The sequence below is a fragment of the Staphylococcus sp. HMSC035D11 genome (assembly GCF_001836075.1).
In the GTDB taxonomy this organism is placed as follows: domain Bacteria; phylum Bacillota; class Bacilli; order Staphylococcales; family Staphylococcaceae; genus Staphylococcus; species Staphylococcus hominis.
Genome location: NZ_KV827224.1, coordinates 1 through 57,671, shown reverse-complemented (window position 1 = coordinate 57,671; position 57,671 = coordinate 1). Strand labels below are relative to the sequence as shown.

61 protein-coding genes (1 of these 61 running past the window's edge) are annotated in these 57,671 nt (G+C 30.6%); 57 read left to right on the top strand and 4 right to left on the bottom strand.

Going from position 1 to position 57,671, the window contains the following annotated elements; genetic code table 11:
- Positions 1-516, top strand: the 3' portion of a protein-coding gene (locus tag HMPREF2647_RS01805) for a tRNA threonylcarbamoyladenosine dehydratase (protein ID WP_049382005.1). It extends 261 nt beyond the left edge of the window; 516 of the gene's 777 nt are visible here — the last part of the coding sequence; its start codon lies beyond the left edge, outside the window; the stop codon is at positions 514-516.
- Between the two features lie 54 nt (positions 517-570).
- Here HMPREF2647_RS01805 and HMPREF2647_RS01800 read toward each other — a convergent pair whose 3' ends face one another.
- Positions 571-1,839 carry a replication-associated recombination protein A gene (locus HMPREF2647_RS01800; protein WP_070436597.1) on the bottom strand — a complete coding sequence of 423 codons (1,269 nt, stop codon included), beginning with the start codon at positions 1,837-1,839 and terminating at the stop codon, positions 571-573.
- Positions 1,840-1,922: 83 nt separating this feature from the next.
- Here HMPREF2647_RS01800 and cymR point away from each other — a divergent pair, with 83 nt between their 5' ends.
- On the top strand, positions 1,923-2,345 hold the full coding sequence (cymR, locus tag HMPREF2647_RS01795; RefSeq protein WP_002448977.1) for a cysteine metabolism transcriptional regulator CymR: 423 nt from the start codon (positions 1,923-1,925) through the stop codon (positions 2,343-2,345).
- A 109-nt stretch (positions 2,346-2,454) separates the two neighbouring features.
- Positions 2,455-2,598 (top strand): SAS049 family protein, encoded by a 144-nt coding sequence (locus HMPREF2647_RS11135; RefSeq protein ID WP_017176172.1) that lies wholly within the window; start codon positions 2,455-2,457, stop codon positions 2,596-2,598.
- A gap of 98 nt (positions 2,599-2,696) precedes the next feature.
- Here the strand turns inward: HMPREF2647_RS11135 and HMPREF2647_RS01790 are convergent, their stop codons facing one another.
- Positions 2,697-3,701: an LLM class flavin-dependent oxidoreductase gene (locus HMPREF2647_RS01790; protein WP_049382006.1), complete on the bottom strand. Its 1,005-nt coding sequence runs from the start codon at positions 3,699-3,701 to the stop codon at positions 2,697-2,699.
- A gap of 199 nt (positions 3,702-3,900) precedes the next feature.
- Here HMPREF2647_RS01790 and HMPREF2647_RS01785 point away from each other — a divergent pair, with 199 nt between their 5' ends.
- The 32 genes from HMPREF2647_RS01785 (at position 3,901) to holA (ending at position 33,811) form a co-directional block, all read left to right on the top strand.
- Positions 3,901-5,040 (top strand): cysteine desulfurase family protein, encoded by a 1,140-nt coding sequence (locus HMPREF2647_RS01785; protein WP_017176174.1) that lies wholly within the window; start codon positions 3,901-3,903, stop codon positions 5,038-5,040.
- A 3-nt stretch (positions 5,041-5,043) separates the two neighbouring features.
- The gene (gene mnmA / locus HMPREF2647_RS01780; RefSeq protein ID WP_054105783.1) at positions 5,044-6,156 is read left to right on the top strand and encodes a tRNA 2-thiouridine(34) synthase MnmA; all 1,113 of its coding nucleotides are present in this window, start codon (positions 5,044-5,046) and stop codon (positions 6,154-6,156) included.
- Between the two features lie 86 nt (positions 6,157-6,242).
- Positions 6,243-6,914 carry a tetratricopeptide repeat protein gene (locus HMPREF2647_RS01775; RefSeq protein ID WP_070859439.1) on the top strand — a complete coding sequence of 224 codons (672 nt, stop codon included), beginning with the start codon at positions 6,243-6,245 and terminating at the stop codon, positions 6,912-6,914.
- A gap of 1 nt (position 6,915) precedes the next feature.
- The gene (locus HMPREF2647_RS01770; RefSeq protein WP_070859437.1) at positions 6,916-9,339 is read left to right on the top strand and encodes an SF1B family DNA helicase RecD2; all 2,424 of its coding nucleotides are present in this window, start codon (positions 6,916-6,918) and stop codon (positions 9,337-9,339) included.
- Between the two features lie 279 nt (positions 9,340-9,618).
- Entirely contained in the window at positions 9,619-12,249 is a 2,631-nt protein-coding gene (alaS, locus tag HMPREF2647_RS01765; protein ID WP_019835422.1) for an alanine--tRNA ligase, read from the top strand.
- A gap of 64 nt (positions 12,250-12,313) precedes the next feature.
- Positions 12,314-12,574 carry an IreB family regulatory phosphoprotein gene (locus HMPREF2647_RS01760; protein WP_002448947.1) on the top strand — a complete coding sequence of 87 codons (261 nt, stop codon included), beginning with the start codon at positions 12,314-12,316 and terminating at the stop codon, positions 12,572-12,574.
- Positions 12,575-13,003 carry a Holliday junction resolvase RuvX gene (ruvX, locus tag HMPREF2647_RS01755; RefSeq protein ID WP_017176179.1) on the top strand — a complete coding sequence of 143 codons (429 nt, stop codon included), beginning with the start codon at positions 12,575-12,577 and terminating at the stop codon, positions 13,001-13,003. It abuts the gene before it with no gap.
- Between the two features lie 14 nt (positions 13,004-13,017).
- Positions 13,018-13,332: a DUF1292 domain-containing protein gene (locus tag HMPREF2647_RS01750; RefSeq protein ID WP_017176180.1), complete on the top strand. Its 315-nt coding sequence runs from the start codon at positions 13,018-13,020 to the stop codon at positions 13,330-13,332.
- Between the two features lie 260 nt (positions 13,333-13,592).
- Positions 13,593-14,228 (top strand): O-methyltransferase, encoded by a 636-nt coding sequence (locus tag HMPREF2647_RS01745; protein WP_025987143.1) that lies wholly within the window; start codon positions 13,593-13,595, stop codon positions 14,226-14,228.
- Positions 14,229-14,230: 2 nt separating this feature from the next.
- Positions 14,231-15,154, top strand: coding sequence for a peptidase U32 family protein (locus HMPREF2647_RS01740; RefSeq protein ID WP_017176182.1), 924 nt, complete (start codon positions 14,231-14,233; stop codon positions 15,152-15,154).
- A gap of 13 nt (positions 15,155-15,167) precedes the next feature.
- Positions 15,168-16,436, top strand: coding sequence for a peptidase U32 family protein (locus tag HMPREF2647_RS01735; protein WP_019834847.1), 1,269 nt, complete (start codon positions 15,168-15,170; stop codon positions 16,434-16,436).
- Entirely contained in the window at positions 16,436-17,059 is a 624-nt protein-coding gene (gene udk, locus HMPREF2647_RS01730) for a uridine kinase (protein WP_017176184.1), read from the top strand. Before HMPREF2647_RS01735 ends, udk begins: the two co-directional genes overlap by 1 nt.
- Before the next feature lie 57 nt (positions 17,060-17,116).
- The gene (greA, locus tag HMPREF2647_RS01725) at positions 17,117-17,593 is read left to right on the top strand and encodes a transcription elongation factor GreA (protein ID WP_017176185.1); all 477 of its coding nucleotides are present in this window, start codon (positions 17,117-17,119) and stop codon (positions 17,591-17,593) included.
- Positions 17,594-17,929: 336 nt separating this feature from the next.
- Complete coding sequence (gene pxpB / locus HMPREF2647_RS01720) at positions 17,930-18,658, top strand: 5-oxoprolinase subunit PxpB (protein WP_048761568.1); 729 nt, start codon at positions 17,930-17,932, stop codon at positions 18,656-18,658.
- On the top strand, positions 18,648-19,652 hold the full coding sequence (locus HMPREF2647_RS01715) for a 5-oxoprolinase subunit C family protein (RefSeq protein WP_019834849.1): 1,005 nt from the start codon (positions 18,648-18,650) through the stop codon (positions 19,650-19,652). The genes pxpB and HMPREF2647_RS01715 overlap by 11 nt, the downstream gene beginning before the upstream one ends.
- 2 nt (positions 19,653-19,654) lie before the next feature.
- Complete coding sequence (locus HMPREF2647_RS01710) at positions 19,655-20,095, top strand: acetyl-CoA carboxylase biotin carboxyl carrier protein (protein ID WP_019834850.1); 441 nt, start codon at positions 19,655-19,657, stop codon at positions 20,093-20,095.
- Positions 20,096-20,111: 16 nt separating this feature from the next.
- Positions 20,112-21,473, top strand: a complete 1,362-nt coding sequence (locus tag HMPREF2647_RS01705; protein ID WP_017176189.1) for an acetyl-CoA carboxylase biotin carboxylase subunit — start codon at positions 20,112-20,114, stop codon at positions 21,471-21,473.
- Positions 21,473-22,225 carry a 5-oxoprolinase subunit PxpA gene (gene pxpA, locus HMPREF2647_RS01700; RefSeq protein ID WP_048680291.1) on the top strand — a complete coding sequence of 251 codons (753 nt, stop codon included), beginning with the start codon at positions 21,473-21,475 and terminating at the stop codon, positions 22,223-22,225. The genes HMPREF2647_RS01705 and pxpA overlap by 1 nt, the downstream gene beginning before the upstream one ends.
- 12 nt (positions 22,226-22,237) lie before the next feature.
- Positions 22,238-23,476 (top strand): NRAMP family divalent metal transporter, encoded by a 1,239-nt coding sequence (locus HMPREF2647_RS01695; protein WP_017176191.1) that lies wholly within the window; start codon positions 22,238-22,240, stop codon positions 23,474-23,476.
- A 167-nt stretch (positions 23,477-23,643) separates the two neighbouring features.
- Positions 23,644-24,330 carry a 5'-methylthioadenosine/adenosylhomocysteine nucleosidase gene (locus tag HMPREF2647_RS01690; RefSeq protein WP_017176192.1) on the top strand — a complete coding sequence of 229 codons (687 nt, stop codon included), beginning with the start codon at positions 23,644-23,646 and terminating at the stop codon, positions 24,328-24,330.
- Positions 24,331-24,357: 27 nt separating this feature from the next.
- Positions 24,358-24,885: a YqeG family HAD IIIA-type phosphatase gene (locus HMPREF2647_RS01685; RefSeq protein WP_017176193.1), complete on the top strand. Its 528-nt coding sequence runs from the start codon at positions 24,358-24,360 to the stop codon at positions 24,883-24,885.
- The gene (gene yqeH, locus HMPREF2647_RS01680; protein ID WP_037541052.1) at positions 24,886-25,986 is read left to right on the top strand and encodes a ribosome biogenesis GTPase YqeH; all 1,101 of its coding nucleotides are present in this window, start codon (positions 24,886-24,888) and stop codon (positions 25,984-25,986) included. It abuts the gene before it with no gap.
- 12 nt (positions 25,987-25,998) lie between these two features.
- Positions 25,999-26,805: a shikimate dehydrogenase gene (gene aroE / locus HMPREF2647_RS01675; protein WP_017176195.1), complete on the top strand. Its 807-nt coding sequence runs from the start codon at positions 25,999-26,001 to the stop codon at positions 26,803-26,805.
- Positions 26,806-26,811: 6 nt separating this feature from the next.
- On the top strand, positions 26,812-27,102 hold the full coding sequence (gene yhbY / locus HMPREF2647_RS01670; protein ID WP_017176196.1) for a ribosome assembly RNA-binding protein YhbY: 291 nt from the start codon (positions 26,812-26,814) through the stop codon (positions 27,100-27,102).
- A 4-nt stretch (positions 27,103-27,106) separates the two neighbouring features.
- The gene (locus tag HMPREF2647_RS01665) at positions 27,107-27,676 is read left to right on the top strand and encodes a nicotinate-nucleotide adenylyltransferase (RefSeq protein WP_002449696.1); all 570 of its coding nucleotides are present in this window, start codon (positions 27,107-27,109) and stop codon (positions 27,674-27,676) included.
- Positions 27,666-28,250 (top strand): bis(5'-nucleosyl)-tetraphosphatase (symmetrical) YqeK, encoded by a 585-nt coding sequence (gene yqeK, locus HMPREF2647_RS01660; RefSeq protein WP_017176197.1) that lies wholly within the window; start codon positions 27,666-27,668, stop codon positions 28,248-28,250. The genes HMPREF2647_RS01665 and yqeK overlap by 11 nt, the downstream gene beginning before the upstream one ends.
- Positions 28,251-28,604, top strand: coding sequence for a ribosome silencing factor (rsfS, locus tag HMPREF2647_RS01655; protein ID WP_002449779.1), 354 nt, complete (start codon positions 28,251-28,253; stop codon positions 28,602-28,604).
- A gap of 1 nt (position 28,605) precedes the next feature.
- The gene (locus HMPREF2647_RS01650) at positions 28,606-29,337 is read left to right on the top strand and encodes a class I SAM-dependent DNA methyltransferase (protein ID WP_017176198.1); all 732 of its coding nucleotides are present in this window, start codon (positions 28,606-28,608) and stop codon (positions 29,335-29,337) included.
- Between the two features lie 52 nt (positions 29,338-29,389).
- Positions 29,390-30,052 carry a helix-hairpin-helix domain-containing protein gene (locus HMPREF2647_RS01645; protein WP_019834857.1) on the top strand — a complete coding sequence of 221 codons (663 nt, stop codon included), beginning with the start codon at positions 29,390-29,392 and terminating at the stop codon, positions 30,050-30,052.
- Between the two features lie 66 nt (positions 30,053-30,118).
- A complete protein-coding gene (locus HMPREF2647_RS01640) occupies positions 30,119-30,583 on the top strand; it encodes a ComE operon protein 2 (RefSeq protein WP_017176200.1) in 465 nt (154 codons plus the stop codon).
- 176 nt (positions 30,584-30,759) lie between these two features.
- Positions 30,760-32,766 carry a DNA internalization-related competence protein ComEC/Rec2 gene (locus tag HMPREF2647_RS01635; RefSeq protein WP_242228114.1) on the top strand — a complete coding sequence of 669 codons (2,007 nt, stop codon included), beginning with the start codon at positions 30,760-30,762 and terminating at the stop codon, positions 32,764-32,766.
- A gap of 70 nt (positions 32,767-32,836) precedes the next feature.
- The gene (gene holA / locus HMPREF2647_RS01630; protein ID WP_017176202.1) at positions 32,837-33,811 is read left to right on the top strand and encodes a DNA polymerase III subunit delta; all 975 of its coding nucleotides are present in this window, start codon (positions 32,837-32,839) and stop codon (positions 33,809-33,811) included.
- Positions 33,812-33,853: 42 nt separating this feature from the next.
- Here holA and rpsT read toward each other — a convergent pair whose 3' ends face one another.
- A complete protein-coding gene (gene rpsT / locus HMPREF2647_RS01625; protein ID WP_017176203.1) occupies positions 33,854-34,105 on the bottom strand; it encodes a 30S ribosomal protein S20 in 252 nt (83 codons plus the stop codon).
- Positions 34,106-34,435: 330 nt separating this feature from the next.
- Here rpsT and lepA point away from each other — a divergent pair, with 330 nt between their 5' ends.
- From lepA to recO, 19 genes are all read left to right on the top strand, one after another.
- The gene (lepA, locus tag HMPREF2647_RS01620) at positions 34,436-36,259 is read left to right on the top strand and encodes a translation elongation factor 4 (RefSeq protein ID WP_017176204.1); all 1,824 of its coding nucleotides are present in this window, start codon (positions 34,436-34,438) and stop codon (positions 36,257-36,259) included.
- A gap of 83 nt (positions 36,260-36,342) precedes the next feature.
- Complete coding sequence (hemW, locus tag HMPREF2647_RS01615) at positions 36,343-37,464, top strand: radical SAM family heme chaperone HemW (RefSeq protein ID WP_019834859.1); 1,122 nt, start codon at positions 36,343-36,345, stop codon at positions 37,462-37,464.
- 103 nt (positions 37,465-37,567) lie between these two features.
- Positions 37,568-38,545, top strand: a complete 978-nt coding sequence (gene hrcA / locus HMPREF2647_RS01610) for a heat-inducible transcriptional repressor HrcA (protein ID WP_019834860.1) — start codon at positions 37,568-37,570, stop codon at positions 38,543-38,545.
- A gap of 31 nt (positions 38,546-38,576) precedes the next feature.
- Positions 38,577-39,200, top strand: a complete 624-nt coding sequence (gene grpE / locus HMPREF2647_RS01605) for a nucleotide exchange factor GrpE (RefSeq protein ID WP_019834861.1) — start codon at positions 38,577-38,579, stop codon at positions 39,198-39,200.
- A gap of 42 nt (positions 39,201-39,242) precedes the next feature.
- Entirely contained in the window at positions 39,243-41,075 is a 1,833-nt protein-coding gene (gene dnaK, locus HMPREF2647_RS01600) for a molecular chaperone DnaK (protein WP_017176208.1), read from the top strand.
- A 152-nt stretch (positions 41,076-41,227) separates the two neighbouring features.
- Positions 41,228-42,358 (top strand): molecular chaperone DnaJ, encoded by a 1,131-nt coding sequence (dnaJ, locus tag HMPREF2647_RS01595; RefSeq protein ID WP_049336072.1) that lies wholly within the window; start codon positions 41,228-41,230, stop codon positions 42,356-42,358.
- A gap of 2 nt (positions 42,359-42,360) precedes the next feature.
- Positions 42,361-43,299, top strand: coding sequence for a 50S ribosomal protein L11 methyltransferase (gene prmA, locus HMPREF2647_RS01590; protein ID WP_049419720.1), 939 nt, complete (start codon positions 42,361-42,363; stop codon positions 43,297-43,299).
- Position 43,300: 1 nt separating this feature from the next.
- The gene (locus tag HMPREF2647_RS01585) at positions 43,301-44,053 is read left to right on the top strand and encodes a 16S rRNA (uracil(1498)-N(3))-methyltransferase (RefSeq protein WP_049419721.1); all 753 of its coding nucleotides are present in this window, start codon (positions 43,301-43,303) and stop codon (positions 44,051-44,053) included.
- A 5-nt stretch (positions 44,054-44,058) separates the two neighbouring features.
- Positions 44,059-45,405, top strand: a complete 1,347-nt coding sequence (gene mtaB, locus HMPREF2647_RS01580) for a tRNA (N(6)-L-threonylcarbamoyladenosine(37)-C(2))-methylthiotransferase MtaB (protein ID WP_017176212.1) — start codon at positions 44,059-44,061, stop codon at positions 45,403-45,405.
- Between the two features lie 132 nt (positions 45,406-45,537).
- A complete protein-coding gene (gene rpsU, locus HMPREF2647_RS01575) occupies positions 45,538-45,714 on the top strand; it encodes a 30S ribosomal protein S21 (RefSeq protein WP_002449867.1) in 177 nt (58 codons plus the stop codon).
- 151 nt (positions 45,715-45,865) lie between these two features.
- Positions 45,866-46,573 carry an NfeD family protein gene (locus HMPREF2647_RS01570; RefSeq protein WP_049419722.1) on the top strand — a complete coding sequence of 236 codons (708 nt, stop codon included), beginning with the start codon at positions 45,866-45,868 and terminating at the stop codon, positions 46,571-46,573.
- 14 nt (positions 46,574-46,587) lie between these two features.
- On the top strand, positions 46,588-47,574 hold the full coding sequence (gene floA / locus HMPREF2647_RS01565; protein WP_017176214.1) for a flotillin-like protein FloA: 987 nt from the start codon (positions 46,588-46,590) through the stop codon (positions 47,572-47,574).
- Positions 47,575-47,590: 16 nt separating this feature from the next.
- Positions 47,591-48,286, top strand: coding sequence for a hypothetical protein (locus HMPREF2647_RS01560; protein WP_049414937.1), 696 nt, complete (start codon positions 47,591-47,593; stop codon positions 48,284-48,286).
- 273 nt (positions 48,287-48,559) lie between these two features.
- Entirely contained in the window at positions 48,560-49,507 is a 948-nt protein-coding gene (locus HMPREF2647_RS01555; RefSeq protein ID WP_049414935.1) for a PhoH family protein, read from the top strand.
- Positions 49,508-49,969 (top strand): rRNA maturation RNase YbeY, encoded by a 462-nt coding sequence (gene ybeY, locus HMPREF2647_RS01550; RefSeq protein WP_017176216.1) that lies wholly within the window; start codon positions 49,508-49,510, stop codon positions 49,967-49,969.
- Positions 49,965-50,312 (top strand): diacylglycerol kinase family protein, encoded by a 348-nt coding sequence (locus tag HMPREF2647_RS01545; RefSeq protein ID WP_029376821.1) that lies wholly within the window; start codon positions 49,965-49,967, stop codon positions 50,310-50,312. The genes ybeY and HMPREF2647_RS01545 overlap by 5 nt, the downstream gene beginning before the upstream one ends.
- 13 nt (positions 50,313-50,325) lie before the next feature.
- Entirely contained in the window at positions 50,326-50,730 is a 405-nt protein-coding gene (cdd, locus tag HMPREF2647_RS01540; protein ID WP_002455278.1) for a cytidine deaminase, read from the top strand.
- On the top strand, positions 50,731-51,630 hold the full coding sequence (gene era, locus HMPREF2647_RS01535) for a GTPase Era (protein ID WP_002449851.1): 900 nt from the start codon (positions 50,731-50,733) through the stop codon (positions 51,628-51,630).
- Positions 51,631-51,663: 33 nt separating this feature from the next.
- The gene (gene recO, locus HMPREF2647_RS01530; RefSeq protein ID WP_049414932.1) at positions 51,664-52,413 is read left to right on the top strand and encodes a DNA repair protein RecO; all 750 of its coding nucleotides are present in this window, start codon (positions 51,664-51,666) and stop codon (positions 52,411-52,413) included.
- Between the two features lie 72 nt (positions 52,414-52,485).
- Here recO and HMPREF2647_RS01525 read toward each other — a convergent pair whose 3' ends face one another.
- The gene (locus HMPREF2647_RS01525; protein ID WP_049414930.1) at positions 52,486-53,877 is read right to left on the bottom strand and encodes a glycine--tRNA ligase; all 1,392 of its coding nucleotides are present in this window, start codon (positions 53,875-53,877) and stop codon (positions 52,486-52,488) included.
- Between the two features lie 330 nt (positions 53,878-54,207).
- On the opposite strand from HMPREF2647_RS01525, the gene HMPREF2647_RS01520 reads away from it, so the two are divergent.
- The 3 genes from HMPREF2647_RS01520 (at position 54,208) to dnaG (ending at position 57,526) form a co-directional block, all read left to right on the top strand.
- The gene (locus HMPREF2647_RS01520) at positions 54,208-54,831 is read left to right on the top strand and encodes a transcriptional regulator CcpN (RefSeq protein WP_080983419.1); all 624 of its coding nucleotides are present in this window, start codon (positions 54,208-54,210) and stop codon (positions 54,829-54,831) included.
- A 10-nt stretch (positions 54,832-54,841) separates the two neighbouring features.
- Positions 54,842-55,654 (top strand): pyruvate, water dikinase regulatory protein, encoded by an 813-nt coding sequence (locus HMPREF2647_RS01515; protein ID WP_049414926.1) that lies wholly within the window; start codon positions 54,842-54,844, stop codon positions 55,652-55,654.
- Between the two features lie 63 nt (positions 55,655-55,717).
- The gene (gene dnaG / locus HMPREF2647_RS01510; protein ID WP_049414923.1) at positions 55,718-57,526 is read left to right on the top strand and encodes a DNA primase; all 1,809 of its coding nucleotides are present in this window, start codon (positions 55,718-55,720) and stop codon (positions 57,524-57,526) included.
- The last annotated feature ends 145 nt before the right edge of the window (positions 57,527-57,671 follow it).

Here is a 57,671-nt window from a genome sequence, read left to right as displayed (position 1 = left end):
ATCAATCCAGATTGTAAAGTTACATCTCTTCACATGTTTTATACTGAAGAGACATATGAAGACATTTTTAATAATTACGATATTGATTATTTTATCGATGCAAGTGACACGATTATATACAAAGTTCATTTAATGAAAGAATGCTTAGATAGAGGAATCAAGTTGATTTCAAGTATGGGCGCTGCGAATAAAATAGATCCCACACGTTTCAAAATTGCTGATATTTCAAAAACATATATGGATCCAATGGCAAAAATTATTCGCAACAAGTTGAAAAAACTTGGAATAAAAAAAGGCGTTCCTGTTGTTTTCTCAGATGAAAGTCCAATAGTTATTCGTGAAGATGTTAAGAAAACAGTTGGAGATGCAAATGCAATAAATCGAAAAGGTCAAATGCCTCCATCATCGAATGCATTTGTACCAAGCACAGTAGGTTTAATTTGTGCAAGTTATGTCGTAAATGATATTTTAAAAGACATTCCTGTACGTAGAATTAAAGATAAGGGTAATAACTAACAAAAACCTATGGAAGAGATGAAAGAGGTATTATCATCTTTTCCATAGGTTTTATTAGTTTTTATGATTTAAATTATCATACACTATTTTAAATTGTTGTTCACTTTTAGAAGTTGTTTTTGGTTCATAATATATTTTATTTTTTAAAGCGTCAGGTAAATATTGTTGTTTAATATAACCATTCTCATAATCATGGGGATATTTATAACCGATAGATCGGCCTAAGTCTTTTGCTCCTTGATAGTGACCATCACGTAGGTGTTTAGGTATTTGTTCAACTTTGCCTTTTCTGATGTCACTTAATGCACTATCAATTGCTTTTATAGCTGAATTAGACTTAGGAGATAGTGATAATTCAATTACTGCTTGACTTAGAGGAATTCGTGCTTCAGGCAATCCGAGTCGTTCAGCTGATTGAATAGCTGCTAGTGTTCTTTGACCAGCACTTGGAGAAGCTAAGCCAATGTCTTCATAACTAATAACGAGTAAACGTCGTACGATTGTTGGAAGATCACCTGCTTCAATTAATCTTGCTAAATAATGTAAAGCAGCATTAACGTCACTTCCACGAATAGACTTTTGAAATGCACTCATGACATCATAATGCATGTCGCCATCTTTATCACTGATAAAAGCACCTTTTTGTAAACAATCTTTAGCATCTTCTAAAGTAACATGACGTTGATTATTGGATACTTTAGCACTTAATACTGCTAATTCCAAAGCATTTAAAGCACTTCTTACATCACCATGACTTTGAGTTGAGAAATATTTTAGTGCATCTTCATCAATTTTGGGTTGATACGATTTTAAACCATTTTGATCATCATTTAATGCTCTAGTTAATGCTTGATATACATCCTTTTCATCAAGTGGATATAATTCAAAAATTTGTACACGTGAGCGAATCGCTGGATTAATTGCATGATAAGGGTTAGAAGTTGTAGCACCAATTAAAATGATTTTACCATTTTCTAAATGTGGTAATAAAAAATCCTGTTTTGCTTTATCTAAGCGGTGAATCTCATCTAATAATAAAATGACTTGTCCTGACATTTTAGCTTCTTCAACTATCATTTGCATATCTTTTTTTGTATTCGTTACTGCATTTAATTGTCTAAATTTATATTCAGTACTGCCAGCAATGGCTTTAGCAATACTAGTTTTTCCAATTCCAGGAGGTCCATAAAAAATCATAGAAGATAATTTTTTAGTTTCTACCATACGTCTTATAATGCCTCTTGGACCAACTAGATGTTGTTGTGAAATAATTTCATTTATATTTGTAGGCCTCATTCTTGAAGCTAAAGGTTCTGTATTCAATTTTTTCACACCTTTCTATTACTATATTAACTGAAAAAATGATAGAATGGGACTATATTATTCGAATTAAGTGAGGTAAAACTATGAAAATATCAACGAAAGGGAGATATGGGTTAACTTTAATGATTTCCCTAGCAAAAAGAGAGGGGCAAGGGTGTGTATCATTAAAAACAATTGCTGAAGAAAATCATTTAAGTGATTTATATTTAGAACAACTCGTGGGTCCTTTAAGAAATGCTGGATTAATTCGAAGTATTCGTGGCGCTAAGGGTGGATATCAATTAAGAGTCCCATCTGAAGAAATTTCAGCTGGCGATATTATTCGCTTATTAGAAGGACCTATTACTATTGTAGAAAGTATAGATTCTGAACCACCAGCACAAAAAGAATTATGGTTGCGAATGAGAGATGCTGTTAGAGAAGTTTTAGATAATACAACATTAAAATATTTAGCTGATTTTGTAGAATCAGATAACGATTTAGATGGTTATATGTTTTACATTTAAAAATTTAAATTTATTATGTTTAAAACTTTTTTGCTGTGGTATTGGATTAATATAAGTAAAAATTATTTATTAAAAATTAAATGCTTAAATTCGAAAGGAGAATTTCAACATGGGATTCATGGATAAAGCAAAAGATGCAGCAGAGAAATTTAAAAATAGCGATAACGAACAAGTAAATAAAGTAAAAGATAAAATTAATGAATATACTGGCGGAAATAATGACAGTAAAGACGACAAAAAAGACAATAAATAATTAAAATTGTGAGTGGTGATTTTGATCATCACTCTTTTTTTATGAAAAATTTAAAACCTGTTGACAATTTATTTATATTCAACAGGTTTTAATCAATATTATTTATTTAATTTTTGAATGACTCGTTTAAAACGCTCATATGATTCAAATTGTCTATCTTGGTCATAAATATAGCTTACGACCATTATTTCATCAATATCACCATATTCCTCTAAAAATGCTTCTAATTTAGCTTTCACTGTTTCTTCAGAACCAATAAGAGAATCATCAAATCTTTGTTTTGCCATTTCATACTCTCTAGGTGTTAAAAGACCTTTTAAATCATCAGTTGGTGGTTGAACTGGTTGCATTCTTCCTCGAGCAATACTAATGAATACTTGTGCTAAAGAACTAGCTAAATATTCTGCTTCTTTATCAGTTTCTGTCACTATAGCATTTAAACATACAATCATATATGGTTTATCTAATGCTTCAGATGGTTCAAATAAGTCGTGATAAATTTCAATTGCTTCTTTCATTTGCTGTGGTGCAAAATGACCTGCAAAAACATAGGGTAGACCTTTTCTAGCTGCTAAATGTGCAGAGTCAGTTGATGATCCGAGTATATACAACGGTACATTTTTATCTACTGCAGGATAAGCCCTTACATAAGCTTGTTTATTTCCTGGACCAAAATAAGTTTGTAATTGTTCTACTTCTTCAGGGAAAGCATACACACCATTATGTTGATCTCGTCTCAATGCACTTGCTGTCATCATATCAGTACCAGGTGCTCTACCTAATCCTAAATCTACACGATTGGGATAAATGGTTTCTAAAGTACCAAATTGCTCAGCAACAACTAAAGGTGCATGGTTTGGAAGCATGATGCCACCTGAACCAACTTTAATATTATGAGTATGTTCAAGCGTATGTTGTATTAACAATGATGTAGCTGAGCTTACTAAATTAGGTGCATTATGATGTTCTGCAATCCAATAACGCTCATAATCTAATTCATCTAATTTCTGAGCTAAAGCCACCATATCATTAATTGCATCTTTATCAGTTTGACCTTCTCGTATAGGAACTAAATTTAATGCAGAAAATTTTATATCAGACATAGACTATTTCTCCTTTTTATCTTTATTATCTAATAGTTTAACAACTTAAAACGATTACAGTTATTAAATTGCTCATACTTAAAATAATTATTGAAAGAAAAATAGTTAATATATTAATTCATAAACAAGAAGGTAGAAAATTTTAGAATGAGGTGCTATTATAGGAACATTGATAATATTGTGAGGAGTGTACTTAATAATGGAAGTATATGCAGATTATGCTGCAACTACACCAGTCAAACCAGAAGTTATAGAAGCAATGATGGATATATATCAATCGCACTACGGCAATCCATCTTCTATTCACACAGTAGGTAGAGATGCTAGACGTTATTTAGATGAATCTAGAAGAAATGTAGCTCAATTACTAGGTGCTAAACCAAGCGAAGTCATTTTTACTAGTGGTGCTACAGAATCAAATAATACTGCTATTAAAGGTTTAGTCTATGCTAATGAGCATTTAGGTAATCATATTATTACTACAAAAATTGAACATCATTCTGTATTACACGTATTCGAGCAACTAGAAAAAGAAGGATATGAAGTCACATATTTAGATGTAGATGATACAGGTAAAGTTGATTTGGATCAATTGGAAGAAGCCTTAACAGATGATACTATCTTAGTATCTATTATGTTTGTCAATAATGAAGTGGGCACAGTAGAACCTATTTACGATATCGAAAACATTGTTTCTAATTCAAATGCTCTATTACATGTAGATGCAGTCCAAGCAATTAGCCATTTAGATATTAAATTTAGTGAGTTTAATATTGATACCATGAGTATTACTGCTCATAAATTTGGCGGACCTAAAGGTGTAGGTATTTTATTAGTAAAAAACAATACACCAATCGAGTATTCTCAATTAGGCGGCGAACAAGAAACTAAACGTCGTGCTGGAACAGAAAGTGTTCCACAAATAGTTGGAATGACAAAAGCTCTAGAAATAGCTACTAAAAATCGAGATCAAAATAATATTCATTTAATGCAATTAAAAGAACTATTTTTAGTAAGTTTGCAAGAACGTGCAATTCCATTTGAAGTCAATGGTTCAATGGTAGAAACGACTGGCCATATACTTAATTTATATTTTCCATTTATAGATGTAGAAACAATGTTAACTTTATTGGATTTAGCAAATATTTATGTTTCGTCTGGTTCTGCATGTACAGCTGGTTCAACAACTCCGTCACATGTACTTGCTGCTATGTATGAAGATGAAGATCGTGCAAAACATTCAGTTAGATTTAGTTTTAATGAACTCACAACCGAACAAGATATAAAATATATTGTTGCTGAAATTCATAAAATATATCATAAATTTAAGGAGGAATAGAACTTGTCAAATAAAGATATACGTGTTGTAGTTGGTATGTCTGGAGGTGTAGATAGTTCAGTCACAGCATATCTTTTAAAGGAACAAGGATATGATGTCATTGGTATCTTCATGAAAAACTGGGACGACACAGATGAAAATGGTGTATGTACAGCTACAGAAGATTATAATGATGTCATAGCTGTATGTAATCAAATTGGTATACCATATTATGCTGTGAATTTTGAAAAAGAATATTGGGATAAAGTATTCACATATTTCTTAGATGAATATAAAAAAGGTCGTACCCCTAACCCAGACGTCATGTGTAATAAAGAAATTAAATTTAAAGCATTTTTAGAACATGCATTAAAATTAGGAGCCGATTATGTGGCTACTGGTCATTATGCACGAATCCATCGACATGAAGATGGTCGCGTAGAAATGTTACGTGGGGTAGATGATAATAAGGATCAAACATACTTTTTAAATCAATTATCTCAAGAACAATTATCTAAAGTCATGTTTCCAATTGGAGACATAGAAAAAAAAGAAGTTCGTAAAATCGCTGAAGAACAAGACTTAGCAACAGCTAAGAAAAAAGATTCTACAGGTATTTGCTTTATTGGGGAACGTAATTTTAAATCATTCCTTTCTCAATATTTACCGGCACAATCTGGTGAAATGAGAACACTCAATGGTAAAAAAATGGGCATACACAGTGGTTTAATGTATTATACTATTGGCCAACGTCATGGACTAGGTATTGGTGGAGATGGAGATCCATGGTTTGTTGTTGGTAAAAATCTTGAAGATAATATTTTATATGTCGAGCAAGGCTTCCATCATGATGCATTATATAGTGATTATTTAATTGCTTCCGACGCATCATTTGTTAATCCAGTTGATTTAGAAAATGGATTTGAATGTACTGCTAAATTTAGATATCGTCAAAAAGACACTAAAGTATTTGTTCAAAAAGAAGATGAACAATCTATTCGAGTTACTTTCGACGAACCTGTTCGAGCTATTACACCAGGCCAAGCAGTGGTATTCTATAACGGAGAAGTTTGTTTAGGTGGCGCTACTATAGATGATGTATATAAAACAACAGGTCAACTTAGCTATGTTGTTTAATTTTTAGTAAACCGTTAACTCATTGTAAATGAGAATTAGCGGTTTCTTTTTAATTGTAAATTTATGTTAGAAATGGAGACATGGAAATGATTGAACAAGAAACAATATATCAGTGGATGAATAATGGTAATTATGAAGAAGCCATTAAAGCATTATTTAATAACATTGAAGAGAATCCTAATATTATTGAAAATTATATTAATGCTGGTATCGTTTTAGCTGATGTTGGTGAGATTGAGAAAGCAGAAAGATTCTTCCAAAAAGCAATAACATTAGATGACAAAAATGGTGCTATTTACTATAATTTAGCTAATCTATATTATGAACAATCTCGTTTTCAAGAAGCAATAAAACTTTATCAACGAGCTTTAAAGTATAATATGAATCCCATTGATACTAATTATATGATTGGTATGTCTTTTAGCCAACTAGATGCGCAAAGAGAAGCATTACCCTTTTTTATGACTGCTGCTGAATTAGATCAAACTTTGGACACAGAAGTTCAATTTCAATATGGTTTAACCTTATGTCATTTAGAAATGTTTCAAGAAGCCATTAAGCAATTAAACTATGTTTTATCTATTAATCCTAATCACGTAGATGCATTATATAATTTAGGTCTTGCAACGTATATGGAAACTGAGGATGCTGATGAAGCAATTCAGTATTTTGATAAAGCAATTCAAATTGATCCTAAACATTTATTAAGTCAGCATGCTAAACAAACATTTAAATCTCTAAAAAATGAGGAGGAATAATATGTCAAACCCTACACTATTTGATTACTCAATGGTTAAAGGAACAGTTGATACCATTCTATTTCAAAATAAAGATAACTTTTATACTGTTTTAAAAGTAGATTCCATTGAAACTAATGAATCATTTGATAATCTGCCTACAGTTGTAGGGTTTTTTCCTAATATTGTTGAAGGAGATGTCTATACGTTTAAAGGACAAATTGTTCAACATCCTCGTTATGGTAAACAACTTAAAGCTGAAACATTTGAAAAAGAACTGCCTCAAACTAAAGATGCCATAATAAGTTATTTATCTAGTGATTTATTTAAAGGTATTGGTAAAAAGACTGCTCAGAATATTGTAAATACATTAGGAGAAAATGCAATAAATGATATTTTAACTGATCCTTCTGTTCTCGAAAACGTTCCTAGTTTAGCAAAATCGAAACAAAAACAGATTGCAGAACAAATTAGTGCAAATCAAGAGTCAGAAAAAATAATGATTCGCTTACATGACTTAGGTTTTGGTCCAAAATTATCCATGGCGATTTATCAATTTTATCAATCAGAGACTTTAAAAATTTTAGAAAACAATCCATACCAATTAGTTTATGATGTAAAAGGTATTGGTTTTCAAAAAGCTGATACATTAGCTAGAAATAATGGTATTGCTTATAACGATTCAGAACGTTTAAAAGCTGGGTTATTATATACTCTTGAAGAAGAATGTATAAAACAGGGACATACTTATTTAGATGAAAATGCTGTATTAGAAATTACAGAAGATATGCTTTCAGATAAGCATTTAGATGAAACAATTGAACAAGAACAATTAAAACATGTGCTACAAACACTTTTTGAAGAAAAGAAAATTATTTTAGAGAATAGTCATGTTGCGATTCCAAGTTTATACTATTCAGAACTTAAAAGTGTTCAAAATTTGTATCGTATCAACACATACAAAAATCACTTTAAAATAATAGAGCAATCAGATTTACAGATACATATTGGTGAAATAGAAGATCAAAATAATGTTAATTATGCTAAATCACAACAAGAAGCACTTGAAACGGCGATGAATTCGAAAATAATGTTACTAACTGGAGGTCCAGGAACAGGTAAAACAACTGTTATTAAAGGGATTGTAGAATTGTATGCTGAAATTCATGGTCTATCTCTTAAGTATTCCGATTATCAAGAAGATGATTATCCAATCGTATTAGCCGCCCCAACTGGAAGGGCATCAAAACGTTTACAAGAATCAACTGGATTAGAAGCAATGACGATTCATCGATTAATAGGATGGAATCAAGATACTCAATCAGAAGATATTCTTGAAAATGAAATTAAAGCTAAGCTCATTATAATTGATGAAATGTCAATGGTTGATTCTTGGTTGTTCCATCAATTTTTAAGTGCCGTTCCACTAGATGCACAAATTATTCTAGTAGGCGATGAAGATCAATTGCCGTCTGTCGGTCCTGGCCAAGTATTTAAGGATTTAATTGAGTCTAAAGCATTTCCAAGAGTTAATTTAACTGAAGTTTATCGCCAACAAGATGGTTCTAGTATTATTGACTTAGCTCATCGCATGAAACATCATGAGTCAATAGATATTACAAAACGTTATCACGATAGAAGTTTTATTCATTGCAATGTAGAACAAATTCCAACCGTAGTGGAGAAAGTAGTATCTAGCGCTGTAAATAAAGGATATGATATGAGTGATATTCAAGTTTTAGCACCTATGTACAAAGGAAGTGCAGGGATAAAAAGACTTAATCAAGTATTACAAAATATTTTAAATCCTAAAGAAAAAGATACAAGAGAAATAGAGTTTGGCGATATAAAGTTTAGAAAAGGAGACAAAGTTTTACAACTAGTTAATCGACCAAATGACAATATTTTTAATGGTGATATTGGCGTCATAGTAGGTATATTTTGGGCTAAAGAAAATGCACTTAATAAAGATGTACTGATTGTCGATTTTGAAGGAAATGAAATTACATTTACTAGACAAGATTTATTAGAACTCACACATGCTTATTGTACCTCAATCCATAAATCACAAGGATCAGAATTCCCAATTGTTATTATGCCTATTGTCAAACAATATTTTAGAATGTTGCAAAGACCTATTTTATATACAGGTCTGACACGTGCAAAACAATCTTTAGTACTATTAGGAGATCCAAAAGCATTTGACATTGCCTTAAATACTCAAGGTCAAGAAAGACATACACAATTAAAAACACTAATTATAAATTATTTTGGTATGAGTCAGGTTAATATAGACGTAGAAGAGAATGATGAACCGATAAATATAGATGATACAGAGGATAATAATGCAGATGAACACATTACTTTAAGTGAAGAAACAATTTATCAAATTAATCCAATGATTAATATGGGAAATGTTTCACCTTACGACTTTGTTGAACATTGACAATTTAAATAAAAATACTTAAAATAAATTTGAATTCGCATAAAGATGAGTAAACTTTTTAACTTAAGTAGAGATGTACTGGTTGGTGAAAAGTACAAGTTAATCTGTTGAACGCTACTTTGTGTTAACGTTAATATGATAATTAAGTGATGAGAAATTAAATATATTTGAAAAATATTTATTTCTTGTAACTAGGGTGGTACCGCGAAAACGTTCGTCCCTTTGTTGGATGAACGTTTTTTTATTTATAAATGTATTAATTATATTAGGAGTGAAAAAATGAAAAAACTTAAAGCAAGTGATATACGTCAAAAATATATTGATTTCTTTGTTGAAAAAGGTCATATGGTAGAACCATCTGCACCACTTGTGCCTATTGACGATGATTCGTTACTTTGGATAAACTCTGGTGTTGCAACTTTAAAAAAATACTTTGATGGACGAGAAACACCTAAAAAGCCTAGAATAGTGAACTCTCAAAAAGCAATCAGAACAAATGATATTGAAAACGTAGGTTTTACTGCGCGTCATCATACTTTCTTTGAAATGCTTGGAAACTTCTCAATTGGTGACTATTTTAAAAAAGAAGCAATTGAATTTGCTTGGGAATTTTTAACTAGTGACAAATGGATGGGAATGGAACCAGAGAAGCTATATGTAACGATTCATCCAGAAGATGTTGAAGCCTATCGTTTATGGCATGAAGATATTGGTTTAGAAGAAAGTCGTATTATTAGAATTGAAGGGAATTTCTGGGATATTGGAGAAGGACCATCAGGACCTAATACCGAAATTTTCTATGATCGTGGTGAAGCATATGGTCAAAATGATCCAGCAGAAGAAATGTATCCTGGCGGTGAAAATGAGAGATATTTAGAAGTATGGAACTTAGTATTTAGTGAATATAACCATAATAAGGATCATACTTATACACCACTTCCAAATAAAAATATTGATACCGGCATGGGATTAGAACGTATGACGTCTATTTCCCAAAATGTTCGTACCAATTATGAAACAGATTTATTTATGCCAATTATTGAAGAAGTAGAGCATATATCAGGAAAAAAATATCTTGAAAATAACGAACAAGATGTAGCATTTAAAGTCATCGCCGATCATATCAGAACAATCTCATTCGCAATCTCTGATGGCGCTTTACCTGCAAATGAAGGGCGCGGTTATGTTTTACGTCGTCTCTTACGTCGTGCTGTACGTTTTAGTCAAACGCTTGGCATTAATGAGCCATTTATGTATAAATTGGTTGATATCGTTGCTGACATTATGGAGCCATATTATCCAAATGTAAAAGAAAAATCGGATTTTATTAAACGTGTTATTAAATCTGAAGAAGAACGTTTCCATGAAACACTTCAAGAGGGTGTATCTATATTAAATCAACTCATTACGCAAGCAAAAGAATCTACACATCAGATTAATGGTTCAGATGCGTTTAAATTATATGATACGTATGGATTCCCAATTGAGTTAACTGAAGAACTAGCAAGTCAAGAAGGTATTACAGTCGACATGGCAACATTTGAAACTGAAATGGAACAACAACGTACTAGAGCGAGAGAAGCTAGACAAAGTTCACAATCTATGCAAGTTCAAAGTGATGTTTTAAAAAATATTAATACTGAAAGTCAATTTGTTGGATATGAAACAACAGAATATCAAACAATTTTAACAGATTTAATTTATAATGGTAAAACTGTTACATCTGCTGAGGCTGGAGAAACAGTTTACTTTATCTTAAAAGAAACACCATTTTATGCAGTAAGTGGTGGACAAGTTGCAGATAAAGGAACAGTAGGAAATGATCATTTCGAAATAGCCGTTCAAGAAGTTACAAAGGCACCAAATGGACAAAATTTACATCAAGGTACAGTTCAATTTGGACAAGTAAGTGTAAATAGTCATGTAGATGCAACTGTAAATAAAGAAGAACGTAAAGATATACAAAAAAATCATAGTGCCACTCACTTACTACATGCTGCATTAAAAGAGATTTTAGGTGAACATGTTAACCAAGCAGGTTCACTCGTTGAAAGTGAACGATTAAGATTTGACTTTTCTCACTTTGGTCCAATGACAGAAGAAGAGATTGATCAAGTTGAAAGAAGAGTAAATGAAGAAATTTGGAAAGGAATTTCAGTTCATATTCAAGAAATGCCTATTCAAGAAGCTAAAGAAATGGGTGCTATGGCTCTATTTGGTGAAAAATATGGTGATATTGTAAGAGTAGTCAATATGGCTCCATTTTCAATTGAATTATGTGGTGGTATTCATGTAGATAATACTGCTGAAATAGGGTTGTTTAAAATTGTAAGCGAATCAGGTACAGGCGCAGGTGTTAGACGTATTGAGGCACTTACCGGTAAAGCTGCATTCTTATATTTTGAAGATATTCAGAATAAATTTAATTCTGTCAAAGAACAACTTAAAGTAAAATCAGATAAACAAGTTTATGATAAAGTTGTTCAAATTCAAGAAAATGAAAAACAATTGAATAAGCAATTAGAGCAACGTAATAAGGAAATTACTTCACTTAAAATGGGTAATATAGAGGATCAAGTAGAAATGATTAATGGATTTAAAGTATTAGCTACAGAGGTAGAAGTATCTAATCCAAAAGAAATCCGTCAAACAATGGATGATTTTAAATCAAAACAACAAGATACAATTATTATTTTAGCAAGTCATGTTGGTGAAAAAGTTTCGTTAATTGCCGCTGTACCTAAAGAGCTTACAAGTCAGGTTAAAGCCGGAGATATCATTAAAAACATGGCTCCAATTGTAGGAGGAAAAGGTGGCGGTCGTCCAGATATGGCACAAGGTGGCGGCACACAACCTGAAAACATCTCAGAATCATTACGCTTTATTAAAGATTATATTAAAAACCTATAACTTTTTAATCAACTGGTGTAAAATTAATATGTAAGTTAATACATGTCAGAGGAGTGTCGCATCTATGGAAAATATTGATAAAACTATGAAATTCGATTATGATGAAATTCCAAAAGAAAATGTCCAAACAGTTTTAAAAAACGTACATCAAACTCTAGAAGAACGAGGCTACAATGCTGTAAATCAAATTGTTGGTTATTTACTTTCAGGAGACCCTGCATACATTCCACGTCAAAATGATGCACGTAATCAAATACGACATATTGATAGAGATGTAATTATGGAAGAACTCGTTTCAAACTACTTAAAAGAGAATAATAAATAAATGTTAAGTCATAAAATTTTAGGATTAGATGTAGGTAGTAGAACTGTAGGTATCGCAATTAGTGATTTGATGGGCTGGACTGCTCAAGGACTAGACACTCTAAGAATAAATGAAGAAAATGAAGAATTTGGTATTGATAGACTGGTTTCAATCATAAAAGACAATAATGTTGGTTCAGTAGTCATAGGATTACCGAAAAACATGAATAATTCTATTGGTTTTCGTGGAGAAGCATCTCTTAAATACAAAGAATTGCTTCAAGAGGCTTTACCAAATATTGAAATTATTATGTGGGATGAACGTTTAAGTACCATGGCTGCTGAGCGCTCATTATTAGAAGCTGATGTCTCAAGACAAAAAAGAAAAAAAGTAATTGATAAAATGGCAGCAGTTTTCATACTGCAAGGCTATTTAGATTCAATTCAATAAAGGAGAATATCATTATGACTGAACATAATCACAATCATAATACAGAATTAAATATTAGTAATGAAGAAGAATTATTAACTTTATTCGATGAAAATGGAAATGAAGTTTTATATCGAAAAATGCTAGAATTTTATCATCCAGAATTTAAAAAAGAGTATGTTATTTTAGCTGAAGAAGGTGCTCAATCTGATGATGATGACATGATTGAGCTCATTCCAATGATTAATGAACCAGATGAATCTGGTGATGGTGGTAAACTTGTTCCTATCGAAACAGATGAAGAATGGGATATGATTGAAGAAGTTGTAAATACAAATATGGAAGAATAAACAGTCTTTTGTTAATAATAAATCTCTAATCAATGTACTTTGGTTAGAGATTTTTAATATTTCAGACTTAAATTTAATTTAGAATTATGATAAAATATTTAAAGTTAAATTACTATAAGCATAAATTTTTAAATATACAGTCAGTTACTATATTTATACATTAAAATATAAAGTAGGTTTATTATTTTATTTTAAATAATGTAATATTAGTTGACTGATTTATTTTTATGCCTATTGATATTAAAAGGGAAGTTATAGAAGTGGAATCAAATCAATCCTATTTATTAAATCTTCATGAACAGTTAGATAATAATATTGAAGAGCTAAGATTTTATGCAGAAGAACACGCTGTTCCTATAGTAGATAAATTAACTTTAGACATGATAAAACAATTAATTAGAATTCATCATTCGAAAAATATTTTGGAAATTGGAACTGCTATTGGATATAGTTCGATGCAATTTGCTTCTGTTTCACCAGATATTTCTATTACTACTATTGAACGTAATGAGAATATGATAAAACAAGCAAAACTTAATTTTAAAAAATTTGAATACGAAAATCAAATTCGCCTTATAGAGGGCGATGCGCTATCACAGTACGATAAAGTGAGCAATCATTTATATGATATGATATTTATCGATGCAGCTAAAGCGCAATCTCAAAAATTTTTTGAATACTATACACCGTTATTAAAAAAAGGTGGCTTAGTTATTACTGATAACGTTTTGTATCATGGATTTGTATCTAATATAGATATTGTACGATCAAGAAACGTTAAGCAAATGGTAAAAAAGGTACAAAAATATAATACTTGGCTTATGAAACAAAAGAACTATAAAACAAATTTTTTAAATATGGATGATGGTTTAGCCATATCTATTAAAGGAGAATGAATATGACTGAATTACTTGTCACTCCAAAATCTTTAAATCATATGAAAACATTGATAGAACTCGGTGCTGATGCATTTGTGATTGGAGAACAAAAATTTGGATTGCGATTACCTGGAGAATTTAATCGTGAAGATGTTAGAAAAGCAGTTAATTTAGCACACGAACATGATAAAAAAGTATATGTGGCAGTTAATGGTATTTTTCATAATTATCATTTAAATGCCTTAGAAAACTATATTGAATTTTTACATGAAATAAGAGTGGATAGAATAATTTTTGGTGATCCTGCTGTCGTGATGTATGTTAAAAAACAAGATAATCCGATACCATTAAATTGGGATGCAGAAACAATTGTTACGAATTATTTCCAATGTAATTATTGGGGTGGAAAAGGCGCTAAAAGAGCTGTATTAGCACGTGAATTAAATCTAGATGAAATTTTAAATATCAAAAAACATGCAAATGTTGAAATTGAAGTTCAGGTTCACGGTATGACTTGTATGTTCCAATCTAAACGTATGTTATTGGGTAATTATTACACTTTTCAAGATAGACAAATGAAAATCCAACGTAGTGAAAATGATCAAGATTTATTATTGTACGATGAAGAAAGAGAAAATAAATATCCTGTTTTTGAAGATTACAATGGTACTCATATTATGTCTCCTAATGATATCTGTTTAATTGAAGAATTAGAGCCATTCTTTGAAGCAAATATCGATTCATTTAAAATTGATGGTATCTTACAAAGTGAAGCATACATTAATACTGTTACAGCACAATATAGAGAAGCCATTGACTTATATCATGAAGATCCAGAAGCTTATGAAGATGAAAAATTTATGTTAATTGATCCAATAGAAGAAATTCAACCTGAACATCGTCCGTTTGATGAAGGGTTCTTATATAAACAAACAGTATATTAAGGGAGGCGCCAGTATGAAGACGTTAAATGAAATGGAAGTAAATGCTAAAAGAAAAATAAAAAAACCTGAATTATTAGCGCCTGCTGGAAACTTAGAGAAGTTAAAGATTGCGGTTCACTATGGTGCTGATGCAGTATTTTTAGGTGGACAAGAATACGGGTTACGTTCTAACGCTGATAACTTTACAATGGAAGAAATTAAAGAAGGCGTTGAATTTGCAAACCGTTATGGTGCAAAAATTTATGTTACGACTAATATTATCGCTCATGATGAAAATATAGACGGTTTAGAAGATTATTTACGTCAATTAGAAGCTACAGGTGCAACAGGAATTATTGTAGCTGATCCACTTATTATTGAAACATGTAAGAAAGTAGCTCCTAAATTAGAAATTCATCTTTCAACACAACAATCTCTTTCTAATTACAAAGCTGTGGAATACTGGAAAGAAGAAGGACTTGATCGAGTAGTATTAGCTCGTGAAACAGGCGCTATGGAAATGAAAGAAATGAAAGACAATGTTGATATCGAAATAGAAGCCTTTATTCACGGTGCAATGTGCATTGCTTATTCAGGTAGATGTACTTTAAGTAATCACATGACAGCACGAGACTCTAACAGAGGTGGTTGTTGCCAAAGTTGTCGTTGGGATTATGATTTACTAGCTGTTGATGAAGAGGGGGAATTAGATTTATTTTATCAAGATGGCGATGTTGTGCCTTTTGCTATGAGTCCAAAAGATTTAAAATTAATTGAGTCTATTCCTCAAATGATGGATATTGGTATAGATTCTTTAAAAATTGAAGGGCGAATGAAATCTATTCATTATATTGCTACGGTAGTATCAGTTTATCGTAAGGTTATTGATGCATATGCAGAAGATCCAGATAATTTTAAAATTAAACCAGAGTGGTTAATTGAATTAGACAAATGTGCTAATCGAGATACAGCACCTGCTTTCTTTGAAGGAACGCCTGGATATGAAGAGCAAATGTTTGGTGTTCAACAAAATAAAAAGTCACCATATGATTTTTGTGGATTAGTTTTAGATTATGACGAAGCAACTCATATTGCTACAATACAACAAAGAAATCACTTTAAACCAGGCCAAGAAATTGAATTTTTTGGACCTGAAATTGAATCATTTAAACAGGTTATTGATGTCATTTATGATGAAGAAGGAAACCACCTTGATGCAGCACGTCATCCTCTTCAAATTGTTCAAATTAAAGTGGATCATCCTATTTATCCTAATAATATGATGAGAAAGGAAATTGGCTAATGACACAGACAACAATCATCGGAATCGCTGGCGGTTCAGGATCAGGAAAGACAACTGTTACAAATGAAATAATGAAAAATTTAGAAGGCCATAGTGTTGCTTTACTTGCTCAAGATTATTATTATAAAGATCAATCGCACTTAACATTTGAAGAACGTCTTGAAACTAACTATGATCATCCTTTTGCATTTGATAATGATTTACTGATTAGTAATTTAAAGGATTTACGTAACGGTCAAGCGGTGGAAGTTCCAACATATGATTATAAAAATCATACTAGAAGTGATGAAACAATTGCATTTGAACCTAAAGATGTTATTATCGTAGAGGGTATATTTGCTTTGGAAAATAAAACATTACGTGATATGATGGATGTTAAAATATACGTTGATACTGATGCTGATTTACGTATTTTAAGAAGACTTGTACGTGATACAAAAGAGCGAGGGCGCTCAATGGAATCAGTTATTAACCAATATTTAAATGTTGTCAGACCTATGCATAATCAATTTATAGAACCAACAAAAAAATATGCTGATATTATTATTCCAGAAGGTGGAAGTAATAAGGTAGCAATTGATATAATGACAACAAAAATACAAACGCTTGTTGGTAAGCATTAACGAATAGTATGTATTTTTTCAGAATTAAATTAACTTGTTGAAAAGGAAGATGAACTTATGGAAAATCAAAAGCAATATCCAATGACACAGGAAGGTTATGAAAAATTAGAACAAGAATTAGAAGAACTTAAAACAGTTAAACGTCCTGAAGTAGTAGAAAAAATCAAAGTTGCTAGATCTTTTGGTGACTTATCTGAGAACTCAGAATACGATGCTGCTAAAGATGAACAAGGTTTTATTGAGCAAGATATTCAACGTATTGAACACATGCTTAGATATGCTTTGATTATTGAAGACAACGGTGATAACAATGTTATTCAAATTGGTAAAACTGTTACGTTTGTCGAATTACCTGGCGATGAAGAAGAAAGCTATCAAATTGTTGGATCTGCAGAAGCAGATGCGTTTAAAGGAAAAATTTCGAATGAATCTCCAATGGCGAAAGCACTTATTGGTAAAAGTTTAAATGATGAAGTTCGTGTTCCACTTCCAAATGGTGGAGAAATGAAAGTTAAAATCGTTGATATTAAGTAACAAAAAATCCAAAAATCATTTTGATTTTTGGATTTTTTTATAGTTAAATATTTATAATTATTTAACTATTAATTAGATATAAGCAAGTACATTCATTTAATTTTTAGAACTTTCACATGACAAAAATATAAATATATGCTTAAATAACAATGTAGACAAATTATATAAATATCTTGTACTGAAAGGGGGTAAGCGATTACATCGATGCATTACTCGCCTTCTTTTATTATTGTCTATTTGAAATACATATGAAACTACTATGAATACGTGGATATTTTATATTACTAATATATAGAATGAAATACGTTATTTATAATTGAAGGAGGACCATCATCTTTGGAAATAAAGATTATTAATGAACAATCAATTGCATTTTATTTTAAAGAAGAAATATCTGAAAGTAATTACAGAGATGTTGAATCCGTTACTAAACATATACACGCTAAAAGAATAGATGGTATCAAAGATGTGATACCGTCATATAGGGCAATTATGATAAGCTTTGATAATAAAAAGCTTAATTTTAATCAATTAATAGATATATTAGATTTAAAGCAGTTAAATGGTGAACATGCTAAAGATATTTCAGATAAAACGATCATACATATTCCAGTATTATATAATTCAGAAGTCGGACCTGATTTATCATATGTAGCTAAACATAACAAACTAACTACTGATGAAGTCATTGAAATCCATACTCAAAATGAATATCTCGTTTACATGTTAGGTTTTATGCCTGGCTTTCCATTTTTAGGCGGATTAGATTCTCGTTTACATACTCCACGTCGAGATGAACCTAGAGTCAACATTGACGCAGGGTCAGTAGGAATAGCAAATAATCAAACTGGTTTATATCCTTCTGATTCACCAGGTGGTTGGCAAATTATTGGAAGAACACCATTAAAAGTATTTGATATCAATGACAATGAAATGTCTTTATATCAAGCGGGGGATTATATCAAGTTTTATTCTATTGATGAAAATACATTTAACGACATCCAAAGTGAAATAGCAGAAAATCGATTTAATAAAGAAAAGTGGGTGTTAAATCATGTCGATTAGTATTATTCAACCTGGTATGTTCACAACTGTTCAAGATGAAGGAAGATTTGGTTTTCAACACCTTGGTTTTTCAAGTGCTGGAGCTATGGATTTATATAGTTATTTAATTGGTAAGTCTTTAATTGGTAATAATGGACCCAGCCTTGAATACACTATTATCGGTCCAACACTTCAATTCAATAAAGATAATACATTTATTTTGACAGGAGCACATGTAAACGCAAAATTAAATGAAGAGACAGTTGATATTAATACTGTGATTTATGCATGTAAAGGCGATATTTTGAAAGTTGGAGCAGTGACTGCAGGCGCCCGTGGTTATATTTTCTTTGGCCATCCTTTAGATATTCAACCAATAGCAGAAAGTTACTCGACACATACTAGAAGTAAAATTGGCGGTTACAAAGGAAGACCATTATCAAAAGGAGATTTGATATGCTTAAAAGAAAATCCATCTTTCAAACAAAACTTGGGCAAAACAACAGTTTATAATGCTATTCCCGAAGATAATATAATACATATTATTACTGGTCCACAAATCGAAGCATTTTCAAAGGAAAGTATAAATAAACTCGTTAATATGGAGTATAAAGTTTCTGAAAAATCTGATAGAATGGGATATCGTCTTAATGGTGAGTGTATTCCTCCTAAAACTGGAGCAGATATTATTTCAGAACCTGTTGCTTTAGGAAGCATTCAAGTCCCAAATGATGGTAATCCTATTATCTTATTAAATGATAAACAAACTATAGGTGGCTATACGAAAATTGCTACAGTCACTCAACTGGATTTAAATAAAATTGCTCAATTTAAGCCGGGAGATTTAATTCGATTTAAGTGGTCAACGATTGAAGAGGCTACAAAGGCTCAGGAACAATATCTAAATCACTTTAATCATTTAAAAACTGAAATTAACACATCACCAACCTTTAATATGAGCGAAATGAGACCGACAGCAAAGAAATTGACTACAATCATTACAGAGGAGAGATAGTTATGGATATAAAAAAAATAGAAGAAGTCATTAAACTTGTAAAATCAAATGATGTAAAAAAATTTAAATATAAAGATAACAAAAACGAAATCGAATTAGATTTTACTGAACAAAGTAACAATCAAAATAATAGTACTCCAGTAATACAATCTGAAGGACATTCTCAAAATAAAAATATTTCAGAAAATAACCCTTCAAATGATTCAGCAAAAACAATTACTTCTCCTATGGTAGGCACATTTTTCTTACAAGATAGCAAGGAATTAACGGATCCTATAATTCAAGTAGGTGATAACATTAAATCTGGTGATGTTATCGGATATGTTGAAGCAATGAAAGTAATGAATGAAGTGACTAGTGATATAGATGGTGAGATTACCGACATTGTTATTGAACATGGTACAAACGTTGAATACGATCAAGTTCTAGTTAAAGTGAAGTAAAAGGGGGGACAGAAATATGTATCGTTGTTTAGTAGCGAATAGAGGAGAAATTGCGGTACGTATCATTCGAGCGTGTCGAGAAATGGGAATAGAAACTGTTGCAGTATACGCTAAAGGTGATGAAAAAAGTCTTCATGTAAGCTTGGCTGATCAAGCAGTTTGCATTGGAGAAGCAAATCCTTTAGATAGTTATTTAAATATAGAGCGTATTATTGGTGCAGCTGAAATCACAGGTTCTAATGCTATTCATCCTGGATACGGCTTTCTATCGGAGAGTACAACATTTGCCCAAAAAGTTGAAGAAAATGATATTCACTTTATTGGCCCTAACAAAAAAACAATGGAAATGATGGGTGATAAAATAACTGCTCGTCAAACTGTTCATTCAGCAGGAGTGCCAGTTATTCCTGGCTCAACAGATGCAGTAAATTCTGTAGAAGAAATTAAAGAATTAGCAAAAGACATAGGATATCCTTTAGTATTAAAAGCCGCAAGCGGTGGTGGCGGTAAAGGTATTCGAATTGTTAAAGAAGAAAATCAACTTGAAAAATCATTAAAAGAAGCTAAAAGTGAAGGTCAAAAATATTTTAATGATGATCGTGTGTATGTGGAAGCATTTATTCCTGTTGCAAAACACGTAGAGGTTCAAGTGATTGGTGACGGAAAAGAAAATTATGTTCATTTAGGTGAACGAGATTGTTCAGTCCAAAGAAAAAATCAAAAATTAATAGAAGAAGCACCATGTGCAGCATTATCTGAAGAACGACGTGAAAAAATATGTAATGATGCTGTCAAAGTTGCAAAAGCCTCTAATTATCGTAGTGCTGGTACTATTGAATTTTTAGTTACTGAAGATGCACATTACTTTATTGAAATGAACGCAAGAATACAAGTAGAACATACTGTTACTGAAATGCGTGCAGATAGAGATTTATTACAAGCACAATTATATTTGTTATTACATAATAAATTACCGTTTAGTCAAGAAGATATTGTATTCAATGGTCATGTAATAGAGGCACGTATCAACGCTGAAAATCCAGAAAAGAAATTCCAACCTACTCCAGGTAAAGTTAAACGTCTACACTTACCTCAAGGTTTTAATATTAGAGTAGATTCGTTATTATATGCTGGTTATCAAGTATCTCCTTACTATGATTCACTAGTTGCAAAAGTTATCGTAAAAGACTCTAATAGAACTTCTGCGATTAACAAATTAAAAGTGGCACTTGATGAAATGGTAATTGATGGTTTCACTACTACGGCTGATTTTCTATATGCAGTATTAAGTTACCCACCATATGCAAAAGGAAATGCAGAAGAAGTTGATATTAAATTCCTTGAAAAACATCAAATAGTTAAAGGAGTGAAATTATGATGAAAGTTGATTTAAACTGTGATCTAGGTGAAGCATTTGGTAACTATTCATTTGGAGGTGATAAAGATATCATTCCTTTAATTACATCTGCTAATATAGCCTGTGGTTTTCATGCGGGTGATGAAAATGTAATGAATCAAACAGTAAAATTAGCTAAAGAAAATCATGTGAGTATTGGCGCTCATCCCGGACTTCCAGATTTAAAAGGGTTTGGTCGTCGAAAGATGGATATTAGTCCTACCGAAGTATATAACCTAATAGTTTATCAGTTAGGTGCTTTAGAAGGATTTTGTAAAGTACACCAAACACGAATAAATCATGTTAAACCACACGGTGCACTGTATAATATGGGTGCTAAAAATAAAGCAATTGCAAAAGCAATTGCAAAAGCAGTATACGATTTTGATTCTACTATAGTGCTTGTAGGTTTATCTAATTCATTATTAATATCTGAAGCTAAAGCAATCGGATTGAAAACAGCTTCTGAAGTATTTGCTGATAGACGTTACGAAGATAATGGTCAATTAGTTAGTCGTAAAGAACCAGACGCAGTCATTACTGATTCTGACGAAGCATTAAAACAAGTTTTGAAAATGGTAACTGAAAACAAAGTGATAAGTCGCAATGGAAAAGAAATTGATTTGGAAACAGATACAATATGTGTTCACGGTGATGGTAAACATGCACTAGAATTTGTTGAACAAATAAGAAAAAAATTAACGAAAGAAGGCATTGATATTCAATCCTTATAAGGGGGTTTTCTAATGAAAGAAAATTTAAATCAAAAACAAGATAAAGACAATTTTAAATTTACAAAAAGTCATAGACGCTTACTTTATGGATCTGTATTTTTAATGGCTACATCAGCGATCGGTCCTGCATTTCTAACTCAAACTGCTGTGTTTACGGCAGAATTTTATGCAAGTTTCGCTTTTGCAATCTTAATATCTATATTAATTGATATTGGAGCTCAAATTAATATTTGGCGCGTATTAGTTGTAACAGGTTTACGTGGTCAAGAAGTATCAAATAAAGTGTTACCTGGATTAGGAACTTTAATTTCAATATTGATTGCTTTTGGAGGACTTGCTTTTAATATCGGGAACATAGCTGGTGCAGGTTTAGGATTGAATGCAATGTTTGGACTTGATGTTAAATGGGGAGCAGCTATTACAGCCATTTTTGCAATTTTAATATTTGTAAGTAAAAGTGGTCAAAAAATTATGGATATTGTTTCAATGATTTTAGGAGTAATAATGATATTAGTAGTAGCTTATGTCATGGTTGTATCTAACCCTCCCTATGGTGATGCACTTGTTCATACAGTTGCACCAGAACATCCTATTAAATTAATTTTACCAATCATTACTTTAGTTGGAGGAACAGTAGGTGGATACATCACATTTGCTGGTGCACATAGAATACTTGATTCTGGAATGAAAGGTAAAGAGTTTTTACCATTTGTGAATCGTTCAGCTATTGCAGGTATCTTAACTACAGGTATTATGAGAACATTATTATTCTTAGCAGTACTTGGAGTTGTAGTGACAGGTGTCACTTTAAATGCAGATAATCCGCCAGCATCAGTATTTGAACATGCTATTGGACCAATAGGAAAAAATATTTTTGGAGTTGTTATTTTCGCAGCCGCAATGTCATCAGTGATTGGTTCAGCATATACAAGTGCAACTTTCTTAAAAACATTACACAAATCATTATTTAATAAAAATAATTTGATTGTCATTGTCTTCATCGTGATTTCAACAATAATTTTCTTATTAATTGGAAAACCAATTAGTTTATTGATTATTGCAGGAGCAATAAATGGATGGATTTTACCGATTACTTTGGGTGCAATATTGATAGCGAGTAGAAAAAAATCAATTGTTGGAGATTATAAACATCCAATATGGATGTTAGTATTTGGCATTGTAGCAGTTATTGTTACAATTATAACAGGTGTATTGTCTCTACAAGATTTAGCTACTTTATGGAAAGGTTAACCATAAATAAATATGTAATTTAAAATTTAACTGTCGACAGTGTTTAACTGTATCGACAGTTTTTTTATTAAATATTTTTCAAGATGATTTAATAAAAAAAGTTAGTCGTGATGAACTAGAAATTATGTTAGAATAACATGTGCTAAGATTAAAGTTGAGGTGTAAATATGATTGGAATTATTGGAGCTATGGAAGAAGAAGTAGCGATTTTAAAACATAAATTAGTGAATTTAAATGAGATTGAAGTAGCACATGTAAAATTTTATCGTGGGCAACTAAATAATAAAGATGTTGTCTTAACACAAAGTGGAATTGGAAAAGTAAATGCTGCAATTTCGACAACACTATTAATTGAAAAATTTAAACCTACATTGATTATAAATACAGGTTCTGCTGGTGCTTTAGATGATAGTTTATCAGTTGGAGATATTTTAATTAGTAATAATGTGATGTACCATGATGCAGATGCAACTGCCTTTGGATACGACATCGGTCAAATACCTCAAATGCCAGCTCAATTTGAAGCTAACCAACAATTACTCCAATTAACTGAAAAAGTTGTAAAACAACAAAATTTAACCGCTAAAATTGGTCAAATTGTAAGTGGCGATAGTTTTATTGGTAGTAGTGAACAGCGATTAAAAATTAAACGTCAGTTTTCAAAAGCTATGGCAGTTGAAATGGAAGCAACGGCTATTGCTCAAACTTGTTATCAATTTAATTTACCTTTTATCGTTACTCGTGCTGTTTCTGATTTAGCAAATGGGGAAGCAGAGATGTCGTTTGAAGAGTTTCTTGGTAAAGCAGCTCAATCATCAAGTAAAATTGTTGAACAGTTGGTTAATGAAATATAAAAAATAAATAACTTAAAGGTGAAATGAATGGGATTAATTAAAACATATTTTATGCCTAATGATTATGTACAATCTGTATTTCAAATTGATATTGAAAAATTAGCAAATTCTGGTTTTAAAGGTATTATTACAGATTTAGATAATACATTAGTAGGTTGGGACGTTAAAACACCAACGAAAGAAATACAAGAATGGTTTAAAAAGGCAAATGATTTAGGTTTAACGATTACAATAGTATCAAATAATAATGAAAAACGTGTTTCCGGTTTTTCGAAAGACTTAGACGTTGATTTTATCTTTAAAGCTAGAAAACCTATGGGAAGAGCTTTTAAAAAAGCGATACAACACATGAATATTAAACCAGAAGAAACAATCGTTATAGGTGACCAAATGCTTACAGACGTACTTGGTGGCAATAATAACGGTCTATATACTATCATGGTAGTTCCTGTCAAAAAGACAGATGGATTTTTAACTAGACTAAATAGAATAATCGAACGTCGATTATTAAACTATTTTAAAAGAAAAGGTTATATTACATGGGAGGAAAATTGATTGGATGAAACTTTAAAATGTATCGGTTGTGGCGCTCCTTTACAATCTGAAGATAAAAACGCACCTGGGTATGTGCCAGAACATAATTTATTTAGAGATGATGTTATATGCCAACGTTGTTTTAGATTAAAAAATTATAATGAAATACAAGATGTAGGAATGGATAGTGAAGATTTTTTAAATTTATTAAATGGATTATCCGATAGACAAGGGATTATCGTTAACGTAGTTGATGTTTTTGACTTTGAAGGATCGTTTATTAATGCTTTAAAACGAATTGTAGGAAATAAGAAAATCATTTTGGCAGCGAATAAATTAGATCTTTTACCAAGACAAATTAACCAACGTCGTGTAAAAGAATGGTTAAAAAGAACAGCTAGAAAGTATGGATTAGAAGCTGAAGAGGTGGTATTAATATCAGCTCATAAAGGATGGGGTATTGATGCACTTTTAGAATCAATCAACCGTTTTAGAAATCATCAAGATGTTTATATCGTTGGTACTACAAATGTTGGTAAATCAACTTTAATCAATAAATTAATTGAGCAAAGTGTAGGTGAAAAAGATGTCGTTACAACATCAAGATTTCCAGGTACAACATTAGATATGATAGATATTCCTTTAGATGAGAAAACTTTTATGTATGACACACCTGGCATTATACAAGCGCATCAAATGACCCATTATGTTACTGAAAAAGAATTAAAAGTGATTATTCCTAAGAATGAAATTAAACAACGTGTATTTCAATTAAATGAGGGACAAACTTTATTCTTCGGTGGATTAGCTAGGATAGATTATGTTTCTGGTGGGAAACGACCACTTGTATGTTATTTTTCTAATGATTTAAATATTCATAGAACTAAAACTGAAAAGGCAAATGATTTATGGCGAAAGCAAATAGGACATTTATTAAGTCCACCTAGTAATCCAGAAAAATTTAATATAAGTGATATGAAAGCTGTACGTCTAGAAACAGGGAAAGAAAAACGTGACATTATGATTTCTGGATTGGGCTTTATTACAATCGAAGCAGGTGCAAAAGTGATTGTCCGAGTTCCTAAAAGTGTTGATGTTGTTTTAAGACAATCTATTATGTAGGGAGGATTCATAATGAAATTTGCAGTGATAGGAGATCCGATTTCACATTCATTATCACCAGTGATGCATAATACTAATTTTAAAGTTTTAGGTTTAAATGATACTTATGAAGCATTGCATATACCGGTTCAAGATTTCGATAATATTAAAGAAATAATAACTGAAAAAAATTTAAGTGGATTTAATGTTACTATTCCTCATAAAGAACGCATCATTCCATTCTTAGATGATATTGATGAACAAGCTAAAGCTGTAGGTGCAGTGAATACTGTGAAAATAGAAGGGAATAAATGGATTGGTTATAATACTGATGGTCTTGGATACGTAAAAGGATTAAAACAAGTATATCCTGACTTATCTAATGCATATATTTTAATTCTTGGAGCTGGGGGCGCAAGCAAAGGTATTGCAACTGCACTTTCACAATGTGTACAGCCTAAATTAACTATAGCGAATAGAACAATGAGTCGCTTTGATAATTGGAAATTAGATATTAATGCGATTACCCTACAACAAGCTGAACAATATCTTGATGAGTTTGATATTATTATTAATACAACATCAGCAGGATTAGATAATAATAAAGAGAGTGTAATTCGTCTCGATCAATTATCACCGAATACATTGGTAAGTGATATCATTTATATTCCCTATAAAACATCATTTTTACAACAAGCTGAAGAGAAGGGTAACCCTATTTATAATGGTCTAGATATGTTTGTATATCAAGGTGCTGAGAGCTTTAAAATATGGACTGGCAAAGATGCTGAAATTAAAGAAATGAAATTAGCAGTTTTAAATCAATTAAAAGGAGAATAATATGCTATGCTAACAGGTAAACAAAAAAGATATTTAAGAAGTTTGGCGCATAACATTGATCCAATTTTTCAAATAGGTAAAGCTGGAATTAATGATAATATGATTAGTCAAATAGATGAAACACTAGAAAATAGAGAATTAATTAAAATTCATATACTTCAAAATAATTTTGATGATAAAAACGATTTAGCCCAAACGCTAAGTCAAGCTACTAATAGTGAAGTGGTCCAAGTCATTGGATCAATGATAATCATTTATAGAGAATCTCAAGAAAATAAGGAAATTTCATTACCATAATTCTATGAAAAAAATTGTTTTATACGGCGGACAATTCAATCCTATTCATACTGCACATATGTTAGTAGCTAATGAAGTATTTCATAAAATTAAACCGGATGTTTTCTATTTTTTACCAAGTTATATGGCTCCACTTAAAGAACATAACGATTACTTAGATGCTCATTATCGCATCAAAATGATTAATATGGTAATCGAGCAGTTAGGTTTCGGAAATATTTGTTATGCAGAATTAGAAAGAAAAGGTCAAAGTTATACGTATGATACATTAAAAGCTTTAATTGACCAAAATCCTTACGATAAGTTTTATTTTGTAATAGGATCAGACCAATATGATCAACTTGATAAATGGTATAAAATAGATGAATTAAAGCAAATGATTATCTTTATAGTAGTAAATAGAGAAAAAAATATTCAAAAGGTTGATGAAAATATGATTTCCATATCTATTCCAAGAATGGATATTAGTTCATCAATGATTAGACAACGTGTAAAAGATAAAAAAACAATTGATATTTTAGTCCCTCGAAATGTTAGTAAATATATTAGAGAGGAAGGATTCTATGAACACTAAAGAAGCAAAAAAACTTATCGAAAATAAATTGCCCGAAAAGCGTTTTAAACATTCTCTTAGAGTAGCTGACACAGCAGTTAAGCTTGCTGAAATCTATGATGGAGATAAAAGTAAAGCAGAGTTAGCAGGCATTTTACATGATTATTGTAAATATGATGATTTAGGAAAAATGTATCAAGTCGTTCGCCAACATGATTTAGATAGCAATTTGTTAAGTTATGGAAGTGAAATTCTTCATGGACCTGTATGTGCAGCATTAATGAAGGCTGATTATGGCATCGAAGATGAAGAAACATTATTAGCCATTAAATATCACACTACTGGTCGTAAAGAAATGACAAAAACTGAAAAATTGGTATTTATTGCTGACTATATAGAACCTGGTAGAAAAACTCCAGGAGTTGAAGAAATTAGAGATATGGCATACAATCAAGGTAGCTTAGATAAAACAATTTATGAAATATCAAAGCGAACAGTGTTATTTTTAATTAGTAAAGATATTACTGTTTATGGTTCTACAATTGAATGTTTAAATTATTATAATTATAGTGATCAAAAGATAAAGGATGATTAAATGAATTCAGAAGAATTATTAAATATTGCTGTCACAGCGACAGAAGATAAAAAAGCAGAAGATATTGTTTCTCTTAATATGCAAGGTATTAGTGATATGACTGATTATTTTGTAGTGTGTCACGGTAACAATGAACGTCAAGTTCAATCAATTGCTAGAGCAGTAAAAGAAAAAGTACATGAAAATAATATTGAAGTAAAGCGTATGGAAGGTTATCAAAGTGCAAGATGGGTCTTAATTGATTTAGCAGACGTAGTAGTTCATATTTTCCATAAAGATGAACGCAATTACTATAATATAGAGAAACTTTATCAAGATGCTCCAATAGAATCATATAATCAGGTAGCATATTAAAATGATGCAATACACCGAAATGAGTAAAGTTTATGATCAGCTTACTCAAGATCAACCTTATGAAGAATGGTTTAATATTGTAAAATATTATACAAGAACAATGTCTTCTAATGATTCAATAAATATTCTTGATATTGGTTGTGGCACTGGAAGTTTAACGCAATTACTTCCTTCTATTGGCACGGTTACGGGCATGGATTTAAGTACAGACATGTTATCTATTGCTGCAAATAAATCTAATCAAGTTACTTGGTTAGAAGGTGACATGACCGATTTTTCATTAAATACAACATATGATGTTGTAACAATATTTTGTGATTCCCTGAATTATTTACCTGATATTGATGATATCGTAAATACGTTTAATTGTGTATTTAATCATTTATCTGATTTAGGAATGTTTATATTCGATATTCATACGATATATAAAATGAACACAGCATTTAATAATCAATGTTATATTGATGATAATGATGATATATTTTTAGCGTGGGAAGCTATAAAGGGTGAAGAACCTTATAGTGTTTATCATGATATGAGTTTCTTTTTAAAACAGCATAATGGTAATTATCACCGTTTTAATGAATCACATTATCAAAGAACATTTGAAAAGGATTTCTATATTCGATTGTTAAAACAAACTGGATTTAATCGTATTGAAACTTTTGTAGACTTTGACATCAATAATCATAATGAAAAAGGTGACAGATTGTTTTTTGTTGCTTATAAATAAAATAAAGTAAACTCATCTTCTTATACGTTTATACATATAAGGAGATGAGTTTTTGTTTAAGTATAGAAATGAAATAATTCAATTGTTAACTAAGTGGAAGACTCATATCATCATTTTAATTGCAGTAGTGTTACTTTTTATAGTGATTCTCATGCTTATGAAAAATAATGAGCCTTCAGAATATATGACAACATCTAATGCTAACAATAGCCAATTTAATAATAATGAAAAATATAATAAAAATAAAAATGATAATAATTTATCCACTTCTTCTAAAGAAAATTCAACTATTTATGTAGATGTCAAAGGAGCGGTTAAATTACCAGATGTTTATAAAATGAAAAAGAACGATAGAGTTAAAGATGTACTAAAAAAAGCTAAAGTTTCTGAAAATGCTGATATTACAAAAATCAATTTATCTGAAAAACTTACTGATCAAAAAATGATTTATATACCTAATAAAAATGAAACGAAACTAAATGCTACACTCACTAATCAAAGTAATTTAGATACTTCTGAAAGTATTAAAGTCAATCTTAACACAGCAAATGAAAGAGAATTGCTTAATGTTCCAGGTATAGGTCCAACTAAAGTGAAAGAGATTATTAAATACAGAGAGGAAAAGGGACAATTTAATAAGGTTGAAGACTTAAAACAAGTAAGAGGAATTGGAGGGAAAACTTTCGAGAAACTTAAAGATTACTTTACTACATAAATTAAATTGGAAGAATTTTTAATATAAATTATAATAGATATATATTTTTTTAAGGAGTTGAACTTTATGGATAGAATAAAATGGGACGAATATTTTATGGCACAAAGCCATTTGCTTGCATTACGTTCTACATGTCAAAGACTATCAGTAGGCGCAACAATTGTAAAGGACAATAGAATAATTGCAGGAGGTTATAATGGCTCAGTAGCAGGAGAAGTTCACTGTATTGATGTAGGATGTTTAATAGAAGATGGTCATTGTATTAGAACCATTCACGCAGAAATGAATGCATTATTACAATGCGCAAAACAAGGTGTATCATCAGATAATGCAACGATATATGTCACACATTTTCCTTGTTTAAACTGTACTAAGTCTATTATTCAAGCAGGTATTAAGAAAATATACTATGCAAAAGATTATCATAATCATAAATATGCTATTAAATTATTAAATCAAGCAGGTATTGAGTATGAAAAAATACCATTTTCTGCTAATAAAATAGCTGAATTTTTAACTAAAGAATGTTAGTTGTTTTATATGCACTTTCTTTTTTAAGTGGTATATTATGGGTTCATCTTAAATTATTTTCAATTTTAATATTTGCTATTATATTAATTATTGTGTATCGAAAGAGTATTCCTTTATACCACTATTTATTAATTTTATCCTTTTTCTTTCTAGCTTTATTTCAAGTACACCATACTTTGAAAACAAATCATTTTATACTCCAAAATTTAAAAGTCCACAGTAATATAAATTCAAAAGTAACGTTTCAAAATGATATAAAACAATTCAATCAAATTATTAAAGGACAATTTCAATATAAACATAATAATTATCACTTTACTTTTAAAAGTCCACAATTGAAAGCTAAAGATTTAAAAAATCGAGAATGTAAAATTAATGGAAATATCACAAATAGTATTCATAATGAAGTCTATGTTTATATCGATCAAATAGATAATAAACATTGTACTAAAGTTAATCATATAAGTTTTATAGATAAACACCTAAATTATATTCAAAACAAGTTATACCATTCTTCGTTAAAATATCCAGAGAGAGTCTTAGCTTTAATTACTGGAGATACTAGTGCAATTGATACAGATTACTTAGATAAAGTTAAAGCGATAGGTATTTATCATTTACTTGCTGTCAGTGGATCACACGTTGCTACCATTATTTTTATCATTCAATATAGTTTGGTCAGGTTTAATATTCCAAAATTATTCATACGAATTTTTATTATTATGATACTAATACTATTTATTTTTTATACAAATTTTGCACCGAGTGCTATAAGAGCAGTTTTAACCGCTATTACTTTTTTTATTATCCCTAAGACTTTTAAAATTTCGTCTATAAGTGTATTATCGTTAGTCTTTTTATTTATGACAATTTGGAATATGAATTTTGCTTATGACATTGGATTTCAATTTTCTTTCATCATTTCTTTTTTTATACTATTTTCTAAGCCATTATTTAATAATCAATCAATTTTAAAGAATTATATTTATATAACAATTATCGCTCAATTTTCATCCATGATTATTAGTATTTACCATTTTAATCAGTTTCAATGGATTGGTTTTATTTCTAATGTAATATTTGTCCCATTATATTCTTTCATTATTTTTCCACTTTCTATTGTTCTATTTACTTTCTATCATTTCTTTAGTGACTTGCGATGTATAAATATGGTTGCAAATCAATTATTTGAACTGCACGATAAAATAATGCAACCGTTCATTTTATTTAGAAATTACCAAATAAATATTGCTGATCAATCAAATTTAAGTCTACTCTACTGTTTCATTTTATTAACTCTACTAACTATATTTATATGTTATAAAAATTATAGAGCATTCTTAATTATAATTATCTTATTTATAATATTTATAAGATTAACTAATCAACCATTAGCGACGACGTTTACTGCTTTAAATGTTGGTCAAGGTGATAGTTTTCTTTTTCAAACAAAAAATAATGAAACTGTGATGGTAGATACTGGTGGTAAAGTAGTTCAAACGAAGATTAAAGATAATCATAATATTGCGAAATATCATATTATTCCTACTTTAAAATCTAGAGGAATATCAAAAATTGATCACTTAATTCTTACTCATCCACATAATGATCATATAGGCGAATTTCCTTATTTAGCACAAAATATAAGAATTAAAAATTTATATTTATATATAAAAAGTTATTCAGTAGATCAAATTAAAACTATACATACATTTTGTAGTATATATCATATAAAAGTTATTGATGTTTTAGAGACTAATAATATTCAGTTGAAAGAAGCTAAAATATCATTTTTAAATGCTTTTATTGATTCCAATGAAGACAAAAATGCACAAAGTATAATTTCATTAATAGAGTACAAAAATTACAAATTATTATTGATGGGCGACGCAATTGAAGAAAATGAAAATTTATTATTAAAGAAATATCATTTACCGTTAATTGATGTTCTAAAAGTTGGACACCATGGCAGTAAAACAAGTAGTTCAAAACATTTTTTAGAAATCATACAACCTAAAATTAGTATGATTTCAAGTGGAAAAAATAATACTTTTCATTTGCCTAATAACGAAACGATAGATAAATTAGAGAAAATTAATTCTCATATCTACAATACTCAAACTGATGGAGAAATTACTTTAAATCTCGATAATCAACTTATATCATCCTTTAATAGAAGTTAATGATAGAGAATAATAATTACACAATGCTATAATAACTTAATGGTATAATTTTGAAAGGGTGCAAGTTTACATGGCTAATAATATAATGGCTATATACGGAGAAGTGCCAGAACTAGTGGAGAAAAAAAGTAATGAAATCGTAGAAAGTTACTTAAATGAAAAAAAAGACGATTTTAACTATGTTAAATATAATCTTTATGATACAAGTTTTAATCAGATTATAGAAGAAGCATTAACAATGCCTTTTATTTCAGAGAAAAAAGCTATTGTTGTTAAAAATGCTTTTATTTTTACAGGTGAGAAAGTTTCAAAAGATATCCAACCGAACAACGAACAAGTAAACGAATTTTTAGAAAAATATGATGGAGAAAACTTTATCATTTTTGAAGTGTATCAAAATAAATTAGATGAAAGAAAGAAAATTACTAAGACTTTAAAAAAGACAAGCAAGCTAGCTAAAGTTGAACAGATGTCTGAACAAGAGATTAAAAATTGGATAAAAAATAAACTTCATGAAAATTTTAAAGATATTAAACAGGATGCATTAGATTTATTTATAGAATTAACTGGTATTAACTTTAATATAGTTTCGCAAGAATTAGAAAAAATTATTTTATTCTTAGGAGAGCGAACAACTATAAATAAAAAAGATGTTGAAGAGATTATTAATAGAAGTTTAGAACAAAATGTTTTTCTTTTAACTGAATATATACAAAAAGGGGAAAAATATAAAGCCATTCAACTTATTAAAGATTTAATAGTAATGAAAGAAGAACCTATTAAACTATTGGCATTAATAACAAGTAATTATCGATTATATTATCAATGTAAAATTTTAAGTCGAAAAGGATATAGCGGACAACAAATTGCTAAAACAATTAATGTGCACCCATACCGAGTTAAATTGGCTTTAAATCAAGTAAAACATTATCAATTAACTCATTTGCTAAATATTATTGATCAATGTGCAGAAACTGATTATAAGTTAAAATCTTCATATATGGATAAACAACTGATTTTAGAATTATTTATTCTTTCTTTATAAATAAAAAAAAGTTCAAGCTAATCGCTTGAACTTTTTAAATGATTATTTGCTTGAAGACATTAATTGTGATTTAATGCGGTCAGCTTTATTTGAATGAATTAAGTTACTGTGTGCAGCTTTATCAACTGATTTAATTGCGAAGTTAACTAATTCAGCTTTATTATCAGCATTATTTTCAATTGCTGATTTAGCATTTTTCACTGCAGTACGCATAGCGTTTTTTTGTGAAATATTACGTGCTTCAGCAGTTTCAGTTGTTCTTACACGTTTAATAGCAGATTTAATATTTGGCATTACTGTCACCTCCTAAAAGTGATCTAAGCATATCAAATTTTATTTTGATTACAACAAGAAATATTTTATCAAAACATGAATATTTGTGCAATCATTTATTAACATTAAACCTATTTATTTACAAAAAGAACGATATTAACTATTGGAAACCTTTATACAACACTTTATAATTGTTATGTAGTTTAAGAAAAATCTTAAAATTAAAAGTAAATAAAGAATCTTCACATGATGATTCTTTTCTCTTAAATTTGCAAATAATGATTAAAAACGATATTATGTCAAAGATGTATACATATACGGGTAAATTTACGAAAGCGAGAATGATAAGTTATGGATATGCAAGAACGCTATAACCGAAGAGATAATATAAGAAACTTTTCTATAATTGCTCATATTGATCATGGTAAATCAACGTTAGCAGATAGAATTTTAGAAAATACTAAATCTGTAGAAACTAGAGAAATGCAAAATCAATTGCTTGATTCAATGGATCTTGAAAGAGAGCGCGGTATTACAATTAAATTAAATGCTGTTAGATTAAAATATGAATCTAAAGATGGACAGACTTATACGTTTCATTTAATCGATACTCCAGGGCACGTCGATTTCTCATATGAAGTTTCTCGTTCATTAGCTGCATGTGAAGGCGCTATTTTAGTAGTTGACGCTGCACAAGGCATCGAGGCTCAAACCCTTGCTAATGTTTACTTAGCACTAGATAATGATTTAGAACTCTTACCGGTAGTAAATAAAATAGATCTACCCGCAGCTGAACCAGAAAGAGTAAAACAAGAATTAGAAGACGTTATTGGCTTAGATAAAGATGAAGTTGTGTTAGCAAGTGCCAAATCAAATATTGGTATCGATGAAATCTTAGAAAAAATTGTTGAAGTTGTTCCTCCACCAGAAGGAGATCCTAGTGCACCGCTTAAAGCTCTTATTTTTGATTCAGAGTACGATCCTTATCGAGGCGTTATTTCTTCTATTCGAGTAATGGAAGGTGTTGTAAAAGCTGGAGATCGTATCAAAATGATGGCAACAGGAAAAGAGTTTGAAGTTACTGAGGTTGGGATTAATACTCCTAAACAACTACCAATTGAAGAACTTACAGTAGGCGATGTTGGATATATTATTGCAAGTATTAAAAATGTCGACGATTCACGTGTTGGGGATACTATCACTCATGTAGATAGACCAGCAGATGCTCCGTTAAAAGGGTATAAAAAGATGAATCCAATGGTTTATTGTGGATTGTTCCCAATTGATAATAAAGATTATAACGATTTAAGAGAAGCTCTTGAAAAACTTCAATTAAATGATGCATCATTAGAATTTGAACCAGAATCATCACAAGCACTGGGATTTGGATTTAGAACAGGATTCCTAGGTATGCTACATATGGAAATTATTCAAGAGAGAATTGAACGAGAATTTGGAATAGAATTAATTGCGACTGCACCTTCAGTTATATATAAATGTGAAATGAATGATGGTTCAGAAGTTACAGTTGATAATCCATCTCAAATGCCTGAACGTGATAGAATTAAAGCGATTTATGAACCATATGTAAAAGCGACAATGATGGTGCCAAATGACTATGTTGGAGCAGTTATGGAACTGTGTCAACGTAAACGTGGCCAATTTATAAACATGGATTACTTAGATGATATCCGTGTGAATATTGTTTATGAAATTCCATTGTCAGAAGTTGTATTTGATTTCTTTGACCAATTAAAATCTAATACTAAAGGCTATGCTTCATTTGATTATGAATTTATTGAAAATAAAGAAAGTAATTTAGTTAAAATGGATATTTTATTAAATGGTGACAAAGTAGATGCACTTAGTTTTATCGTTCACAGAGATTTTGCATATGAACGAGGTAAAGCTCTTGTTGAAAAATTAAAAACACTTATTCCTAGACAACAATTCGAAGTTCCAGTTCAAGCTGCAATAGGTCAAAAAATCGTGGCTCGAACTAATATTAAATCTATGGGTAAAAACGTGTTGTCTAAGTGTTATGGTGGAGATATCAGCCGTAAACGTAAATTACTTGAAAAACAAAAAGCTGGTAAAGCAAAAATGAAAGCTGTTGGTAACGTAGACATACCACAAGATGCTTTCTTAGCTGTTCTTAAAATGGATGATGAATAGGTTATTAATGCGAGGCTGGAACCCAGAATCATTGTGTTCCAACCTCGTTTGTGTTTTAAAAATTTAAAAATGAGGGTGTAACGATGTCAATAAAAAGTGCATATATTCATATACCTTTTTGCGTTAGGATTTGTACATATTGTGATTTTAATAAGTACTTTATTAACAAACAACCAGTAGATGAGTATATTTCTGCATTAATTAAAGAAATGAAAATAAGTGAAATTAGAAATCTTGAAACAATGTACGTTGGAGGAGGTACGCCTACAGCTTTAAATCTCAAGCAACTTGAAAGACTTTTAAAAGCAATACAGTCAACTTTTTCAATTAAAGGTGAATATACATTTGAAGCAAATCCCGATGAATTAACCTTAGATAAAGTGAAATTACTACACTCATATGGTGTAAATAGAATTTCTATGGGCGTACAAACATTTAAACCAGAATTACTAAAAATTCTAGGTAGAACACATAAAACTCAAGATATATATAATGCTGTAGAGTATGCTAGAAAAGCAAATATTGAATCGATTAGTTTAGACCTAATGTATCATTTACCAACTCAAACATTAGAAGATTTTTCAGATAGTCTTAATAGAGCAATGCAAATGGATATAGATCATATTTCAAGTTATGGATTAATTTTAGAACCTAAAACTCAATTTTATAATATGTATCGAAAAGGCAAATTAAAATTGCCAAACGAAGATCTAGGAGCTGAAATGTACCAATATTTAATGAATGTTTTAGGAGAAACCTCATTTAAACAATATGAAATCTCAAATTTCGCTAAGTCTCATCATGAATCAAGGCATAATAAGACTTACTGGCTAAATGAAGAATATTATGGTTTTGGAGCAGGCGCAAGTGGATATGTAAATGGGGAACGCTATTCGAATCTCAATCCTGTTAATCATTACATCAATGCTATTAATAATCATCAACGTCCTATTTTAACTTCCAATTTTCCTACTCAATCAGAAAGAATGGAAGAAGAAATGTTTTTAGGATTAAGAATGAATAAAGGTGTCGATAAAGTTAAATTTCTTTCAAAATTTGGTACCTCAATGGATAAAGTATTTGGTGAGACAATAAATAATCTGAAAAAGAAAAATTTACTTTATGAAAGAGATAACCATATTTCATTGACCAATAGGGGAAAAATCATTGGAAATGAAGTTTTTGAAGCATTTCTATTAAATTAATAAATTTTTTTGAAAAATAAGAGCTTTAACGTTGACTTACTTTGACCAATTTGTTAAATTATAATTAGCACTTGAGACAAAGGAGTGCTAATGAGGTGAAGACATGATTACAAATAGGCAATTAAGCATTTTAAATGCAATTGTTGAAGATTATGTTGATTTAGGACAACCGATAGGTTCTAAAACCTTAATTGATAGACATAACTTAAATGTAAGCCCAGCTACTATTAGAAATGAAATGAAGTATTTGGAAGAGTTGAATTTTTTAGAAAAAATACATTCATCTTCAGGGCGTGCACCTTCTGAACAAGGTTTTAGATTATACGTCAATCAATTGTTAAAACAAACATCTCATCAAAAACAAAATAAAGTTCAACGTTTAAATCAACTTTTGATTGAGAATCATTATGATATTTCTTCAGCCCTTAGTTATTTTGCTGATGAATTATCAATAAAATCTCAATATGCAACGTTGGTTGTTCGACCTAATCACAAAATAGATATTATAAATAATGTTCATTTGATTCGTGCAAATTCGTCTATAATTATAATGGTCATCATCTATAATTCTGGACATGTAGAACATTTACATTTAAGTGAATCAATGGAGTTTGACGATGAAAGGTTAACAAGGATTTCAAATTTTCTGACTGATAATTATTATAAAAGTCAATTTGATTTTAATAAGAAATTAAAACAATTTACAAATTCTATTGCGGAACAATCCTTTATAAATGAATTAACTATCATGCTAACTTCTCATCTCCATAAACAAAGTAATAGCATTTTTATGGGTGGAAAGGTTAAACTTATTGATGCACTGAACGAAACCAATGTTTCTTCTATTCAGCCAATTTTACAATATCTAGAATCAGAAAAAATTATCGAGTTACTAGAAGATATTTCCACTTCTGAAATTAATGTTAAAATTGGCCACGAAATAGATGAAGGGTTAAGTGATATTTCAATTATAACGAGCCAGTACCATTTTGATGATGCACTAAAAGGACAAATTGCGGTTATCGGACCAACTGCGATGCATTATCAAAATGTGATTCAATTACTTAATCAAATATGGTGAATCTAATTGTAATTATATTGGAGGGCATAAAATGACAGAAAAAGACGAATCAGTGAAAAATAACACTGAACATACTGAAGAAAATGAAAACGTTAAAAACGAAGCGTCGTCTTCAAATGATGTAGAAAATAATCCTTCTGAAGAAGAATTAAATAATGAATCTACATCTGAACATGATAATGAAGATAAAAATGATCAATCTAAAGACGAAGAAATTCAACAATTACAATTAAAAGCAAATGAAAATGAAGAAAAATATTTAAGATTATATGCTGAATTCGAAAATTATAAGCGTCGAATTCGAAATGAAAATGAAACAAATAAAAAATATCAAGCTCAACCCGTGCTTACTGATATTTTACCTACTATCGATAACATTGAACGTGCACTTCAAATTGAGGGTGATGACGAATCATTTAAATCTCTCAAAAAAGGCGTTCAAATGATTCATGAAAGCTTATTAAGAGCATTAAAAGACAATGGCTTAGAAGAAATTGAATCTGAAGGTCAAGAATTCGATCCAAACTTCCATCAAGCTGTTGTTCAAGATGACAATCCTGATTTCAATTCTGGTGAAATCACTCAAGAATTACAAAAAGGGTATAAATTAAAAGATAGAGTTTTAAGACCATCTATGGTCAAAGTTAATCAATAAGATTTAAATTTGAAAAATTTTTAAAATTGGAGGAATTTTATTATGAGTAAAGTAATAGGTATTGACTTAGGTACTACAAATTCTTGCGTATCTGTATTAGAAGGAGACGAACCTAAAGTAATTCAAAATCCTGAAGGTGCTAGAACAACTCCATCAGTTGTGGCATTTAAAAATGGAGAAACTCAAGTAGGTGAAGTTGCTAAACGTCAAGCAATTACAAACCCAAATACTGTACAATCAATTAAACGTCATATGGGTACAGATTATAAAGTAGATATTGACGGCAAATCATATACACCACAAGAACTTTCAGCAATGATTTTACAAAATTTAAAAAACACTGCTGAAAGTTATTTAGGAGATAAAGTGGATAAAGCAGTAATTACTGTACCTGCTTATTTCAATGATGCTGAACGTCAAGCTACTAAAGATGCTGGTAAAATTGCTGGTTTAGAAGTAGAACGTATCATTAACGAACCAACAGCTGCAGCATTAGCTTATGGTTTAGATAAAACTGAACAAGATCAAAAAGTTTTAGTATTTGACTTAGGCGGCGGTACTTTCGACGTTTCTATTCTTGAATTAGGCGATGGTGTATTCGAAGTATTATCAACTGCAGGGGATAACAAACTTGGAGGGGACGACTTTGACCAAGTAATCATCGACTATTTAGTATCAGAATTCAAAAAAGAAAATGGTGTTGACTTATCACAAGATAAAATGGCGTTACAACGTCTTAAAGACGCTGCAGAAAAAGCTAAAAAAGATTTATCTGGTGTATCTCAAACACAAATCTCATTACCATTCATTTCAGCTGGAGAAAATGGTCCATTACACTTAGAAATCAACTTAACTCGTTCTAAATTTGAAGAATTAGCTGATTCATTAATCAGAAGAACAATGGAACCAACTCGTCAAGCACTTAAAGATGCTGGCTTATCTACTTCTGAAATTGATGAAGTTATCCTAGTTGGTGGTTCAACTCGTATTCCTGCAGTACAAGAAGCAGTTAAAAAAGAAATTGGTAAAGAACCTCATAAAGGTGTAAACCCAGATGAAGTTGTTGCAATGGGTGCTGCTATCCAAGGTGGCGTAATTACTGGTGATGTTAAAGACGTTGTATTATTAGACGTAACTCCATTATCATTAGGTATCGAAATTATGGGTGGTCGTATGAATACGTTAATTGAACGTAATACAACAATTCCAACATCAAAATCTCAAGTATATTCAACAGCAGCTGACAATCAACCAGCTGTAGACATTCACGTATTACAAGGTGAACGTCCAATGGCTTCAGATAATAAAACATTAGGTAGATTCCAATTAACTGATATTCCACCAGCTCCACGTGGTGTACCTCAAATTGAAGTAACATTTGATATTGATAAAAACGGTATCGTAAACGTTACTGCAAAAGACTTAGGTACAAATAAAGAACAAAATATCACTATTCAATCAAGTTCTGCATTATCTGATGAAGAAATTGATCGTATGGTTAAAGATGCTGAAGAAAATGCTGAAGCAGATAAACAACGTCGTGAAGAAGTAGACTTAAGAAACGAAGCAGATAGCTTAGTATTCCAAGTTGAAAAAACAATTAAAGACTTAGGTGAAAATATCAGTGAAGAAGACAAATCAAATGCTGAAAGCAAAAAAGATGCACTTAAATCAGCATTAGAAGGTCAAGATTTAGATGATATTAAAGCTAAAAAAGAAGAATTAGAACAAGTAATTCAAGAATTATCTGCTAAAGTATATCAACAAGCTCAACAAGCTCAACAACAAGCACAAGGTAGTTCACAACAATCAAATGATAGCAATGTTGAAGACGCTGAGTTCAAAGAAGTTAAAGACGACGAAGATAAAAAATAAAGCTAATCGTTTATAACGTTTACTATGTAAACATTTATAAATGTAAGCCAAAAAGTCAAAGTCAATTGAACATTGGCTTTGACTTTTTCTTTTATAGTTAAGATACTTGAGTATGTGTTTAAATTATAAAATTTAGAAAGGGAGAGATACTTGTGGCTAAAAGAGATTATTATGAAGTTCTTGGCGTAAGTAAAGATGCTTCAAAAGATGAAATAAAAAAAGCATATCGTAAATTATCAAAAAAATATCATCCGGACATCAATAAAGAAGAAGGCGCCGATGAAAAGTTTAAAGAAATTTCTGAAGCATACGAAGTTCTAAGTGATGACAATAAACGTGCAAATTATGATCAATTTGGACATAGCGGTGCCCAAGGTGGATTTGGTAGTCAAGGATTTGGTGGACAAGACTTCAGTGGCTTCGGTGGAGGCTTTGAAGATATATTTAGCTCATTCTTTGGTGGTTCACGTCAAAGAGATCCAAATGCACCTAGAAAAGGTGACGACTTACAATACACTATGACTTTAGAATTCGATGAAGCTGTTTTTGGTACTAAAAAAGAAATTTCTATTCGAAAAGATGTTACCTGTCATACATGTCATGGTGATGGTGCTAAACCAGGCACAAGTAAAAAAACATGTAGCTATTGTCATGGTTCAGGACATGTATCTGTTGAACAAAATACAATTTTAGGACGCGTAAGAACTGAGCAAACTTGTCCTAAGTGTGAGGGTAGTGGTCAAGAATTTGAAGAACCATGTCCAACTTGTCATGGTAAAGGGACTGAAAATAAAACAGTAAAATTAGAAGTAACTGTACCTGAAGGTGTAGACAATGAACAACAAATCCGTCTTGCTGGTGAAGGTGCACCTGGTGAAAATGGCGGTCCTCATGGTGATCTTTATGTAGTATTCCGTGTTAAACCTTCTGATAAATTTAGAAGAGATGGCGATGATTTATTCTATGAACTTAACATTAGCTTCCCACAAGCATCACTTGGCGATGAAATCAAAGTACCAACTCTAAACAGTAATGTTATGCTTACAATTCCTGCTGGTACTCAAACTGGTAAACAATTCCGTCTTAAAGAGAAAGGCGTTAAAAATGTTCATGGATATGGACATGGTGATTTATTTGTTAATATAAAAGTTGTCACACCAAATAAACTAACTGATAGACAAAAAGAATTAATGAGAGAATTTGCGGAAATCAGTGGTGAAAATCCGGAAGAACAACCTGCTAATTTTAAAGACAAAGCTCGTAAATTCTTTAGAGGTGAATAGTCATGAACTGGACAGAATTTGCAGTCACTGTAAATCATGAAGTTGAACCTTTAGTCACTAACATATTAGAAAACTATGGTTCAAATGGAGTAGTTATAGAAGATTCAAATGATTTAATTAATCAACCTACTGATAAATTTGGTGAAATCTACGAATTAAAAAAAGAAGATTACCCTGAACAAGGTGTGAGATTAAAAGCATACTTTAACGAATTGAAATATAACACTCAATTTAAAAATAAATTAAAAAGTGAAATATTAAATTTGGACCTTATAGATGATTCAGTAGTTGAGTTTTCAGTAAAGACTATTGCTGAAGTAGATTGGGCTAATGAATGGAAAAACTATTTTCATCCTTTTAGAGCTTCTGAGAGATTTACGATTGTTCCAAGTTGGGAAGATTATTCAAAAGAATCAGAAGATGAATTGTGTATAGAATTAGATCCTGGAATGGCTTTTGGTACTGGAGATCATCCAACAACAAGTATGTGTCTAAAAGCGATTGAAACTTATGTAACACCAGATTCTTCAGTCATTGATGTAGGTACAGGTTCTGGTATATTAAGTATCGCTAGTCACTTATTAGGTGTTAAAAGAATTAAAGCCTTAGATATAGACGAAATGGCTGTTGGTGTGGCTAAGGAAAATTTTAGAAAAAATCATTGCGAAAATGCTATTGAAGCAATTCCTGGTAATTTATTAAAAGAAGAAAATGAAAAATTTGATGTAGTTATCGCAAATATTTTAGCTCATATTATTGATGAAATGATTGAAGATGCTTATAATACACTAAATGAAGATGGTTATTTTATAACTTCAGGTATTATAGAAGAAAAGCATGAAGATATACTGTCGCATATGAAGCGTGTTGGATTTAATATTGTATCAATCAATCATGACAATGGATGGGTTTGCATTGTTGGTCAGAAAGTGAGTGAATAATTTGCAACGATACTTTATCAATCAAAACGCTGATGAGAATCAGCGTTTTTTTATTACCAATGAAGAAGATATACATCATATCAAAAATGTAATGAGAAATACGATTGGTAACAAAATTATAATTAATTTTAATGATAAAAAAGTATTTATTACTGAAATCACACATATAAGTTCTAATCAAATTGAAGTTTTACCAGTAAACCAATTAGATATCGACACTGAATTACCAGTTGATGTAACGATTTGTAGTGGTTTAATAAAAGCTGATAAATATGAATGGTTGCTTCAAAAAAGTACAGAATTGGGTGCCAATCATTTTATTTCAGTGGGTATGGATCGATCTGTAGTTAAATTACAAGAGAACAAGGTACAAAAGAAAATAGATAGATGGCAAAAGATTGTAAAAGAAGCTGCTGAACAAAGTTATAGACTTGTTATTCCAGATGTTAAATTTCAGTCGAATTTAAAAGTAATTTATGATACCATAAATAATTATGACTATGTGTTAATAGCATATGAAGACGAAGCCAAGCATGGTGAAAAAAGTCGATTTAAAAATATTTTAAACAACTTTCAAACGAATGATCGTGTGTTAATCATATTCGGACCTGAAGGTGGTTTTTCCGATAAGGAAATCGATCTCTTTAGGGAGGTAAGCTTAAACATTGGTTTAGGCCCTAGAATATTAAGAGCAGAAACTGCGCCACTATATGCACTTAGTGCTATAAGTTTTGAGAAAGAATTAATGGGGTGAATTAAATGGCAACAGTAGCGTTTCATACTTTAGGTTGTAAAGTAAACCATTATGAAACTGAAGCAATATGGCAATTATTTAAAGATGCTAATTATGAAAGAGTAGATTTTGAAACTAATGCAGATGTATATGTCATTAATACTTGCACCGTGACAAATACAGGTGATAAAAAAAGTAGACAAGTCATTAGAAGAGCAATACGTCGTAATCCTGATGCAGTAGTATGTGTTACAGGTTGTTATGCACAAACATCTTCTGCTGAGATTATGGAGATTCCAGGCGTAGATGTCGTTGTTGGTACTCAAGACAGACATAAATTACTTAGTTATATTGATCAATTTAGAGAAGAACGTCAACCAATTAATGGTGTTGGAAATATTATGAAAAATCGTACATATGAAGAATTAGATGTACCTTATTTTACGGATAGAACTCGTGCATCTCTAAAAATCCAAGAAGGTTGTAATAACTTTTGTACGTTTTGTATTATTCCATGGGCACGTGGTTTAATGCGCTCTAGAGATCCTGAAAAAGTAGTTGAACAAGCAACACAATTAGTTCAATCTGGATATAAAGAGATTGTATTAACTGGTATTCATACCGGTGGATACGGTCAAGATTTAAAAAATTATAATTTAGCTCAATTACTCAGAGATCTTGAGGAAATTGATGGTTTAGAAAGAATTAGAATTTCTTCAATTGAAGCCAGTCAACTTACTGATGAAGTCATTGATGTTCTAAAAAATTCTAATAAAGTGGTTAGACATTTACATGTACCATTACAATCAGGTTCAGATACAGTATTAAAACGTATGCGCCGCAAATATACTATGGAACATTTTTCTGAAAGACTAACAAAATTACATGATGCATTACCTGATTTAGCAGTTACAAGTGATGTTATAGTAGGTTTCCCAGGAGAAACTGCAGAAGAATTTCAAGAAACATATGATTTTATAGTTAAACATAAATTCTCAGAGTTACATGTTTTTCCATATTCACAACGTATTGGTACACCTGCTGCACGTATGGATGATCAAATTGATGAGTCAATTAAAAATGAACGTGTACATAAACTTATTGCTTTAAGTGATCAACTTGCTAAAGAATACGCATCAAAATTTGAAAATGAAGTTTTAGAAGTGATTCCAGAAGAAGTAGGAGAAACAAAAGATACATTAGTAGGTTACGCAGATAATTATATGAAAGTTGAATTTGAGGGTAGTGAGGATTTAATCGGTGAGATTGTTAAAGTTAAAATTAATAAAGCTGATTATCCAATTAACATTGGTAGTGCAGTTAGAATCGTTAATCATGCTACTAATAAAACTGAAGAAGGCGTATTATTATAAATTTTTGAAATTATAAAGATTTATAATTGACCATAATTATTTCATATATTATACTAAATAAAGCATAGTTAATTATTTCTATGCAATTATTGACTTTAAGTTTCGTTGATATTTGGAGGGAGGGAAATACAGATGTCTAAAACAGTAGTACGTAAAAACGAATCACTAGAAGATGCATTACGTAGATTTAAACGTTCAGTATCTAAAAGTGGTACAATCCAAGAAGTACGTAAACGTGAATTTTACGAAAAACCAAGTGTAAGACGTAAGAAAAAATCAGAAGCTGCACGTAAACGTAAATTCAAATAATTAATAGCTCTGTTGACTCCCTCAACATGAATGTTAATTATATATATATTCTCTCAATTAGTTTAACTAATTGAGAGTTTTTTTATATCATTGTAATACTATAATATAGTATTTATTTCATGTATAATTTAATTGAGAGCGAGGTGAGATAATGATAAGTATAAATTTGATACATATCGAGAATACTTTTGCTTCATTGAATCATTCTTGGTTGAGTGATATGTCAAATATCATTGTTAATCCTATTGTTTTATTAATTCTTACATGTATTATCTTTTTAGGTTTTTTATATCAACTTTATTCTAAAAGGATAAATCTTTTAGGTATTTTAGCTTCTCTAGCATTGCTTATTCTATTTCTAGGATTTTTAATTAGTGGCGATGTCAATTTGATTTCAATTTTATTGTTTTTCATAGGTATCATCTTAGTAATAATAGAACTATTCATTGTTGGAGCAGTAATTGGAATTATAGGAATAGTGCTTATTATTGTTAGTATGATTATGTTAGGAGATAATATTTTAGTTATGCTCTTTAATGTTATTGTCGCTTTAATACTTTCTATTATAGAATGGGTGATTTTGGTGAAAGTGTTTAATCGTAAAATACCATTTTTTGATAAAGTGATATTGAATGATTCAACGAGTACAGAAGCTGGTTATAGATCTCATGATGATCGTTCTTACTTAGTGGGAAAAACTGCGTATACTACTACTGATTTAAGACCTGCTGGAATCATAACTTTAGATGACAAAAGAATTGATGCTGTTTCTGACGGTACATTTATCTTGAGAAATAAAAAAGTAAAAATTTTAGAGGTAGAAGGTAGTAGAGTAGTTGTAAGAGAAATAAAAATATAAAAGGAGTAAAGTCAATGTTAAATATTGGAATTATAATTATTGCGATTATTATAATAGTTGCTTTATTATTATTATTTTCATTTGTACCAGTCGGATTATGGATTTCCGCTATTGCTGCAGGTGTAAAAGTTAGTATTGCTACACTTGTAGGAATGCGACTTCGTAGAGTATCTCCTCGTAAAGTGATAGGTCCTCTTATTAAAGCTCATAAAGCAGGACTAAATTTAACAACAAATCAATTGGAATCTCATTATCTAGCTGGTGGTAATGTAGATAGAGTAGTGGATGCCAACATAGCAGCTCAACGTGCAGATATCAATTTACCTTTTGAAAGAGGTGCCGCAATAGACTTAGCAGGACGCGATGTCTTAGAAGCTGTTCAAATGTCTGTTAATCCCAAAGTAATCGAAACTCCCTTTATTGCCGGTGTTGCGATGAACGGTATCGAAGTTAAAGCTAAAGCTAGAATTACAGTAAGAGCTAATATTTCTAGACTTGTAGGTGGTTCTGGAGAAGAAACAATTATTGCACGAGTTGGTGAAGGTATTGTTTCCACAATTGGTTCTAGTGAACATCATACACAAGTACTAGAAAATCCTGATAATATTTCTAAAACAGTATTAAGTAAAGGATTGGATTCAGGAACAGCATTCGAAATTTTATCAATTGATATTGCAGATGTAGATATCGGTAAAAATATCGGCGCTGATTTACAAACGGAACAAGCACTCGCAGATAAAAATATTGCTCAAGCTAAAGCTGAGGAACGACGTGCTATGGCTGTTGCCTCTGAACAAGAAATGAAAGCACGTGTTCAAGAAATGCGTGCTAAGGTAGTAGAAGCTGAATCAGAAGTACCACTAGCAATGGCTGAAGCTTTACGTAAAGGTAATATTGGAGTAAAAGATTACTATAATTTAAAAAATGTAGAAGCAGATACAGGTATGAGAAACGCTATTAATAAACGTACCGAACAAAATGACGATGAATCACCAAATTAAATAGAGGGGTGATTAAATGAATATTGGAATTCTTATATTCGTTATTTCTGTGATTGTTACTGGTATTAGTGCAATGAGAGATAAAAGTCATGAACAACGAAAAAATCAAACGCCTCCACCAAAAAATACACAAAGACCTACGCAAAACACACCAAGAAAAAAAGGTATTTTTGAACAGATTGAAGAAGCTTTTAATGAGATGGCATCAGAATTTGATGAAGAAGAACAAAATAAAAAAACATCATCACCAAAACCATCTTCTACAAAAGAAACGGTTCACAGTGATAAAAATCTTAAAAAAGAAGTTAAGACTGAACATCATCGTGGAGAATTAAAACGGTTTGAAACTAAACAATCTCATACCGAAAAAGTGCCTTCTAAAGATAGTGATTCAACTTCACGAGAGAGAGCTCAAAGTGAAAAAGATATTAAAAAACAGTTAGAAGACTCGCTATCAAAAGAATTATTTAATGTGAGATCTGAAATTGACAAGGAAAAAGAAAAACAACTTTCTTTAATTGAAAAGAAAGCTAAAGAAATTATTAATGATAAGTACTTATCTGAAAAAACGAAACGTTATAAATTGAATCAATTACTCAATAGTAAATCTATTGAGAAAAATATGACACATCAAACGTTTCAATTTGACAATGATCCGATAGTTGATGGAATTATTTGGCAAGAAATATTAAATAAACCTAAAAAATTATAAGGGGTTATAAATAAAAGAATAAGACAACATTCATTGTTTCATTCTGACCTTTACAAGAGACTTTCTATGTGAAAGTCTCTTTATTTATGCTCCTAATATGTTAAGATGCGCCTAAAACACATATTGTTCTTGGTACTTTTTATTATGATATATTATCTTAGGTTAATTATTCATTCAAAACATTTAAATTTGTATACTTTATCATTGTTTAGTAAAATTTATATGAAAGATTAATTATTAATGAATATGTTTTATGTGAAAAGGAGCGCTTTTATGCCAGGAATAATTCAAATAGATAACATCAACCATTCTCAAGCTTTAATTGGTAATAATGATGAACACTTAAAATCGATTGAAGAAGCATTTGATGTTATCATACATGCTCGTGGGCAAGAAATTGCAGTAAAAGGTCAAGTATTAGAGCATGTTGAAAAAGCAGAATTAGTTCTTAAAAATTTATTAAAGGTAATTGAGTTAGGACATTCAATTACATTAAAAGATGTTGAGGCTGCCATAAAGATGGCTAAAAATGACACTATTCAATATCTATTGGATTTATATGATGAAGAGATTACTAAAGATGCCTTTGGTAAAACAATTCGTGCAAAAACAATGGGGCAACGTCTTTATATTAATGCTATGAAACGTAATGATTTAGTGTTTGGTATAGGTCCTGCTGGAACAGGTAAAACTTTCCTTGCAGTTGTTTATGCTGCAAAACAATTAAGAAAAGGAAATGTAAAAAGAATTGTTTTAACAAGACCAGCTGTAGAAGCTGGTGAATCATTAGGTTTCTTACCAGGAGACTTAAAAGAAAAAGTTGATCCATATTTAAGACCTCTTTATGATGGTTTAAATACTGTCCTAGGTAGAGAACAAACAGCACGTTTTATTGAACGAGGTACAATTGAAATTGCTCCCTTAGCGTATATGAGGGGTAGAACTCTAGATGATGCATTTGTCATTTTAGATGAAGCTCAAAATACAACACATGCACAAATGAAAATGTTTTTAACTCGTCTAGGATTTGGTTCAAAAATGGTTGTAACTGGAGACCAAACTCAAATTGACTTACCAAAAGGTGTTAAAAGTGGATTAAAAGAAGCTATTAAGAACCTTCGTGGTGTTAAAGGAATAAATATTATGGAACTAGATCAAAGTGATGTAGTACGACACCCATTAGTAAGTAAAATTATCGAACGTTATGAAGGAGACAATTAAATGTTTACGATTGATTTCAATGATCATACAAACTTAGTTAAAGATGAATGGTATCATCAAATCGAAGACTTAATTAACTTTGCTAAAGAAAAAGAAAACATTCATGAAGATGCTGAATTGTCAGTTACTTTTGTAGATAAAGATGAAATTCAAGAAATAAATAAAAATTATCGAGATAAAGATAGAGTGACTGATGTTATTTCTTTTGCACTTGAAGAAGATGAACCAGATATTATTGGTTTAGATATTCCTAGAGTGTTAGGAGACATTATTATTTGTACTGATGTAGCTAAGGAACAAGCTGAATCTTATAATCATTCATTTGAAAGAGAACTTGGTTTTTTAGCTTTACATGGTTTTTTACACTTATTAGGATATGATCATATGAATGAAGAAGATGAAAAAGAAATGTTTGGACGCCAAAAAGAAATTTTAAACGCATATGGATTGACTAGAGATTAAATTTTTAAAACGATTTAAATACACTTTTGATGGTTTAAAAACACTTCTTCAAAAAGATCACAATTATCTAATACACTTAATATTCGCATTCATAGCTATCATTTTAGGAATTATCGTAAGACTTTCAACTGTAGAATGGTTGTTTATTTTGTTAAGCATCACTTTGGTACTTACGCTTGAAGCTGTGAATACAGCTATAGAATGCGTCGTAGATTTAGTTACTTCTGACTATCACGAATTAGCTAAACAAGCTAAAGATATTGCCGCCTTTAGTGTTATGGTTGTTTCAATCTTTGCACTAATTATGGGTTTAATGATTTTTATACCTCACATCTTTTTTTAAAGGGGACAATACAATGAGTTATCAATCACATTATTTTCAAGAAGTTAGAAAAGCTCAACAACGTGCTTATGTACCGTATAGTCATTTTAAAGTAGGTGCATATTTAAAAACAAAAGACGGTCGCCATTTTTATGGAGCAAATGTTGAAAATGCAGCTTATCCAGCAACGATTTGCGCAGAACGATCTAGTTTAGTAGCTGCAATTTCAGAAGGCTATCGACCAGGAGATTTTGAATCAATAACAGTTACCGTTGACGCTGAACATCCGTCATCACCTTGTGGAACATGTCGTCAAGTATTAAAAGAACTCTGTGATGACGACATGCCTGTGTATATGACAAATCATAAAGGTGAGATGATTAAATCAACTGTAGCAGAACTATTACCTCACGGCTTTTCGGGAAAGGATTTAGAATAAATGACAGAACACAAATCAGGATTTGTATCTATTATAGGGAGACCGAATGTGGGAAAATCCACGTTTATGAATAGAGTCATTGGACATAAAATTGCAATTATGTCAGATAAAGCTCAAACAACAAGAAATAAAATTCAGGGAGTAATGACAAGAGAAGATGCTCAAATCATTTTCTTAGATACACCAGGTATTCATAAACCTAAGCATAAATTAGGAGATTATATGATGCGTGTAGCTAAAAATACACTATCAGAAATTGATGCTATTATGTTTATGGTAAATGTAAATGAAGATATTGGTCGTGGTGACGAATATATAATGGAAATGCTAAAAAATGTTAAAACACCAGTATTTCTAGTGTTAAATAAAATTGATTTAGTTCATCCAGATGCACTTATGCCTAAGATTGAAAAATATAAAACCTATATGGATTTTACTGAAATTGTGCCCATTTCGGCACTTGAAGGATTGAATGTCGATCACTTTATCGATGTACTTAAAGATTATTTACCTGAAGGTCCAAAATATTACCCTGATGATCAAATATCGGATCATCCAGAACAATTTGTAGTAGGCGAGATTATTAGAGAAAAAATCTTACATCTAACAAGTGAAGAAATCCCCCATGCAATAGGGGTAAATGTAGATAGAATGATTAAGGAAAGTGAAGAGAGAGTAAGAATTGAAGCAACTATTTTTGTTGAACGTGATTCTCAAAAAGGAATTGTTATAGGTAAAGGTGGGAAAAAACTTAAAGAAGTTGGTAAAAGAGCTCGACGTGATATTGAAATGCTTCTCGGATCAAAAGTTTACCTCGAATTATGGGTAAAAGTTCAGAAAGATTGGAGAAATAAAGTAAATTTTATTCGTCAAATGGGATATGTTGAAGATCAAGATTAACGTTTAAATTAATAGGAAAGCCGGTGAGATGCATTGTTAGAAAAACAAAAAGGAATTATCATAAAATCAGTAGATTATGGTGAATCCGATAAAATTATTACAATATTAAACGAGCATGGTGCTAAAATTCCTATTATGGTAAGACGTGCTAAGAAATCTAAAACCGGCTTGCAAGCTCATACACAACTCTTTGTGTATGGCTTATTTATTTATAATAAATGGAAAGGTATGGGAACGCTCAGTTCTATTGATGTCATAAACCAATATTATCAATTACGATTAGATATTTTTGATAGTAGTTATGCGACTTTATGCGTCGAAGCAATAGATCGATCATTAGAACCAGATGAAGTTTCTTTATATCATTATAAGTTATTAGAATTTGTACTCAATAAAATTTCAGAAGGTAATTCTGCTCAATTAATGTCGATTATCGTATTATTGAAATGTATGAATAAATTTGGTTTTGGCGCATTTTTCGATTATTGTGCAATTACTGGTGATACTGATCAATCTAAGCTTATTGCTTACAGTTTTAAATATGATGGAACAATCTCAGAAACTGTATTAAATAATGATCCTTATGCATTAAAGCTATCCAATAAAACATTTTATTTATTGGATATTTTACAAAAGTTGCCAATTGATAAAATGAATCATTTTAATATTAACCAAGCTTTATTAGATGAAATGTCAGAATTAATGATAATGCTGTATAGAGAATATGCTGGCATGTACTTTAAAGGTCAAAAATTAATTAATCAACTTAAGCGATTAGAATAATATAAAATGTTTAAATTAATTAAAAGAACCCACTTATTACTCATAGCAAGTAATAAGTGGGTTCTTGTTATATTAAAACTTAACTTTTTCAGCTAAGAATGTTTCTAATTCTGAGATTGGCATACGAACTTGTTCCATAGAATCTCTATCACGTACTGTAACTTGATTATCTTCTAATGAATCAAAATCAAATGTAATACAGTAAGGAGTACCGATCTCATCTTGACGACGATAACGCTTACCAATTGATTGTGATTCATCAAAATCAACAGAAAACTTAGCACTTAATTGTTCAAAGATTTTAATTGCTTCTTCAGATAATTTTTTACTTAATGGTAAAACAGCAGCTTTATATGGCGCTAAAGCAGGGTGGAAATGCATTACTGTACGAGCATCTTTACTACCTTCAACGCCTTCTTCATCATAAGCATCGCATAAGAAAGCTAATGTAACACGATCTGCCCCTAAAGAAGGTTCAATACAATATGGAATATATTTCTCATTTGTTTCTGGATCATGATATCTGAAATCTTCACCAGAATGTTCACTGTGCTTTTTCAAGTCAAAATCAGTACGGCTTGCAATACCCCATAATTCGCCCCAACCAAATGGGAATTTATATTCAATATCTGTAGTCGCATTAGAATAGTGAGATAATTCTTCTTCATCATGATCACGTAATCTCATATTTTCTTCATTGATGTTTAAATCTTTTAACCATTGACTTGCAAATGTTTTCCAGTAATTTTGCCATTCAATTTCTTCACCAGGTTTACAGAAGAATTCTAATTCCATTTGTTCAAATTCTCTTGTTCTAAAAATAAAGTTACCAGGCGTGATTTCATTACGGAATGATTTACCGATTTGACCAATACCAAATGGTAATTTTTTACGCATTGAACGTTGAACATTTTTATAGTTTACGAAAATACCTTGAGCAGTTTCTGGACGTAAAAATAGTTCATTAGTAGAATCCTCAGTAACACCTTGGAATGTTTTAAACATTAAGTTAAATTGACGAATATCTGTCCAATTAGCAGTACCACTTACAGGACACACAATGCCTTCATCATCGATAATACGTTTCATTTCCTCAAAACTTAAGCCATCAGCAATGAAATTTTCGTCACCTTTTTCATTTTGCATATAGTCTTCGATTAATTTATCTGCACGATAGCGAATTTTACTATCTTTATTATCAATCATTGGGTCGTTAAAATTACCTAAATGACCAGATGCTTCCCAAGTTTTTGGATTCATTAAAATGGCAGCATCAATCCCAACATTGTATGGTGATTGAGTAATGAATTTTTGCCACCATGCTTTTTTAATATTATTTTTTAATTCAACACCTAATGGACCATAATCCCATGTATTAGATAAACCACCGTAAATATCACTACCTGGGAATACAAATCCTCTATGCTTAGCTAGTGATACAATAGTATCCATATCTTTAACCATATTATCTCTCCTTTTAAAATAAAAACGTCCCAAGACAATAAATAAATATAAAACAATACTTATTATTATCTTGGGACGAGTTAATAATTCATCTATATAAATATATAGTGTTAACAAAATAACCCGCGGTTCCACCCAAATTAGTGTAGACACTCGCTTTTATGTAATGATATTGATAAGCCAATTTTTGAAATGTTAAGCTTCCACCGACCTTAACTCGCTTAATCATATTTTAATTCATAGAAAATTTAATAGCAAGGATTTATATGTATTTGTAGGTATATATATAAATAGGTATAATAAAAATGAAATTAAAAGGGGTGAAGACCTATAGAATTAAGTAAAAGACAAGAACAAATAATTGAAATAGTTAAAGATGGTGGCCCGATAACAGGTGAGCATATAGCAGATAAACTTAATTTAACTCGTGCTACTTTACGTCCTGATTTAGCTATTTTAACTATGTCTGGTTTTATCGAAGCTAGACCACGTGTGGGTTATTATTATTCAGGTAAATCTAAGAATAAATTAGTCAGTGATCATTTACGTCAATATATAATAAAAGATCATATGTCTCTACCTGTTATCGTTAAAGAAAATATGACAATCTATGATGCTATATGTACTATATTTTTAGAAGATACAGGAACATTATTTATTACTAATCAAAAAGATGAATTGATTGGTGTGAGCTCGCGAAAAGATTTGTTACGTGCCTCTATGATTGGTCAAGATATTCATACCATGCCTATAAGTGTCATCATGTCACGTATGCCTAATATTGTTTATTTAGAAGAAGAAGACCTCGTCATATATGCAGCAAGTCAAATGATAGATAAGGAAATTGATTCAATTCCCGTTGTTAGAAAAAAAGAAAATAGTAAATATAAAGTTGTAGGTAGAATATCTAAAACAACAATAACAAAGTTATTTGTTTCATTATTTAAAGAATAGGTGATAAACAATGGAAAATATAAAGATAATCATTGCATCTGATTCAATAGGAGATACAGCTGAGTTGGTTGCTAGTGCTTGCGTCTCTCAATTTAATCCTAAAGCTTGTAAACATGGTTTTTTGAGATATCCTTATATAGAAACCTTTAAGGATATAGATGAAGTTATACAGGTCGCTATAGATAAAAATGCAATTATTGTATATACGTTAGTAGAACCAGAAATCAAAGCATATATGAAGAAAAAAGTAGACGCTTTCTCCTTAAAAGCTGTTGATATAATGGGTCCTCTAATGACACTACTTAATCAAACGCACGATGAGGAGCCGTATAATCAGCCGGGCAGAGTTCATAAATTAGACGATGCCTATTTCAAAAAAATAGATGCAATTGAATTTGCGGTAAAATATGATGATGGTAAAGATGCGAAAGGATTACCTAAGGCAGATATTGTTTTAATTGGCATTTCAAGAACTTCTAAGACACCTCTATCTCAGTATTTAGCGCACAAAAGCTATAAAGTAATGAACATTCCTCTAGTTCCAGAGGTAACGCCACCAGACGAATTGTTTAAAATTAATCCAAATAAATGTATAGCATTAAAGATTAGTGAAGATAAACTTAATTTAATAAGAAAACAACGACTTAAACAATTAGGATTAGGTGAACATGCTAGATATGCGACTGAAGATAGAATTAAAGAAGAACTTCAATATTTTGAAAAAATTGTCGAAAAAATAGGATGTCCTGTTATTGATGTATCTGATAAGGCTATTGAAGAAACAGCAAATGATGTTATACAAATCATTGAAAGTAAAGCATAAATATTTAAAAACCTTCTATAAAAGTGTATAATACTATGACTACTATTTAATAGGTGATATATATTGCGTATAGAACAGTCTGTAATCAACGAAATAAAGGAAAAAACAGATATTTTAGATTTAGTAAGTGAATATGTGAAATTAGAAAAAAGAGGACGCAATTACATTGGTTTGTGTCCTTTTCATGATGAAAAAACACCTTCGTTTACAGTTTCTGAAGATAAACAAATATGCCATTGCTTTGGTTGTAAAAAAGGTGGAAATGTTTTTCAATTTATTCAAGACATTAAGGACATTTCATTCGTAGAAGCAGTACAAGAACTTGGAGAACGCGTTAATATAAAAGTAGATATTGGTCATTCTAATCCATCTACAACGCAAATAGCATCTGAAGACTTAAAAATGATTGAAATGCATGAATTAATTAATGAATATTATATGTATGCATTAATGAAATCAGTAGAAGGTGAAGAAGCTTTAAATTATCTCGTAAATCGTGGTTTCACCGAAGAATTAATAAAATCTCGTGGAATTGGGTATGCCCCTAATAACGCTCACTTTTGTCATGACTTTTTACAACAAAAAGGATATGACATAGAACTAGCTTATGAAGCTGGTTTGTTATCACGTAACGAAGAAAATTTTAGTTACTACGATCGTTTTAGAGATCGCATTATGTTTCCTTTAAAAAACGCTCAAGGAAGAATTGTCGGTTTTTCTGGTAGAACTTATAACAATCAAGAACCTAAGTATTTAAATAGTCCTGAGACACCGATTTTTCAAAAGAGACGATTACTTTATAATCTTGATAGCGCAAGAAAGTCAATTAGAAAAAATGATGAAGTAATGTTGTTAGAAGGATTCATGGATGTAATTAAAGCTGATTACGCTGGATTAAAAACAGTAGTAGCGAGTATGGGTACAGCATTATCAGAAGATCACATTACAGTTTTAAAAAAATTAACTTCTAATATAACTTTAATGTTTGATGGAGACTTTGCTGGTCAAGAGGCCATTTTAAAAACTGGAGAACATTTACTTAAACATGGATTGAATGTATTTGTAGTACAATTACCAAAAAACATGGATCCCGATGAATATATAGTTAAATTCGGTAAAGAAAAATTTATAGAATTTATAAATAATGAGAAGAAATCGTTTATTATTTACAAAGTTCAATTCTATCGAGATGAAATTGAAAATAATGATTTAGCTTATGAGCGTCACTTTAAAGAGATTACTGAAGATCTTTCATTTGTCAGATCTTCAATATTAAAAAATAAAATTGTGAATGACGTGGCTGACATTTTCAATATTGATGCCAATACTATTATGTCCAATGTACATCAGCAACCTGAATTTATCTCATATGAAGAAGATTATATTGGAAATACCAATGATAACTCGAATTTAAATTCTCAAAATTTAAACATTGTTTTTACACATTTAAACAAAAGTGAAAAAGCACAAAGAGCTTTATTAAAACATTTTATGATGGATAAAGATGTATTTCTAAATTATAATCGACAACTTGAAGCAAATGATTTTACGAATAAATATTTCCAAAGTATTTTTAAAGCGCTAACCGATTATTATTCTGAAAATGATTATTATTCGATTAGTGATTTAATATTATACATTGAAGATAAAGATATTAGAGAAGCAATCATACAACTTGATGATTATGAATTAAATCGAGAACCTTATGATTTAGAAATTGAAGAATATATCTCAACTTTAAATGAAAACAAATATGAAGATTCTATTGAAGAACTTAATCATAAATTAAAAGAAGCACTTAGAATTGGTGACGTAGAATCTCAAAAGTATTATTTACAAATGATAGTTAATAAAAACAAGCAACGCATGTAAATGAATATTTAAATTAAAGGAATATAAACAAATATTAAACTTTTAATATAGTATTTATATTTAATAACCATTACTGTATAATGGTTATTATGCTTTTTTAAAGGGTAGACAAATAATAAGTTAAATATTTATGAAATAAGGATAT

Bases quoted from the DNA above. Each gene is read 5' to 3' on its own strand.
- HMPREF2647_RS01785 (WP_017176174.1), top strand. From the start codon at position 3,901: ATGGAAGTATATGCAGATTATGCTGCAACTACACCAGTCAAACCAGAA.
- prmA (WP_049419720.1), top strand. From the start codon at position 42,361: ATGAACTGGACAGAATTTGCAGTCACTGTAAATCATGAAGTTGAACCT.
- HMPREF2647_RS11135 (WP_017176172.1), top strand. From the start codon at position 2,455: ATGGGATTCATGGATAAAGCAAAAGATGCAGCAGAGAAATTTAAAAAT.
- HMPREF2647_RS01760 (WP_002448947.1), top strand. From the start codon at position 12,314: ATGGAAAATATTGATAAAACTATGAAATTCGATTATGATGAAATTCCA.
- greA (WP_017176185.1), top strand. From the start codon at position 17,117: ATGGAAAATCAAAAGCAATATCCAATGACACAGGAAGGTTATGAAAAA.
- HMPREF2647_RS01555 (WP_049414935.1), top strand. From the start codon at position 48,560: ATGCCAGGAATAATTCAAATAGATAACATCAACCATTCTCAAGCTTTA.
- HMPREF2647_RS01570 (WP_049419722.1), top strand. From the start codon at position 45,866: ATGATAAGTATAAATTTGATACATATCGAGAATACTTTTGCTTCATTG.
- era (WP_002449851.1), top strand. From the start codon at position 50,731: ATGACAGAACACAAATCAGGATTTGTATCTATTATAGGGAGACCGAAT.
- rpsU (WP_002449867.1), top strand. From the start codon at position 45,538: ATGTCTAAAACAGTAGTACGTAAAAACGAATCACTAGAAGATGCATTA.
- HMPREF2647_RS01790 (WP_049382006.1), bottom strand. From the start codon at position 3,701: ATGTCTGATATAAAATTTTCTGCATTAAATTTAGTTCCTATACGAGAA.
- HMPREF2647_RS01740 (WP_017176182.1), top strand. From the start codon at position 14,231: ATGACTGAATTACTTGTCACTCCAAAATCTTTAAATCATATGAAAACA.
- ruvX (WP_017176179.1), top strand. From the start codon at position 12,575: ATGTTAAGTCATAAAATTTTAGGATTAGATGTAGGTAGTAGAACTGTA.
- udk (WP_017176184.1), top strand. From the start codon at position 16,436: ATGACACAGACAACAATCATCGGAATCGCTGGCGGTTCAGGATCAGGA.
- HMPREF2647_RS01705 (WP_017176189.1), top strand. From the start codon at position 20,112: ATGTATCGTTGTTTAGTAGCGAATAGAGGAGAAATTGCGGTACGTATC.
- HMPREF2647_RS01690 (WP_017176192.1), top strand. From the start codon at position 23,644: ATGATTGGAATTATTGGAGCTATGGAAGAAGAAGTAGCGATTTTAAAA.
- HMPREF2647_RS01735 (WP_019834847.1), top strand. From the start codon at position 15,168: ATGAAGACGTTAAATGAAATGGAAGTAAATGCTAAAAGAAAAATAAAA.
- HMPREF2647_RS01665 (WP_002449696.1), top strand. From the start codon at position 27,107: ATGAAAAAAATTGTTTTATACGGCGGACAATTCAATCCTATTCATACT.
- HMPREF2647_RS01695 (WP_017176191.1), top strand. From the start codon at position 22,238: ATGAAAGAAAATTTAAATCAAAAACAAGATAAAGACAATTTTAAATTT.
- mtaB (WP_017176212.1), top strand. From the start codon at position 44,059: ATGGCAACAGTAGCGTTTCATACTTTAGGTTGTAAAGTAAACCATTAT.
- HMPREF2647_RS01710 (WP_019834850.1), top strand. From the start codon at position 19,655: ATGGATATAAAAAAAATAGAAGAAGTCATTAAACTTGTAAAATCAAAT.
- HMPREF2647_RS01515 (WP_049414926.1), top strand. From the start codon at position 54,842: ATGGAAAATATAAAGATAATCATTGCATCTGATTCAATAGGAGATACA.
- yqeK (WP_017176197.1), top strand. From the start codon at position 27,666: ATGAACACTAAAGAAGCAAAAAAACTTATCGAAAATAAATTGCCCGAA.
- HMPREF2647_RS01715 (WP_019834849.1), top strand. From the start codon at position 18,648: ATGTCGATTAGTATTATTCAACCTGGTATGTTCACAACTGTTCAAGAT.
- rsfS (WP_002449779.1), top strand. From the start codon at position 28,251: ATGAATTCAGAAGAATTATTAAATATTGCTGTCACAGCGACAGAAGAT.
- grpE (WP_019834861.1), top strand. From the start codon at position 38,577: ATGACAGAAAAAGACGAATCAGTGAAAAATAACACTGAACATACTGAA.
- hemW (WP_019834859.1), top strand. From the start codon at position 36,343: ATGTCAATAAAAAGTGCATATATTCATATACCTTTTTGCGTTAGGATT.
- ybeY (WP_017176216.1), top strand. From the start codon at position 49,508: ATGTTTACGATTGATTTCAATGATCATACAAACTTAGTTAAAGATGAA.
- alaS (WP_019835422.1), top strand. From the start codon at position 9,619: ATGAAAAAACTTAAAGCAAGTGATATACGTCAAAAATATATTGATTTC.
- HMPREF2647_RS01640 (WP_017176200.1), top strand. From the start codon at position 30,119: ATGGATAGAATAAAATGGGACGAATATTTTATGGCACAAAGCCATTTG.
- dnaK (WP_017176208.1), top strand. From the start codon at position 39,243: ATGAGTAAAGTAATAGGTATTGACTTAGGTACTACAAATTCTTGCGTA.
- aroE (WP_017176195.1), top strand. From the start codon at position 25,999: ATGAAATTTGCAGTGATAGGAGATCCGATTTCACATTCATTATCACCA.
- floA (WP_017176214.1), top strand. From the start codon at position 46,588: ATGTTAAATATTGGAATTATAATTATTGCGATTATTATAATAGTTGCT.
- hrcA (WP_019834860.1), top strand. From the start codon at position 37,568: ATGATTACAAATAGGCAATTAAGCATTTTAAATGCAATTGTTGAAGAT.
- lepA (WP_017176204.1), top strand. From the start codon at position 34,436: ATGGATATGCAAGAACGCTATAACCGAAGAGATAATATAAGAAACTTT.
- pxpA (WP_048680291.1), top strand. From the start codon at position 21,473: ATGAAAGTTGATTTAAACTGTGATCTAGGTGAAGCATTTGGTAACTAT.
- HMPREF2647_RS01775 (WP_070859439.1), top strand. From the start codon at position 6,243: ATGATTGAACAAGAAACAATATATCAGTGGATGAATAATGGTAATTAT.
- cdd (WP_002455278.1), top strand. From the start codon at position 50,326: ATGAGTTATCAATCACATTATTTTCAAGAAGTTAGAAAAGCTCAACAA.
- holA (WP_017176202.1), top strand. From the start codon at position 32,837: ATGGCTAATAATATAATGGCTATATACGGAGAAGTGCCAGAACTAGTG.
- HMPREF2647_RS01685 (WP_017176193.1), top strand. From the start codon at position 24,358: ATGGGATTAATTAAAACATATTTTATGCCTAATGATTATGTACAATCT.
- HMPREF2647_RS01770 (WP_070859437.1), top strand. From the start codon at position 6,916: ATGTCAAACCCTACACTATTTGATTACTCAATGGTTAAAGGAACAGTT.
- yhbY (WP_017176196.1), top strand. From the start codon at position 26,812: ATGCTAACAGGTAAACAAAAAAGATATTTAAGAAGTTTGGCGCATAAC.
- rpsT (WP_017176203.1), bottom strand. From the start codon at position 34,105: ATGCCAAATATTAAATCTGCTATTAAACGTGTAAGAACAACTGAAACT.
- HMPREF2647_RS01525 (WP_049414930.1), bottom strand. From the start codon at position 53,877: ATGGTTAAAGATATGGATACTATTGTATCACTAGCTAAGCATAGAGGA.
- cymR (WP_002448977.1), top strand. From the start codon at position 1,923: ATGAAAATATCAACGAAAGGGAGATATGGGTTAACTTTAATGATTTCC.
- HMPREF2647_RS01650 (WP_017176198.1), top strand. From the start codon at position 28,606: ATGATGCAATACACCGAAATGAGTAAAGTTTATGATCAGCTTACTCAA.
- HMPREF2647_RS01750 (WP_017176180.1), top strand. From the start codon at position 13,018: ATGACTGAACATAATCACAATCATAATACAGAATTAAATATTAGTAAT.
- HMPREF2647_RS01560 (WP_049414937.1), top strand. From the start codon at position 47,591: ATGAATATTGGAATTCTTATATTCGTTATTTCTGTGATTGTTACTGGT.